This window comes from Paenibacillus sp. NAIST15-1 (genome assembly GCF_001894745.1).
Taxonomy (GTDB): Bacteria; Bacillota; Bacilli; order Paenibacillales; family Paenibacillaceae; genus Paenibacillus_B; species Paenibacillus_B suaedae.
The window spans coordinates 346030-403700 of the sequence record NZ_BBYF01000001.1; the positions used below are offsets into that span (position 1 = coordinate 346030).

The 57671-nt window shown below is 46.5% G+C and carries 45 protein-coding genes, 2 tRNA genes and 1 other annotated feature (2 of these 48 only partly in view); of the genes, 5 read left to right on the forward strand and 42 right to left on the reverse strand.

Annotation, left to right across the window (positions count from 1 at the left end; genetic code table 11):
* The 5 genes from mgtE to PBN151_RS01600 form a co-directional block, all read right to left on the reverse strand.
* Window positions 1-139: the start of a magnesium transporter gene (gene mgtE, locus PBN151_RS01580; RefSeq protein WP_227774287.1), read on the reverse strand. Its footprint begins 1295 nt before the window's first position; only the first 139 of its 1434 coding nucleotides appear in the window; the start codon lies at window positions 137-139; its stop codon lies beyond the left edge, outside the window.
* Window positions 140-421: 282 nt separating this feature from the next.
* Window positions 422-510, reverse strand: a tRNA-Ser gene (locus PBN151_RS01585).
* Between the two features lie 5 nt (window positions 511-515).
* Window positions 516-591 (reverse strand) — tRNA-Asn (locus tag PBN151_RS01590).
* 84 nt (window positions 592-675) lie between these two features.
* Complete coding sequence (locus PBN151_RS01595) at window positions 676-1491, reverse strand: uroporphyrinogen-III synthase (RefSeq protein WP_072727379.1); 816 nt, start codon at window positions 1489-1491, stop codon at window positions 676-678.
* A gap of 93 nt (window positions 1492-1584) precedes the next feature.
* Window positions 1585-2064: a SprT family protein gene (locus tag PBN151_RS01600; RefSeq protein ID WP_072727380.1), complete on the reverse strand. Its 480-nt coding sequence runs from the start codon at window positions 2062-2064 to the stop codon at window positions 1585-1587.
* Between the two features lie 278 nt (window positions 2065-2342).
* On the opposite strand from PBN151_RS01600, the gene cmpA reads away from it, so the two are divergent.
* Window positions 2343-2462 (forward strand): cortex morphogenetic protein CmpA, encoded by a 120-nt coding sequence (gene cmpA / locus PBN151_RS30565; protein ID WP_021254410.1) that lies wholly within the window; start codon window positions 2343-2345, stop codon window positions 2460-2462.
* A 240-nt stretch (window positions 2463-2702) separates the two neighbouring features.
* On the opposite strand, the gene PBN151_RS01605 is transcribed toward cmpA, so the two are convergent.
* From PBN151_RS01605 to PBN151_RS01625, 5 genes are all read right to left on the reverse strand, one after another.
* Window positions 2703-4901, reverse strand: a complete 2199-nt coding sequence (locus PBN151_RS01605) for a Tex family protein (protein WP_370510393.1) — start codon at window positions 4899-4901, stop codon at window positions 2703-2705.
* Window positions 4902-5195: 294 nt separating this feature from the next.
* Window positions 5196-5546, reverse strand: a complete 351-nt coding sequence (locus PBN151_RS01610) for a type II toxin-antitoxin system PemK/MazF family toxin (RefSeq protein WP_019422581.1) — start codon at window positions 5544-5546, stop codon at window positions 5196-5198.
* A 3-nt stretch (window positions 5547-5549) separates the two neighbouring features.
* A complete protein-coding gene (locus PBN151_RS01615; protein WP_019422582.1) occupies window positions 5550-5831 on the reverse strand; it encodes a CopG family ribbon-helix-helix protein in 282 nt (93 codons plus the stop codon).
* 262 nt (window positions 5832-6093) lie between these two features.
* On the reverse strand, window positions 6094-7332 hold the full coding sequence (gene alr, locus PBN151_RS01620; RefSeq protein ID WP_315742717.1) for an alanine racemase: 1239 nt from the start codon (window positions 7330-7332) through the stop codon (window positions 6094-6096).
* A gap of 188 nt (window positions 7333-7520) precedes the next feature.
* A complete protein-coding gene (locus tag PBN151_RS01625; RefSeq protein WP_072727382.1) occupies window positions 7521-8693 on the reverse strand; it encodes a LolA family protein in 1173 nt (390 codons plus the stop codon).
* A 203-nt stretch (window positions 8694-8896) separates the two neighbouring features.
* Here PBN151_RS01625 and PBN151_RS01630 point away from each other — a divergent pair, with 203 nt between their 5' ends.
* Entirely contained in the window at window positions 8897-9610 is a 714-nt protein-coding gene (locus tag PBN151_RS01630; protein WP_227774289.1) for a M50 family metallopeptidase, read from the forward strand.
* A gap of 65 nt (window positions 9611-9675) precedes the next feature.
* Here the strand turns inward: PBN151_RS01630 and PBN151_RS01635 are convergent, their stop codons facing one another.
* The 15 genes from PBN151_RS01635 to PBN151_RS01705 all read right to left on the reverse strand — a co-directional run bounded on the left by PBN151_RS01635 (window position 9676) and on the right by PBN151_RS01705 (window position 27821).
* Window positions 9676-11151: a serine hydrolase gene (locus PBN151_RS01635; protein WP_072727383.1), complete on the reverse strand. Its 1476-nt coding sequence runs from the start codon at window positions 11149-11151 to the stop codon at window positions 9676-9678.
* A 403-nt stretch (window positions 11152-11554) separates the two neighbouring features.
* Window positions 11555-12475 (reverse strand): N-acetylglucosamine kinase, encoded by a 921-nt coding sequence (locus tag PBN151_RS01640; protein WP_072727384.1) that lies wholly within the window; start codon window positions 12473-12475, stop codon window positions 11555-11557.
* A gap of 41 nt (window positions 12476-12516) precedes the next feature.
* A complete protein-coding gene (locus PBN151_RS01645) occupies window positions 12517-13659 on the reverse strand; it encodes an exo-beta-N-acetylmuramidase NamZ family protein (RefSeq protein ID WP_072727385.1) in 1143 nt (380 codons plus the stop codon).
* Between the two features lie 37 nt (window positions 13660-13696).
* Window positions 13697-14401, reverse strand: a complete 705-nt coding sequence (locus PBN151_RS01650) for a PIG-L deacetylase family protein (protein WP_072727386.1) — start codon at window positions 14399-14401, stop codon at window positions 13697-13699.
* A gap of 2 nt (window positions 14402-14403) precedes the next feature.
* Window positions 14404-15372 carry a GNAT family N-acetyltransferase gene (locus PBN151_RS01655; RefSeq protein ID WP_072727387.1) on the reverse strand — a complete coding sequence of 323 codons (969 nt, stop codon included), beginning with the start codon at window positions 15370-15372 and terminating at the stop codon, window positions 14404-14406.
* A gap of 70 nt (window positions 15373-15442) precedes the next feature.
* Window positions 15443-16303: a carbohydrate ABC transporter permease gene (locus PBN151_RS01660; RefSeq protein WP_021254303.1), complete on the reverse strand. Its 861-nt coding sequence runs from the start codon at window positions 16301-16303 to the stop codon at window positions 15443-15445.
* 20 nt (window positions 16304-16323) lie between these two features.
* On the reverse strand, window positions 16324-17226 hold the full coding sequence (locus PBN151_RS01665; protein WP_072727388.1) for a carbohydrate ABC transporter permease: 903 nt from the start codon (window positions 17224-17226) through the stop codon (window positions 16324-16326).
* An 89-nt stretch (window positions 17227-17315) separates the two neighbouring features.
* Complete coding sequence (locus PBN151_RS01670) at window positions 17316-18743, reverse strand: ABC transporter substrate-binding protein (RefSeq protein WP_021254305.1); 1428 nt, start codon at window positions 18741-18743, stop codon at window positions 17316-17318.
* Window positions 18744-18777: 34 nt separating this feature from the next.
* On the reverse strand, window positions 18778-19692 hold the full coding sequence (gene murQ, locus PBN151_RS01675) for an N-acetylmuramic acid 6-phosphate etherase (RefSeq protein WP_072727389.1): 915 nt from the start codon (window positions 19690-19692) through the stop codon (window positions 18778-18780).
* A 197-nt stretch (window positions 19693-19889) separates the two neighbouring features.
* Window positions 19890-20750 carry a MurR/RpiR family transcriptional regulator gene (locus tag PBN151_RS01680; RefSeq protein ID WP_021254307.1) on the reverse strand — a complete coding sequence of 287 codons (861 nt, stop codon included), beginning with the start codon at window positions 20748-20750 and terminating at the stop codon, window positions 19890-19892.
* 196 nt (window positions 20751-20946) lie between these two features.
* The gene (locus tag PBN151_RS01685) at window positions 20947-21975 is read right to left on the reverse strand and encodes an NAD(P)H-dependent amine dehydrogenase family protein (protein ID WP_072727390.1); all 1029 of its coding nucleotides are present in this window, start codon (window positions 21973-21975) and stop codon (window positions 20947-20949) included.
* A 96-nt stretch (window positions 21976-22071) separates the two neighbouring features.
* Window positions 22072-22914, reverse strand: coding sequence for a MerR family transcriptional regulator (locus tag PBN151_RS01690; protein ID WP_072727391.1), 843 nt, complete (start codon window positions 22912-22914; stop codon window positions 22072-22074).
* A 421-nt stretch (window positions 22915-23335) separates the two neighbouring features.
* Window positions 23336-25162 (reverse strand): adenine deaminase, encoded by a 1827-nt coding sequence (locus PBN151_RS01695; protein WP_072727392.1) that lies wholly within the window; start codon window positions 25160-25162, stop codon window positions 23336-23338.
* A gap of 175 nt (window positions 25163-25337) precedes the next feature.
* Window positions 25338-27134 (reverse strand): flavocytochrome c, encoded by a 1797-nt coding sequence (locus PBN151_RS01700; protein WP_021254311.1) that lies wholly within the window; start codon window positions 27132-27134, stop codon window positions 25338-25340.
* A gap of 156 nt (window positions 27135-27290) precedes the next feature.
* The gene (locus tag PBN151_RS01705) at window positions 27291-27821 is read right to left on the reverse strand and encodes a GNAT family N-acetyltransferase (protein ID WP_072727393.1); all 531 of its coding nucleotides are present in this window, start codon (window positions 27819-27821) and stop codon (window positions 27291-27293) included.
* A 124-nt stretch (window positions 27822-27945) separates the two neighbouring features.
* Here PBN151_RS01705 and PBN151_RS01710 point away from each other — a divergent pair, with 124 nt between their 5' ends.
* Window positions 27946-29694 (forward strand): ABC transporter substrate-binding protein, encoded by a 1749-nt coding sequence (locus PBN151_RS01710; protein ID WP_227774291.1) that lies wholly within the window; start codon window positions 27946-27948, stop codon window positions 29692-29694.
* Between the two features lie 61 nt (window positions 29695-29755).
* Here PBN151_RS01710 and PBN151_RS01715 read toward each other — a convergent pair whose 3' ends face one another.
* Both PBN151_RS01715 and PBN151_RS01720 read right to left on the reverse strand, forming a co-directional pair.
* Window positions 29756-30781: an alpha/beta hydrolase gene (locus PBN151_RS01715; protein WP_072727395.1), complete on the reverse strand. Its 1026-nt coding sequence runs from the start codon at window positions 30779-30781 to the stop codon at window positions 29756-29758.
* Window positions 30782-30930: 149 nt separating this feature from the next.
* Window positions 30931-32616, reverse strand: coding sequence for an alpha/beta hydrolase family protein (locus PBN151_RS01720; RefSeq protein ID WP_227774293.1), 1686 nt, complete (start codon window positions 32614-32616; stop codon window positions 30931-30933).
* Between the two features lie 275 nt (window positions 32617-32891).
* Between PBN151_RS01720 and PBN151_RS31690 the strand changes: the two genes are divergently transcribed.
* The gene (locus PBN151_RS31690; RefSeq protein WP_005543954.1) at window positions 32892-32996 is read left to right on the forward strand and encodes a DUF6254 family protein; all 105 of its coding nucleotides are present in this window, start codon (window positions 32892-32894) and stop codon (window positions 32994-32996) included.
* Window positions 32997-33219: 223 nt separating this feature from the next.
* Here the strand turns inward: PBN151_RS31690 and PBN151_RS01725 are convergent, their stop codons facing one another.
* The 15 genes from PBN151_RS01725 to PBN151_RS01795 form a co-directional block, all read right to left on the reverse strand.
* Complete coding sequence (locus PBN151_RS01725) at window positions 33220-33534, reverse strand: YerC/YecD family TrpR-related protein (RefSeq protein WP_065291372.1); 315 nt, start codon at window positions 33532-33534, stop codon at window positions 33220-33222.
* A 247-nt stretch (window positions 33535-33781) separates the two neighbouring features.
* Window positions 33782-35167 carry a Na+/H+ antiporter NhaC gene (gene nhaC / locus PBN151_RS01730; protein WP_072727396.1) on the reverse strand — a complete coding sequence of 462 codons (1386 nt, stop codon included), beginning with the start codon at window positions 35165-35167 and terminating at the stop codon, window positions 33782-33784.
* An 83-nt stretch (window positions 35168-35250) separates the two neighbouring features.
* Complete coding sequence (pdxK, locus tag PBN151_RS01735; RefSeq protein ID WP_072727397.1) at window positions 35251-36078, reverse strand: pyridoxine/pyridoxal/pyridoxamine kinase; 828 nt, start codon at window positions 36076-36078, stop codon at window positions 35251-35253.
* Between the two features lie 76 nt (window positions 36079-36154).
* Window positions 36155-38026, reverse strand: coding sequence for a tyrosine decarboxylase (tdc, locus tag PBN151_RS01740; protein ID WP_072727398.1), 1872 nt, complete (start codon window positions 38024-38026; stop codon window positions 36155-36157).
* A 74-nt stretch (window positions 38027-38100) separates the two neighbouring features.
* A complete protein-coding gene (tyrP, locus tag PBN151_RS01745) occupies window positions 38101-39510 on the reverse strand; it encodes a tyrosine-tyramine antiporter (protein ID WP_021254320.1) in 1410 nt (469 codons plus the stop codon).
* Between the two features lie 1071 nt (window positions 39511-40581).
* Window positions 40582-41262: a protein rep gene (locus tag PBN151_RS01750; protein WP_072727399.1), complete on the reverse strand. Its 681-nt coding sequence runs from the start codon at window positions 41260-41262 to the stop codon at window positions 40582-40584.
* Between the two features lie 80 nt (window positions 41263-41342).
* Window positions 41343-42605, reverse strand: a complete 1263-nt coding sequence (gene tyrS, locus PBN151_RS01755) for a tyrosine--tRNA ligase (RefSeq protein ID WP_065291396.1) — start codon at window positions 42603-42605, stop codon at window positions 41343-41345.
* A gap of 115 nt (window positions 42606-42720) precedes the next feature.
* Window positions 42721-42945: a binding site (T-box leader), on the reverse strand.
* Window positions 42946-43269: 324 nt separating this feature from the next.
* The gene (locus PBN151_RS01760) at window positions 43270-49302 is read right to left on the reverse strand and encodes an S-layer homology domain-containing protein (RefSeq protein ID WP_072727400.1); all 6033 of its coding nucleotides are present in this window, start codon (window positions 49300-49302) and stop codon (window positions 43270-43272) included.
* A gap of 533 nt (window positions 49303-49835) precedes the next feature.
* Window positions 49836-50618, reverse strand: coding sequence for a CPBP family intramembrane glutamic endopeptidase (locus PBN151_RS01765; RefSeq protein WP_051614011.1), 783 nt, complete (start codon window positions 50616-50618; stop codon window positions 49836-49838).
* Between the two features lie 694 nt (window positions 50619-51312).
* Window positions 51313-52950 carry a chaperonin GroEL gene (gene groL / locus PBN151_RS01770; protein WP_021254325.1) on the reverse strand — a complete coding sequence of 546 codons (1638 nt, stop codon included), beginning with the start codon at window positions 52948-52950 and terminating at the stop codon, window positions 51313-51315.
* 124 nt (window positions 52951-53074) lie between these two features.
* Window positions 53075-53359 (reverse strand): co-chaperone GroES, encoded by a 285-nt coding sequence (gene groES, locus PBN151_RS01775; RefSeq protein WP_021254326.1) that lies wholly within the window; start codon window positions 53357-53359, stop codon window positions 53075-53077.
* Window positions 53360-53658: 299 nt separating this feature from the next.
* Window positions 53659-54441 (reverse strand): twin-arginine translocase subunit TatC, encoded by a 783-nt coding sequence (tatC, locus tag PBN151_RS01780; protein ID WP_072727401.1) that lies wholly within the window; start codon window positions 54439-54441, stop codon window positions 53659-53661.
* A 77-nt stretch (window positions 54442-54518) separates the two neighbouring features.
* The gene (locus PBN151_RS01785) at window positions 54519-54788 is read right to left on the reverse strand and encodes a twin-arginine translocase TatA/TatE family subunit (RefSeq protein WP_021254328.1); all 270 of its coding nucleotides are present in this window, start codon (window positions 54786-54788) and stop codon (window positions 54519-54521) included.
* A 127-nt stretch (window positions 54789-54915) separates the two neighbouring features.
* The gene (locus PBN151_RS01790) at window positions 54916-55416 is read right to left on the reverse strand and encodes a MogA/MoaB family molybdenum cofactor biosynthesis protein (RefSeq protein WP_028531653.1); all 501 of its coding nucleotides are present in this window, start codon (window positions 55414-55416) and stop codon (window positions 54916-54918) included.
* Between the two features lie 135 nt (window positions 55417-55551).
* Entirely contained in the window at window positions 55552-56232 is a 681-nt protein-coding gene (locus tag PBN151_RS01795) for a 5-formyltetrahydrofolate cyclo-ligase (protein ID WP_072727402.1), read from the reverse strand.
* Window positions 56233-56555: 323 nt separating this feature from the next.
* On the opposite strand from PBN151_RS01795, the gene PBN151_RS01800 reads away from it, so the two are divergent.
* Window positions 56556-57671, forward strand: the 5' portion of a protein-coding gene (locus PBN151_RS01800) for an ABC-F family ATP-binding cassette domain-containing protein (protein ID WP_072727403.1). It continues 855 nt past the right edge of the window; 1116 of the gene's 1971 nt are visible here — the first part of the coding sequence; the start codon lies at window positions 56556-56558; its stop codon lies off the right edge, out of view.

The following is a 57671-nucleotide window of genomic DNA, read 5'->3' on the forward strand; positions in this document are numbered from 1 at the left end:
AACCCTGCAAAATGAGTTCTGCCTCATCTATGATCTCATCAGTATCGTACGGTACTGTATCCTTATCCTTGCTCGAATCTGCTTTGGTTATCTTTTTCTCGTTCCATGCTTGCTTCTGCTTATCACGTTTACTTCCCATTACCTCACCCCCCACGGATAACAATCCGTATATGGTGTACTCCGCTGCTACTTCAAGCCGGTATTTGAAACCCACCATTACACTCATTAAACGCACTGAACAATTGGCGAAACAGAATGACCATCATCTGTTCACACAGAATGCCTTCATAGTGTATGAAAAAAAGCAAGGAATAACCGCGATCTCTCACAGTTACCCTTGCTTTATCCATTTGGGCGATGATGCAATTTGCAATATGTATATAACAAAAAAATCCCTTGCGGGATCTTATCTGTACCATTGTGGCGGAGAGAGAGGGATTCGAACCCTCGCGGCTGTTACACCCTAACGCTTTAGCAAAGCGCCCCCTTCGGCCTCTTGGGTACCTCTCCATAAATGGCTCCCCGAACAGGACTCGAACCTGTGACAACTCGATTAACAGTCGAGTGCTCTACCAACTGAGCTATCAGGGAATGACAAGTACTAATTTATCATGAATCCGATAGAGTGTCAACACTTTTCAAAAAATAAATGTACAATAGCAGACAAGCAGTCAATCAGTTCGCTTCAAACCAGCGTGACAAGGCAACGATTAACGCCCCCATTCGCTCCTCATCTGGAACTAACATCCGCTCTATCCCTTCATCTATCGCCGCTGCAGCTGTAACTTTGCCCACCGCCGCAAGCAGTGTTCGCTCTTGGAAGATCTGGAGCAGCTTATCCGCCATCCCTCTTTCCTTCGCATAGGCAAATAGGAACCGAAGCTGTGGAGCAGCCGTTACGGCAACTGCATCTATCTGTCCCGACAACAGCTCTGAAGTGAACTGCTCCAGTACGGCTTCATCGGGCGGAGTATGCCGGTAAGGCATCAGCTCTATAGATTGCGCACCTGCATCAGCAAGAAATGCGTTCAGGGTTGGGGCTGGATCCCCATGCAATTGCAGCGCTACTAATGAGCCGCGCCATTGTTCAGCATCATAAGAAGCCATAGCCCTTATCAGACCAAGCGTTGAGCCGTCATCATCTCGAATATCCGGGACGATGCCAAGCCGCTTCAATGCATTAACGGTTTTGTAGCCTCGTGCTGCATGCCGTATCTGCTTCAGCTTCACGAGCAGTGCCTCTTCTCTCCCCGCTTCACGCGCCGCCTCCAGCAGCTTCTCAAGCCCGATTCCTGTCGTCCAGACAGCCCACTGCACAGGTTTATCTATTACCTTGTCCACTTCTGCAGCCAGATGGTCAAAATGCTCGAACATCGTCCCTTGAGTTGGCCTTACAAGCGGTATTCCTCCCTGCTTCGCAACAAGCAATGACATCTCCTCAGCTTTGCGTGGACCTGTAATTGCAATAACCTTTCCCTCACATTTCGGCATGACAAGACCTCCCTCAGCTATCGTTTAATTGGTTCACAACGAGTACGAGTAATGCTGTATGATGAACATTATTGCTGTACGTACGGCAGTTCATTAGTTCTCCACCTGCTCGGTCATTAGCAGCATCTTCAATTTTCCGTGACAACGACCACATACATACTTACGAACATCCACCTTGCGTTTGCGCATATATGCTTGTCCGCATTGTACACATACCAAGCGGTATCGATAAGGCATTTGACGGGTGCGGGCAGCATCCGGCAGCGATTTGCAATATCTAGCCCCTCCAACTGCTTGCAGCAGCTGTCTGAAGTCTGCATCCCGATGCTTGTACCCTTTCCCTTCCAAGTGCAGATGGTAATGACAGAGCTCATGCTTAATAATACGTTCGACTTCTTCCAGGCCATTCTGCTCCAGCTGCTTCGGATTGATTTCAATATCATGCGAGCGCAGCAAGTAGCGTCCTCCTGTTGACTTCAGCCGCGAATTATAACGTGCCTTATGCCGAAAAGACTTCCCGAAATCACGGAGCGAAACATGTTCGATCCATGCTTGCAGCTGTTCATCTGACATCTTCATCCCCCTTTTGCCTCATCGTCTCAGTCTGCTATTTCTAATCCTGTTCGAGATAAGTTGCTTTCAGGGTATGCCTACATTGTAGCGGGAAAGGTTGTTCCCTACAACAACAAGAATGAAGCATAAATTCCTTTGAGATACTTGCAGAGATACTTGCAGAAATGCTTGCAAAGATACCTGCAGAGACGATTGCGGACCTGCACCAAATGCGGCCAACGCCCATATGATAGCGTTACAACGACGATTCTCTCGTCCCCGCCGAAGGAGGGATACTCATGCCGCAATGGTTATGCAATCAGCTAATGCGCGCCTTCAATAAGAAGGATCGCCGTCAAATTAAGCTATTAAATGAGTGTTGGTTTTTTTACCGTTCGAAGCCGCGTGCGCATACGTAAATGGCTCCGTACGCTGCGCAACATGCACAAGCAGAAAGTCAGGCCGTAGATCATCATCGCATATAGGCAAAAACCCCCGATTGAACGAACGGCGTCTCCTAACAAGGTGTGAGACCGTCCGACTTCCTCATCGGGGGACTTTCGTCATGCTGCAATATGCTACCGTCATGTTTCATATTTTACGATTGCATGTATTACATATATGGTTTTAATGCTTTCGTTCTATCGCTTTATCCCTCTTTACTTCGGAGCCTTCATGGTAAGACCGACCCGGCCCTTCTTCATATCCACTTGCAGTACCCATACCGTTACATTATCACCAACAGAGACAACATCAAGCGGATGCTTCACAAAACGGTCGCTAAGCTGAGAAATATGCACGAGGCCGTCATTCTTAATGCCGATATCAACAAATGCACCGAAGTCAATTACGTTGCGAACCGTTCCCTTCAGCTCCATACCAGGTTTCAAGTCCTCGATTTGGAGGACATCTGTACGGAAAATAGGCGGCGCCAACTCCTCGCGCGGGTCGCGACCCGGACGCAGCAAGCTGTCGATAATATCCTTCAGTGTAGGTGTACCTACCTCTAACTTCTCAGCCAGCTCATTTATATTCGCCCCGCTAAGTGCCTGTGTTAACGCAGCTGTCCCAATATCCTCCGTACGAAGTCCCATGAGCGCGAACAGCCGATCAACAACTCCATACGACTCTGGGTGAATCGGCGTCTTATCAAGTGGAAGATCTCCATCTGGAATACGGAGAAATCCTACACATTGCTCAAATGCCTTCGGCCCCAGACGCGGCACCTTCTGCAGCTGTTTGCGAACCGTAAATTTCCCGTTCTCTTCCCTGTACTTCACGATGTTCTTAGCCAAGGTTGCATTGATGCCTGATACATAAGACAACAAGGACGGAGAAGCCGTGTTCAAATCTACACCAACATGGTTAACTGCCGATTCCACAACGGCGCCCAAGCTCTCCTCCAGCCGCTTAGGAGCCACATCATGCTGATACTGGCCAACTCCAATAGCCTTAGGTTCAATTTTAACCAACTCCGCTAATGGATCTTGCATCCGACGAGCAATCGATACTGCACTGCGCTCTGCAACATCCAGAGAAGGAAACTCCTCTTGGGCTAGCTTAGAAGCCGAATAGACACTAGCGCCAGCCTCATTGACGATTACATATTGGATGCCAGCTCCACCGCCTGGACGGGACTTCAACCAATCTGCAACAAATTGCTCGGTCTCGCGAGAAGCGGTTCCGTTGCCGATTACGACCAACTCAACCCCATACTTGTCTGCGAGTCTGCTGAACGTCTGCTCAGCCTCTGCCACCTTATGGTGAGGGGCTGTTGGATACGTTACTGCTACCTCCAGCAGCTTGCCTGTATCATCGACCACGCACAGCTTGCAGCCTGTCCGGAAAGCGGGGTCGACACCTAATACGGTCTTCCCCTTTACTGGCGGCTGTAATAGAAGACTTCGCAAGTTCTGTGCGAATACTTGGATTGCTTGCTCCTCAGCCTTGTCAGTTAGCTCATTGCGTACATCCCGCTCAATCGACGGTGCAATTAATCGCTTATATGCATCTTCAATCGTCGCCTTCAATAAGGAAGTGACGACAGAGTCGCGTTGGATCACTTTCCGCTCCATATAAGCATGTACCTGTTCTACAGGCACATCTAACGCAACTTTCAGAATGTCCTCACGCTCACCGCGGTTAATCGCCAATATCCGATGAGAAGGCAGCCTGCGAACCGGTTCCGTGTACGCATAGTACATCTCATATACCGATTCCTGCTCTTTATCCTTCGCTTCGGTACGAATTATGCCCTGATCAAATGTAAACTTACGAACCCAGGCACGTATAGCAGGCTCATCGCCCACCATCTCCGCTATAATATCAAGCGCACCCTGCACCGCATCCTCAGCGGTTGCAACGCCCACTTCTTCATTTACGTATGAAGCGGCTTCCGCTAACGCGCTGCCTTGCTTCGGGAACGTCAGGATCCAGTTCGCCAGCGGCTCAAGCCCCCGTTCCTTCGCCACGCTTGCCCGCGTCTTCCGCTTCTGGCGATAAGGACGGTACAAATCCTCTACCTCTTGCAGCTTCGAAGCTTCTACAACTGCTTGCTGCAGACCCGCTGTCAGCTTGCCCTGCTCTGCAATCAGACGAAGCACCTCACGCTTGCGATCCTCCAGCCCACGTACATAAGAGAGCCGCTCTTCGAGTGCGCGCAACTGGTTCTCATCCAGCTCTCCAGTCATTTCCTTACGATATCGCGCAATAAATGGAATCGTATTGCCCTCATCCAATAAGCTGATAGTTGCATCTACCTGCTTCGGATTCAGTGATAATTCGCTTATAAGCTGCTTGCGCAGTCGTTTTGGCTGTTCCGCAGCCATCTGTTCTAGCAAGGGTTCCAATGCTGTCATATCGATAACGGATTCTTGTCCTGCCATTCGTTACATCCTCTCTGCAACCCGAACCCTCATCGAAGAATTCGAGATATTAGGTATCGCCGGCACTTGTCCGACATTTACGGTTTCTTAGATTGATGCCTGATCATTATGCTCTCTCTATTTTCGCAAAATTGAGCCTTATTTTCCAGCGCAAAGGTCACAAATCGTTATGATCCGATTCACAGAGGGATATAGCTGTATCCCTATTTCTGCTCATAGCAAAAAAGAACGAGGCAATCCCCGTTCTTCTCATTCTCAATATCGTATCTAGAAGTCGATCAAGCCCACACTAATTTGCAAGCCTTCATCAACCTTGCGCATCGTTTCCTCATCCAAGTGCGTTATCTTATCCGTCAAACGCTGCTTATCGATCGTACGAATCTGTTCCAGCAATATGACCGAATCACGATCAAAGCCGTGGGTTTCCGCATCGATTTCGACATGGGTCGGCAATTTCGCCTTCTGGATCTGGGCTGTAATCGCCGCAACGATCACCGTTGGACTGAATCGGTTGCCAATATCGTTCTGTATGACGAGGACAGGTCGAACCCCTCCCTGTTCCGAACCAACGACGGGCGATAAATCCGCAAAAAATACGTCGCCGCGCTTCACAATCAATGTTTACACCCCGCTAACCAAACGGCCGAGAGTGCCATCCGCATCTTCTTCCGCATAAAAAGCCTCCGATGCCATTGTGAGATTGATTTTAGCCATTTCCATATAGCCACGCTGCATCGATTCACGAATGTGCCGTTTCTTGCGCTCGTTCAAATATAATTTCATCGCTTGTCGGATAAATTCACTCCGATTGGATTTCTCCATAGCGACGATGCCGTCCACTTCTTGTAATAATTGGTCGGGCAAGCTGATCATGATCCGTTTGGTGTTCTGAATATTTGCCACCTGTCCTCGCACCCCCAAAACCTTTCCTGCCTAGTTACCATTATGTCGATTCCGTAGAAAATTTATACAAAAGAATATATATGCCCAATGCAGACGAAGTATGTTGCATCACCAACAAGTTCGTCTCAACAACATCCCCACTGAGCCTCTCCATTTCATTCGCCCTTGGGACACCAAAATCCTTCAAGTTCCGCAAAAAGTTTCGCGGTAAATGGTTCCATATGCCGAATCATCAGATGCGCGGCACTGCAACCTGCAGTATTTATCCCAGAAGGAGCGGATTCGACACCTTCACGACTTGCCCGTTGTCGATATATACGCGCGGTACACGATTCGCGATCATGCATGTGACCTCATAATGTATCGTGCCTAACCATTCTGCTACCTCGGCTGCCGTTATGCATTCCTCGCCTTGACGGCCAATGAGCACAACTTCCTCACCTGGTCCAATAGTGCTGGCAGCCTCGCCTAATGGCAGCAAAGACAGCATGCACTGATCCATACAAATAGTCCCTACTACCGGTACACGTTGCCCTCGAATGAGCATCGAGGCTTTACGCTGCAGCAAGCGTGAATAGCCGTCTGCGTAGCCTACCGGCATCGTAGCTATCCATTCACCATCTCCTGTATGGTAATTGACCCCATAGCTAACGCCCTCATTTGCAGGAAGCGGCTTGCTGTGGCTAACCGCACTCTTTAAGCTAAGAACTGGCTCTAGTGCAATGCTCTGCTGATTGACTTCAGCGGATGGATACAGTCCATACAGACTGATACCAACACGCACCATTTGATCGCTCCAACTCGGCATGTCGATCGTGGCCGCACTGTTGCTGGTATGGACGATCGGGATCGTAATCCCGTGTTCCTTCAGGACATCAACAACCGTTAGGAAACGATCACGCTGCACTTGCGCATACGACTTATCCGCCTCATCAGCTGTCGCGAAGTGAGTGAACAGCCCCTCTACCTCGACTCCTTGAATCGATCTTAACCGGTTAATCGTACGCACCGCATCCTCTGGACTGCGAATCCCAAGGCGTCCCATACCCGAATCAATCTTGACATGAACCTTCAATATGCGACCGGCGTGATTGGCAGACCATTGAGAAGCCTGCTGCTCTAAGGCCTGCACACATTCTTCTGAAAATATATTCAATGTTATATCATATCGAAATGCCGCTTCTATTGCTTCTGGCGGCGTATATCCAAGTATCAATATTGGCGTATGGATGCCTGCCTTGCGAAGCTGGATCGCTTCCTCCAAGAACGCTACATTCAAATAATCAACACCAAATTGTTCTGCGGCGCGAGACACTTCTATCGCACCATGTCCATATGCATTCGCCTTTACACATACACTTAGCTTCGTCGAAGCTGACATTGAGCTGCGAAATGCTTGCAAGTTCCGGCGCAATGCATCTAAAGAAATCTCTGCGCGCGTCGGGCGAAAATACGTATCCAAGTCAACCACCTTCACCGTCTCCTCGTCTCTCCCGTTCAATCGTCAATATCCTATGTTACTTGCCGTCAGGAAGACTGTCAACCAACGGAGACCGTGTTTACCACCCTTTTCTAAGGAAATAACCACATAGCTAGTCAGAATCTCCCGTTTCCTCTCTTGAGATACGCATAAACGCGGCCCGAATTTCATGTACATGAATACGGACCGCGTAAGTTAGATACTCTATCTTATTTTCCTGGCTGGTCGACTAATGATTGTGCAATCTTCACCATCTCAGCGGTCGGGAGATCTGAGCTGACGATGCGATATTTGACACCATCATACATCCAGGTGAGCGCCTTTTGCTCCTCGCCCGACAACTGTCCGACCGTAAAGCCAAGATTCAAGCCTTCCCCAATCGGCAGCCCTGTCTCCATATCTTTCGGACGGGATTCCATAAGGGTGAAGTTATACGTTCCTGTATATCGAATCACTACAGCATGCTCCTTGCTGTCTGGAATTGCTGGCTCATCCTTCTTCGCTACCCCCTCTGGCAAGTAGGATGGCTCAATAATTCCAAATGGCCCAAGCTCAGCCTCATCATTGCTGCGATCATTTGCTCCAGCATCAGAGCCTGTTGTCTCCGAACCTGTTCCTTCTGTCGTACCCGATGATGGCTCGGTGCTGTCTGGATGCTCCGAATTGTCAACTTGAGCATTCGTTTCCTTCGTTTCGCCTGTTGGAAGCTTATTTACCTCGACAGTCGTGTTTGGAAGCGCGGCGTTCTTCATGCTCGTCATATTGCGCTGCATATCGAAGGAATCCTGCTCGAACTTCTTGCCGAAGTCGAATTGATTGAACTTCATTTCCACAATGACCTTGGAATCTGAATCACTCACTTGTACTTGCTTCGGTGCATAGCTATCCTTGTTCAACCATATTTTCTGACGAACCAAAGAGTCAGTCTGATAATTAGCCGCCACTTCAAATACATAGTCTTCACCATCTGCTGTGAACTGGCGAGCATTGTCAGACAGGATGCTGCGTACTAACGTTTGATACAAGTACACTTGGCCTTGGTTCTCTGGCCAATCACTCTGGAAGCGGAAGATTTTATTCAAGCTTGGTGTCAGGACGAAGACGCCTTCCTTGTTGCGAAGCACAATTTGCGTAATATCCTTCTTCTCATTCTTCAGCTCAATCCGGTAGTACGACGGGTTCTGATACCATACCTCAACCCGGTATTCAAGCGGCTGCTGACCCGAGTGCAGCGTCATCGTGCCGATGCCTGCGTAGCTTTCCAATTTACTCATTACCTTGTCCAGATCTTGAACCACCGCGGTCGCATCCTTTTTGCCGCATCCAGCTACTAGGATTGCTACGCTCATCACGATGGCCAACACCCATGTGATCCGACGCATGAGATCATCCCCTCTGACATCAATATTCTTCGATTCGGTGTACTCCTCATCACTGATAACATGTCTATGTAGGAACTTGGACGATTATGCAGACTAGCATGACAAGCGTGACAAGTTATCTTTGTGAAATTTACACCCTCCGGTTCAAGGAATACACAAATTAGCGTCGAATATCATGAGAGGGAATCAAGATAAGAATATCATTGGATCGATTGCAGATTCAGGGAGTAGTGATTGACATACGATCTTGGACAAAAGTTATCTTATTTATTGTAGCTACCGCTTGCTTGACGCGGTTCATCCCGTTCTCGAGCTTCTTCCGCAATGTGGACACGTTAATTCACGAGCTGTCTCATGCCCTTATGACCCTTGTACTCTCAGGCAAAGTGATGTACATTCATTTATTCAGTAATCAGAGCGGCGTTACTTATTCTGCCTATACGTCGACGTGGAAGGCCATTCCGATCTCTCTTGCTGGATACATCGGCGCTTCGTTATTTGCTGTATTGCTGTTCTATTTGCATGCTCGCAAGCAAGAAGCCGCTGGACTGATCGCTATCGCGTCCTTAGCGCTCATCAGCTTAATTCTATTTGTCCGCAATGGGTACGGCATGATGTGGTGTGCTGGCTTCGTCATACTGACATGCCTCATCTGGAAGTTCGCACCTCCGTGGCTTCGGAGCGGCTACTATTTACTAATTGCGTTCATTTGTCTCGTGGAATCGGTCATAAGTTCCGCATACCTTGTCTACTTGTCAATGAAAATGCCTAATGGAGCAGGAGATGCTGCCAATCTTAGTCATGTTACCTATATACCATCCATCGTGTGGGCGCTACTGTTTACCGCCGTGTCACTATGGTGTGCAAGAATATCAATGGGCATCTTATTCCATGGCACTCGTAGAGGGAATCGGTAAACTTCCCAATAAGAAAGGAGCTGTCCAGCATGATGGGTATCATCCATGTCGGACAGCTCCTTCGTTTATGTAACCGCTGAGTTTTTTGTTCGTCTGAATGTAATATCTTTTGCACCGGGTTCTGTATTGAGCGGAGCACTTAGCAGAATTATATTCCCTTCCTCGTCGGCAGCAAATTTTATATTCGCTGTTACCCCTAATATTTCTGAATGTATCGTGAATACATGCTTCCCAGTCTTACTCATTCGAAAACAACCGACATGAGAAACAGCCTGAAGTCCATTCTCAACGACTTGAACCTTTACGATTCCATATCCCGGATGCTCATAGTGTCCTTCATACCTCTGGAGTGTGGTTGAAGAAACCAACACGGCCTCTCCTCTTGATGCAGCGCTTTCGGCTGCCATTTGTTTTCGTTGTGCTTCCCATTTCTGAATATCCCCACGGAGTTGTTCGCACCATTCAATAGGATCAAGATTCAAAAGCCTATCATAGACAGTCAATGCTAAAGATGTAGGAAGCATGGTACCTTGTCTGTTCGTCAGCAGAACAATGCCGATCCTTTCATCGGGTAGGAAAGAGATGTGCGAAGTAAATCCGTCGATGCCACCCCCATGCTGAAGCATGCGGTATCCACGATATGATTCGAATCCCCAACCCAATCCATAACAGCTTAATGGAAACTCCTTCTTTCCGAGCAACATGGGTGGGCAAGACATTTGTGGAGAATGTAAGGTCACAAGATTCTTCTCTGAAATAATACGCTTCCCTTTGAAAGCTCCATTTTCAAGATTAGCAATCAACCAATTACTCATGTCCATGACTGTACTATTAATAGAACCAGCAGGTCCAATCGCATCGAAATTGCGATACTCAACTTCTCGAAGCTGCCCCTCCTGTTCGATGTAGGGAACTCCCGCATTATCATGCAACTTCAACTCATTCACGGAAAAGCCGCTCTCCTTCATTTCCAGCGGTTCGAATATTCGCTCTTGAACAAGCTGTTCCCAAGTACACTCCGCTACATGCCCTGCTATATATCCAGCAGCCGTATACATAATATTGTTATACTGCCAAGTTGACCTGAAATCGACATTAGGTTCGAGGTATTTGATTCGCTTGATTATCTCCTCGCGAGTCAAGAAAGAGCCGTACCACATATTATCATGCCGCGGCAAACCGGTACGATGACACAACATGTCTCGCATCGTAATTCGCTCCGATGCCATCGAATCGTACATATCAAAGTCAGGGAGATACGTGCGCACAGGTGTATCCCATTCAAGCTTCTCATCATCTACAAGCTGAGCGGCTACCATTGCAGTAAATGCTTTCGAACAAGAGCCAATGGCAAACATCGTATTTGGTGTAACAGGTAGCTTGCGTTCCACATCCCGATAACTGAATCCTTCCGCCAAGATTATCTCTCCGTCCTTCACAATGGCGAGCGATAGACCGGGTACTTTCCATATCTCCAATTGCTCTACAATTAGTGTATCTAAGCCTAACAAGAGCTCTGTTGCCTTCTTTGTGTGAACCATGGATGTACACTCCTCTTTAGCATCAATGCAGCCTTGTCCTACTTGCTGCCACTCATGATGTTGAACAGGCTTATCCTTATTACATATTGTACTGGGTTCCACCCATTGCCGCAGTTATTATATTCCAAACTCTCCGACGATCGCTTCCTAGTAATCAAGGCACCAATTCCGGAAATGACAGCGAGCACCCCTGTGAAGATACCCCAATTAGCACGCGTATCTCCCCTGTGTTCAACCAATCCATTCGTTATGATTGATACAACAGTTTCTTATTTCTTACGTAAACATTACTTTCTTGCCAAAATAAAAATCGCGGCCGACTCGTATCTGCTCTTCATAGAAGATACGATCCACCGCGATCTTGAAAATTGATTACATATGTTTTTCTAATAAGCTCACCCTCCTAGGAGCAGGCTGCAAGCTTAGCTAATGCCATGATGACTGCGCCATGCGCAGCATCTTTCTTCGGTGTAATGCAGTCCATATTGGGATAGTGTTCTTTGAGCATGGCTATGAAGGCATCCCGCACATTGCTGTTCTTCAGCAGCACGCTTCCTGCCATAGCAACCGTTCCTGACTGCAGAGACAGCTTCTCTACAACCGGGATAACAAGTTCACAGAGAGAACTTGCCGCCTTGTGAGCAATCTCCAGAGCCGCAGAATCGCCAAGCTCACATGCCCGCGATAATATCGGAGCAAGAGCTGCAATATCCTTCTTATTCGTCTGCTTGTCGTATACGAATCGAATCAATTGCTGCGTAGACTCAATCCCCAGCTGTTCCATAACCATATCTGTAATTGGCGTTGCCGGCATGCGTCCATCATGTGCCCGTACAACGATGGACAACAAGTCACGCCCAATGCTATAACCACTGCCCTCATCATCGATGAGATGGCCGTAGCCGCCTGCGCGATGGGACTGGCCTACTTCATTTCTCCCATAGCAAATGGATCCCGTACCTGCAATAAGAATAATGCCATATTCACGATCATGGGCGCCGTACAAGGCTGTCTCTTGATCACCGGTAATGATTAGCCCACCTTCATATCCGCAATCGCGAACAATGGCTTCCAGCCGTGTTACGACTGTCGGGTTGCTGACTCCGGCTGCACCAATGCACACCTGCGCACAGTTGCCCAGCCCGCCGCATACGCTGGCGATCGTCTCAACTATTTCTTGCAAGCTTGCGCGCACACTCGCTTCATCCTGACCATTGATATTAATGGCTCCAGATGTGAAGGTATGCACGGCTGCTCCATGTTCGTCCGCTATATTTACTGCCGTCTTCGTACCGCCGCCGTCTAAGCCCGCTACGTATGTCAACGTAAGCTCACATCCTTCATCTTCCTTGTAAAGGCAGTTCTCTATTTATACAAATGATACTGCTGCTTCATGGCACTGAATTCTCTGCTCTCTTCACGGAATTGCTCCAGCATCGCTTCTACATCAAGAGATTCCTCACGATACAACTTGTCTCCGCAGAGCAAATCGATGAACGGTCTGGAATTCTCCTTCACTGGCGGCAAGAAGGTGAACTGCTCATAATTGCGCTTAATAGTGAACATAAGCTTAACTCCCGCTTCAAACGGCTGCACCGCGCGATTGTCGAGCACATGGATCTGCACCCCGCCGCATTGCTCTCCTTCGAACTTCGAGAAGGATGGCTTGAAGTATACTGGACGGAATATAATGCCCGGCAGCTTCTGACGATTCATCTCGTCTGCCAGCTTCTCTGCCTCAATGAACGGTGCACCGATCATTTCGAATGGTGCTGTCGTTCCTCTGCCTTCTGATATATTCGTTCCCTCGAATACACAAGTCCCCGGGTACAACAGTGCTGAATCATAACGTGGTAATCCCAGAGACGGCATAACCCAAGGACGCCCCGTATCCGTGAACTGCATCGACCGCTCCCAACCGTCACAACGAACGACATGAAGCTTGCAGTTCCAACCCATTTGTTCGTTCGCCATAAGAGCGACCTCTCCTGCGGTCAAACCATACCGTACCGCTAATGGATAGTTGCCGACGAAGGATTGATAGCCTGGTTTTAAGATATTCCCTTCAACCGTCGTGCCATCAAGTGGATTAATCCGATCCAGAACAACGAATTCCTTGCCTGCCTTCGCGCAATCTTCCAGCGCGTACAGCATTGTATAAATAAACGTATAATAGCGTGCACCTACATCCTGGATGTCGTATACAACCATGTCCACTTCATCCAGCATTTCTTGACTGAGTCGCTTGGAATCCTTGCGATACAAGCTGTATACCGGAACGCCTGTAAATGGATCGGTGTAAGTCTCAACCTGTGCCCCTGCAGCTAAGTCGCCACGAACGCCATGCTCCGGCGAGAACATCGCTACAAGATTGAAGTTGTCATGCATAATTTGAATCGTCGATTCGAATTGATTGTTCAATCCAGTCGGCGATGTAATGAGACCAATTCGCTTGCCTTTGAATAGCTCTGTATATTCTCCAATACAATCAATACCGTTGCGGATCATAGGTGCCTCCCTCTAAGTGCACGTTCACTTGCCAATTTTACAATTCTGATTTTCGAACACACATCGTCTCTGCCGGAACCATGAATGTTTCCGCATATTGCTTCCGTGCCTCAATACCGCGGACCCGAGCCAGGTGCTTGTAGTATTCGAGATATGGGAATGACTTGCTGCCCGTTACGAACCAATGCAAGGACACTGCCTTCACCCACAGATCGTAAGCTTCTTGCGAGAAGTCCACGTACACGTAAGGCTTATAGTCGACTGCATCCTCCCAATTTTCCGCATAATAGAGAGTAGAAGCGAAGAATGCAGGGAGCTCCCGCTCGAACGATGCCAGCCCTGCGAAGAAGCGTGCATCATTGACAATGCGATGGGTCGTCATATGATCCTTGTGCATGCTGTTTTTGAAATGCGTAATAATGATGTTCGGACGCACCTGACGAATGACATCGCAAACTCTCAAGCGCATTTCTTCATTATCCTTCAGTTCACCGTCTGGAATTTCGAATACGATCGCTTCACCGTCGAGCATTTCCGCGAATGCCTTCGCTTCGTTCACCTTCTGCTCGCGATATTCCGCCATATCTTGTCCGGCTGGAACCCCACGTTCTCCTGCTGTCAAAGCCAAAGTGACAATACGGTCGCCCTTGAGTGCGTGGCTTGCCAATACACCGCCTGCCGTCAGCTCCATATCCCCCACATGTCCACCAATTGCTAGAATCGTTCGACGCTGCTCGCTCATACCTACAACTCCTTCCTCATGATTGAAAATGATTTGACTGTCTGGAAACCTGCCTTCTCGTAAATGCGAAGCGCAGGGTTGGTACTGCCTGTGAACAACGACATATATTCCGTTCCCATGCTGCGAAATGCTTCGCAAAGCTTGAAAAACAAAATGGTTCCAAGTCCATGTCCCTCATGTCGCGGGCTTACGCCAATGCCTGCAAAATATCCCCTACCACTCTGCTGGCGAATGACCGGCCCTGCGAAGCCAACTGCTTCTCCTTGATAGGCTGCAATCACTACGGGAACACCGTTAGCAGCTGCTTGCTTAATCTCCCTGGTCCAAAATGGGTTGTGTAGTTCCTCTAGCATCGACTCGATCCCACGATGACGATTAAGGTCGACCAATTCCACCGCGTAGCCATCTGCTGCCGCTGCTAATTCTTTGCTCGTGATCTGCTCCGGAACTTCGAAGCTAGCCAATGGCAGATACATCGCTTGTTGAACCGCCCGCTCGAGGTAGCCCTCCTGCAGCAGGTAATGATAGAGTTCACTTCCGACAGGCACTCCAGGCGCATTGTTATGCTCATGCTGCGGTGTATTCGGAATATACCAAGGGAGCATCATTGGATTGAAGAACAGGATATCTGCCTGCTTCTTCCCAAGCTCACGGAAACGCCCCTCAACTGCATCCAGCATTTGTGTATAGTACTCGTCTGTACGGTAATTCCGAGACAAGATAATGCACGTAATATAGCCAGCATCGTGACCTAGCGGCAGATCATTTCCTGTACAGCCGCAAGCGAAGCCCTGCACACCGCCTTCATCATCAAGTAGAACGAATGTGTTCTCCGAATCGAAGTATGGGTTAGATTGAAATATGTCATGGAAGCTCTCTACGGTAAGCTCTTTATATCCATCGCGAACTGCCTCTTCATTCCATAATGCGATAACGTCTTCTCGATATTTGTTGTCCCATGTGATAAGCATCGCAGGACCTCCAATTAAACATTAAACCTTCATCGCAGCGATGAAGGTTCAGGATTAGATTGCAGGACTATTAGCCTTTCACCGCACCTACAGTTACACCTTGCAAGAAGTACTTCTGCAAGCTGAAGAAGAGAATAAACATAGGCAACGCTGAGATTGTAGCCCCTGCCATCATCGGCGCAAAGTAAGTCGTGTTGGCAAATCTGAAGTTTTTGAGGCCTACCTGAATCGTCTGCATATCCATTGTATTGGTAACCAAGAATGGCCAGAAGAACGTATTCCAGCTATCCATAAACGTCAGGATCGCCATTACCGCGAGTACTGTTTTAGACAAAGGCAAAATGATCTTGAAATACACTTGGAACTGGTTGCAGCCTTCAATCTTTGCACATTCCAGTACCTCATTCGGAATACTGCTCATGAACTGCTTCGAAAGGAAGATATTATATACAGTAACGAGACCAGGTAAAATCAAAGCGCTGTACGTATTTTGAATTTGGAAAATGTTAACGATTAAGATGTACAACGGCACTTGTGTTACCTGATACGGAATCATCATCGCAACGAGAAGCAATGTAAACAATGCTGTTCTGCCTTTGAACTTAATTTTGGAGAAGGCATAGCCAGCCATACTTGCAAAGAACACGTTTGATACCGTAACAACAGCCGCCACAAATAATGAGTTCAATAACCAACGCAGTGAGTATTCACTGTAATCAAAGAAGAACTTATACGATTCAAAAGATATTTTGGATGGGAAGAGCGAATAGCTCATCGCCCCAGCTTCGACGGGATCCCCAAAGGAAGAAATAAGCATAAAATAAATAGGGAAGATCGTTGCCAAAGCAAATAGTAAAAGTATGAATATGATGGCAGCGTTTCTCGTATGTTTAGCCGCCGGATTTCCATTATGCGGATTGTAAAGTGACATCGTTGGCTTCTCCCCTTTCCTTAGTACTCCACGTCTTTACCCATAAATTTGAACTGAGCGAACGATATAATAGCGATAATTCCAGCCAACACGAGAGATTGCGCTGCAGCTTTACCGAATTCAAAGTATTTGAATGCGTTGTCAAAGATGAGCAATCCGACCATTGTTGTCGAGTTGTCTGGGCCGCCGCCTGTCATCAGATAAGCGTTCTGGAATACTTGGAAAGAGCCGATAACACCGGTTACCAACAAGAACAACGTTGTTGGCTTTAAGCAAGGAATGACAATGTACCACAGCTTCTTCAGGAAAGAAGCGCCATCCAATTCTGCTGCCTCATAATAACTATCATCAATACCGAGCAATGCTGCCAAATAAATAATGATGCTTGTACCATGGCTTGCCAGCCAGGACATCAGAACCAAGGAGAACATTGAAGTCGCGCTTGAGCCGAGCCAGTTCAGATTGCTGATGCCGAACAGGCCTAACAGCTGGTTCATAATCCCGGATTCCATTGGATCGAAGATCCACAGCCACACAACGGACATCGCAACACCTGATGCAACAGCTGGCAAATAGTATACGGCCTTGAACGTCGTCTGCAGCTTCTTGCTGAGCGGCAAGATGAGAATAGCAACCGCAAACGAGATCATCAATGCAACAGGAACCGTGAGTACCGTATACACAACCGTATTCTTAATTGACTTCCAAAAGAGCGGATCTTTAAAGGAAGAAATATAGTTATCGAATCCTACCCATGTAGATCCTAGCGGTTTATAATCCTGAAAACTGATTATAAAGGCACTTACGACCGGATATGCGGTAAAGATTGCAAATACCACTAATGCAACCGCGATAAACGCATATCCCCAACCAGAATCTCCTCTAATTTTCCGTTTCTTCAACGGCTTAGCTAATTGGGCCATAATGTGAAACCCCTTTCAATACGCAATGTCATAAACATTTCCGGATAGCCGTACGTCGAATCATACGGCTATCCGAAGCTGACTTCTTCTTAGTCCTTCACAATGCCGTCTTCACCGAATGTCGAGATCGCTGCCTCTTTCACAGCATCGAACATTTTCTCCGGCGTAATTTCATTGGCAATCAAAGCTTGAAGTTTAGGGACAATGACTTCTGTTTCCATTTTGATTGCTTTTGCACCCAGATCTGATGGGATGTCTGGACGTGCAGGCGCTGCATGGCTGAGCAATGTTTGTACAGCCTTTTCATTGAACTCGTCTCTTTGAATTGGCATTTTTTCAGCTTCTTTCTTAGCTGATGCCGTGATATGTGCTGCAAAGAGATCATTGTTCGTCGTTGCTGCAACTTTACCGCTTGCAAGGAAGTACGCAGCTTTTACTACGTTCGCTTTATGCTCAGGCGTTGGTTCATTTTTACCACGGAACGTTACATAACCATCTACTGCAACAGTAGATTTCTGTTCTTGCCCCAAGAAGGTTGGAACTGGAAGAACCGTATATTGAACCGGGATGCTGCCTTTCACTTCGCTGCCATCTTTTTTCGCGATTTTTTCGTTGTTTTCGTTCGCGTTATTTTCGAAAGTTGCAAGGCCTTTACCTGTAATCATCGTTTGCCCTGTCAAGAACATGTTCCAACGCTTACCAGCGTCAACAGAGCTGAGTTCTTTCGGCATGGAGCCATCATCAATAAGTGTGCGAATATCCTTCAGTACTTCCAAGAAGTTTTTGCTTGTGTACGCATATTTCAAATCCTTATCGAATGGATCAGGCATGCCAGCATTCTTAACCAGAATACCCAAGTAATCCTTGGAAGCTACACCTGCTGTTGCAAATACGAATCCATAACGGGAAGTTTTGTCGCCTTCCTTCACGACGCCCTTCTTCACAGCTTCGCGGAATTCGTCAAATGTCCAGCCTTCTTGCTGAACTTTCTTCCAGTCGATTCCTGCCTTCTCCAAGAACTCTCTGTTACCGCCCAACGCATGTACTTCCATGTATGCCGGGAAGCCGTAAAGTCCGTTGCCGTTCTTCATGTATTCAAGTGGAATTTTGTCATAGTCAGCAATCATCTCTGGTGTAGCTGTATCCGAGATATCCATCAACATACCTTGTTGAATGTATTTTGGAATACCTGTGGAACCGATGAATGCAATATCTGGCGGGCTGCCCGCGTTAACTTGTGTATCAAGCTTCTGCGTCACATCTTCCCAGCTTGCTGGCTCAATCTTCAGCGTCAGGTCAGGGTACAACTCGCTAAATTCCTTCTCCATTTGCTTGAAGTTATCTTGGAACTTACCGGATACTGGTGGCAACAAAGCTGTAATTGTATCTTTTCCACCTTTGCCTCCGTTCGCCTGTTCTCCGGATTTTGCATCATTGGAACTTCCGCAAGCCGACAGCAAGGAAATTGCCAAGGTAAAAGCACAGATGGACGCCAATACACGCATTTTTTTTCTCATTGATAAAGCCCCCCTCAAGGATATCGAATGATTTCTATACCGCTTTTGTAAACGTGCCAATTGCTTTTTTCAAACTACCTTCACTTTGCTCTAATGCCCGTTCCGCTTCAGCTGCGTCAAGTCCTGTCTTGATCATCATGATGGCTAGCTTGCAGTTCATGGAAGCGCTTTCTAAATAGCTAGTCGCAGTCTTCGCATCAACGCCTGTAACCGCCTGGATAATCCGAACTGAACGGTCGCGCAACTTGATATTACTCGCTTTCAAGTCAACCATCAAGTTATTATAGGTCTTCCCAAGTTTAACCATCGTGCAAGTTGTCAGCATATTCAGTACCAACTTCTGGGCTGTACCCGCTTTCAATCTTGTCGATCCCATAATGACTTCCGGTCCTACAACAGGTGAGATGCATACATCGCAGACGCTCTCTATTTTGGATTGCTTGTTATTCACTACGCCGATGGTTGCCGCTCCAATTTCCCGCGCCTTTCTCAAGGCACCGATTACGAATTGTGCGCTTCCGCTCGCTGTAATGCCAACAACCGCATCCTTGTCCGTCACGCCGCATCTCTCGATTAATGCCATCCCCTCCTCTGCATCATCCTCGCAGCCTTCAACGGCCCATCTCAGTGCAGTGTCTCCCCCAGCGATATGTCCTTGCACTAGCGAAGGGTCAGTTCCGAAAGTGGGTGGACATTCTGAAGCGTCGAGGACGCCGAGTCTGCCGGAAGATCCAGCCCCGACATAGAACATTCTACCGCCATTTTTGAGCGCATTGTGCAGGGTGTCGACCGCTTTTGCAATTTGCGGAATCTCTGCTGCAACCGCTTGCGGAACTTTCGAATCTTGCTCATTCATGAGGCGCAGCATCTGATCGGTTGTGCACTCGTCTATCACTAATGTCTCTGGATTGATTTCTTCTGTCGTTAGACCCGCCAGATACTCATCCATAGCCATCCTCCTATCCTGTTTTGTATAACTTGCTTATATATCCATCTTAGACCTAAATGTTATCATGGTCAACAGTTTTTGAAATAAAATTTTATTATAAAATAAATTATTGGTGTTTTATTTTTGTTTTTCAACAAAAAAAGACACCGGCGTTCACGTGCCCTGCCGATGTCTGCCATGTTGATCTGTCCTTCGTATCAACGATGCTTGCTGGCCAAAATATTATGTGTTTTCGTCAAATACTTCTTCACATTCTTATATTCCGCACTCGCGACACCTGCAAAAAGAATATCGATAACCGTTAGCATAGCGATACGAGAACCCATCGCACCGCTGCGAATCGTAACCTCAGGCGTGGATATGCTCAGCACGATATCGGCATTATCCGCCAGCTCGCTTTTTGTATACTTCGTTATCGCAATAATACAGGCGCCATTTTTCTTGGCGATTTCCAACGAATCCAGAATATCAATCGTGTCGCCTGAATTCGAGACAAAGATCGCCACATCGCCCTTATCGAGCAGTGTAGCCGCCGTTAACTGACTATGCCCGTCCGTATACGCATGGCACATTTTGTTGATGCGCGAGAACTTCTGCTCCCCATCAATCGCAACGAGCCCTGATGCGCCAATACCGAAGAACACAACCCGATTGCTCTCGCGCAGCACCTGCACGGCACGGCCGATTTCTTTCCGGTCAATGACACAGAGCGTATCCTCGATGGATTTACTATTGTTGCGCGAAATATTAGAGATGATCGTATCTAAATCATCCCCTGGTTGAATGTCTGTATACTGATCCTTCTGCTCGTCATCCATCGATCCGATTGATGCGGAGATGCTGACGATAAAGCTGCGGTAGCCTGAATAGCCCATCGTCTTGCAGAAGCGAAGCACGGATGCATCACTGGTTTTCGTCAGCTGCGCCAAGTTCTTGATCGACAAGTGCGGTATCTCCTCTAGGTTGGCAAGTACATACTCAGCAACGATGCGTTCTACTGGCGTGAGACTATCCTTCATATCACGGATTTTGATTAAAATATTATCATGTATCGACATATGTCTATCCCTACTCGCCAAGAAATTTTATTTCGAAATAAAACAATCATTTTGGTATTATATTTTATTCTAGCTTGCATCTTGTCGGAATGCAATGACTTTCATCGCACAATTGTAAAATTTCCAAAAATTATACAGGAAATAATTACAGAACAAGGCAACAGCTTTACAGCCATTGCCTTGTTCACGATCTATATTATTTCACGTAATAATGGAGCGGATAGGTGCGATATTGTGCCGGAGGCATTTTCTCGGTCGTGTAAAAGCCCGCTGGTGACTGCAGCAGATCCGGAATGCGATTGACCACCGTTGCACAGGTAAGCTCTACGGTAGCCGGGCACGCGATCTTAACCTCTGTCTTCGGTTCACCCTTGATGATCCAGTCATTATGATCCACTTCGTCCTCCGCATATACTTTGCCGATGCATTCTGTCACGATGACCGATCCTTGATGGGTTACCGTAGTGACAACCGCGGACATACCCGTCGCGTCGCCGGCCGGAATCGTTCTGCCGAGCGTCGTCGAGTACAGATCTTTGTCATGCGTCATCGGAATCAACTGCTGATCCATCGACTTGATCGTCCAGCCGAACTGCGAGCACAGCCACTCATTGGCATTGCGCATGAAGGAAGGCAAGTCATTGTTGCTTGCAATCTTCTCTTCAAATTCCGCAAGCGTAAATCCCGCACCATGAACCTCTGCCAGTGCAATGCCGTACTCTTCCACGTTGTAGCTGGACATGCCTTCGATTCTCGTAATCTGATGCGTTGCCCCTGCCAATGTCGTGATCAAGCTGCCCCAGAATACATCCTGATACCCGGATCCCGTCAACGTGCAGTTGTTGTCCTTCGCCAGCCGATCCAACCGGCTCGTCAGCGCCGGAGAAGTCGTCCATGGATAGAAGGCCTCTTCGCATGTACTGATGGCGTTCACCCCATAACGCGCAGCAAGTTCGAATGCAGCATACGTATCTCTTAGCAAGCTCGTCGTCGCAATAATGCACACCTGCGCGTCACACTCTTTGAAAACTTCCTCTGCATCCGAGCGAACCGGTACGTTCAGCTTCACGCCGAGTCCCGCTACTTCGCCAACGTCCTTGCCGACGACGTTCGGATTCAGATCGATTGCACCAACGATTTCAGCCCCTTTTTCATACAAATATCTCAAAAAGTAAATTCCCATTTTCCCGCAGCCATATTGAATCACTCTGATTTTTTCTCGCATGTGGACAGCCTCCTTAATGGATTGTTATTAATTTCACAATCTAATGTATCTGAAATACTTGGAGCTCCTATGTCCTCATCATAAACTCTATAGCAACTATAGAGTCAATCCCTTTTGTACGGGAATCTGCAATTTCATGAACATGTTGCGCTCCTCATGATGAAATACCGGCAGTTCAACTACGACTTCGCAAATGTAATCGCCTATGATGTCGTAATCAAGCTCGCGAACGTAGGCGAGCAGCTTATTAGCGCACTCCTGCTCATCGAAGAAACTGCTGCAATAGATGCACAAATAGTCGTGCTCGGGAATCCATTCAACCCCCTCTTGCATAGCAAAGTCATCATCGACAAATAGAAATATTTCCGTGGATACGAACTCACCTCGCTTCAACCTGTCCTTGCGTATCATTGAACCGACATTGCAGAAGTATGCCATCGGCAGGTGATTCACAATTGCCTGTGTTCGCAGCTCTCGCAATATATACTCATAGGATTCCAACGTGTTCTCATAGATATTGATGCCGCTGTCATAGCAAAAGATTTTGCGTGCAGGAATGTGCTCCAGCACAATATATCCGTCTTTTGGCGCTTGGATATACGTTTCATAATTGTTGATGCTTACGTTAACTGCTCTCCTCATCTGCTCCAGTTCATTCATTTTCTGCTCAATTAGCGCCACCTGCTTCCGCAGCATTGCAGGAATCGATTCGACCTCTTCATGATCGAGCCATGCCTTGATGCTGTCCAAGGACATTCCCAGATACTTCATATAGTTGATCATGTCCAATCTTGCGCACTGCTTGATTGCATAATACCGATAACCTGTGCTTTCTTCAATAAACTCAGGCTTCAAGAGACCGAGCTTGTCATAATACCGAAGTGTTTGTACAGAGGTATGATTCAGCTCGGCCATGCGGCCGATGGATAGTTTCGTCATGACGATGCACCTCAACTAGTAAGCTATTAAACGTATCTCTATCCTCTTCGCTTCATCATGTTGATTATCCTTCTACGATCCCCACCGTTACAGCATTGGTTGTTAGCGTAAGACATTCCGTTTCTTTATCCTCCTCATGCCCACGCCTTAATCAATTTGCCCGAACTTCCATGCCTTGTTTTTATCCAGTGTAAAATTTGCGGTGTAATTTTTTTGTAAATTCCGCTCTATCCTTATCAGCCCACGCCTGTAACTTATGCAAGAATAATTGGACGATAGTAGGAGCAGCTGCAAGTGCCTCTACATGCAGTTTCCACCTTTCTAATTCGCTAATTCATAAGAAAAGATTATATAAAAAAGGCGCTTTCCGCTTGGAAAGACGCCTGACTGAAATGACTGTATATAAAGATGAATGCTAATTTTATTGCTCCACGAACAATGGCACCTGAACAAAACCTTGTTCCGTCGTTTTGATGAGACCGATATCCGACAGACGGAGCTCGGGAACGACAACAAGCGCAAGCAGCGATAAGGTCATGAACGCATAGTTCATCGTGCAGCCTGCCTTGTTCAAGGCTTCGCTAACTGCCTTTGACTGTTCCGCCACTTGCTCGAACGGCGCATTCGACATAAGGCCAGCAACGGGCAACGGCAAAGTTACGATTTCCGTCTCGGTAACGAGCGCGATACCGCCCTGCATATCGGCAACGACATTCGCTGCTTTCGCCATAAGCTCGTCGGAGTTGCCGATGACCATGACGTTATGACAATCATGTGCCACCGTCGAAGCCAACGCAGCCGGTTCCTGGAACCCTACACCGGATACGAAGCCTACTGCCTGCTTGCCCGTACCACGGTGGCGCTCGATCACGGCTAATTTACATAAATCCGCTTGATCTCGTAATGATGCGATTCCGTCTTCAACCTGCACAGACACAAGCACTTCCTTCGTGTCCACATGATTCTCCCTCACTTGAATCGAACGAGCAGTTGCAACACCGCCCGTAATCGGCGCTTGAATCACGAAGTCTTCTGCCTTTACCGGACGAGCCAAGTGTACGGATCGAATCGCTGATTCGGGATAATGGAACTCTGGAAGTTCGACGACCATTTGACCATGCTCGGCGACTACTTGTCCGGCAGCAATCGTCATGATTACATTCACGTCGGAAATATGACCGTCCAGCATAATCATGTCCGCGAACGAACCCGGTGTAATCGAACCTACATCCCGCGCCACTCCAAATCGTTCTGCCGTATTAATGGTTGCCATCTGGAATGCCGTCACAGGACGCACTCCCTGCGCAATCGCATGGCGTACAACGAAATCCATATGTCCTTCATCTACTAGCGACTCTGGACTCCGATCGTCGGTGACGAGTATCATGCGGCGCGTGTCGATATTGTGCTCAGTATGGGCCTTGATTGATTCCGCAACGTCATGCCATGCGGAACCGCGTCTCATTTTCGCATACATGCCTAGCCGCACGCGTGCGATGACATCCTCCGCATTCACGCTTTCATGGCAACCGGTAATCCCGCTGGCGGCATATGCTGGCAATCGCCAGTCTTGAACAGGCCATGTATAGTGTCCATCAGCTACTCTGCCTGCGCGCAAGGCAGCTTGAATTTCCCCAATCATTTTGTCATCGCCGAATACGACGCCCGGGAAGTTCATGACTTCGCCAAGGGCAATCATGTCCGGGCCCCACGTAAAGGCTTCCGCTACCTCGGCCGGTCCAATCGAAGCGCCTGCCGTCTCCAGCTCTGGGCCGGTAGAAGGCACGCAGGAAGCGACCTGCATGTAAGCGGCGAGTGGAGTCGTTCTCGCTTCATCGAGCATAAGCTTCAATCCCGGAAGTCCAAGAACGTTCGTAATCTCATGCGCGTCGAAAAAGCCGCCTGTCGTCCCTTTGGGCAATACAGCTCTTGCAAATTGCGTTGGCGTAATCTGGCTGCTCTCAATATGGCAATGCCCGTCAAGCAGTCCGGGCGATACATAACGGCCCTGTGCATCAATAACTTTCGTCGTGTCTCCTATAAGATGACTTGCATCCTTGCCTACAAATGCAATCCTTGAACCTTGTACACCGATGGACATATCGTCCAATATTTCTCCAGAAGTCACATTGACCAGCTTGGCATGCTGAATGACAAGCGTCGCTTTCTTATCTCCTCTTGCCGTTGCTACGAGGTCAGGCACGCATTCTGCTAGATGCGGTCTTGCAAAGAGTGATGCAAATCCCATTATGTCGATGTCTCCTTTGTAAGAAAAATATGGTTATACATGATGCCATCCTCCCATTATAGGTGATTGGGAAAATATTCTCTACAAGAAAAGACCGCAGCTAAGCTGCGGTCTACTTCCATTTACTATGATTAGCTTGTTAATCAGGCTTCACTATAATCACATCTGCCTAACTTTACTTCACAGACTGTTGTCCTGCAATACGGCCGAATGTAATGGCGTCCGCAACCGCGTTGCCGCCGAGACGGTTCTTGCCGTGGATGACACCTGTTACTTCACCTGCTGCGAACAAGCCTGGGATCGGTTGTCCCTTCTCATTCAATACTTGAGTCGTCTTGTTGATCACCACGCCACCCATCGTATGGTGAACGGATGGAACTGCTTTTTCAATATAATAAGGGCCCTTGCTCATGTCCTTCAGGCCAGCACGATGATGGAAGTCCTTATCATCTCCTGCTTTTGCGAAGCCGTTGACCCGCTCAATTGTTGCCTTCAATGCAGCCGGATCGATGTTGAAGAACTTTGCAGCGTCTTCAAGCGTGTCCGCTTTATACAGCATGCCCTCTTTCACGAGTGCGTCGTATTCGTCCTTGTGCACCTCGTGCGTTTTGCTAATATTCGCAATATCTTCGTTCCACAGTTGGTAAGCGTATTTTCCCTCTTGTGCCAAAATTGCCTTTGAAATTACGTCGCGGCGTTCAAGCTCTTCAACAAACCGCTTACCGCTTTGGTTTACAAGGATTGCGCCATCGAAACGGCTGTCCGCTACGAGCGAAATAACACCTGTTACTGGATCGCAGACCGGATACGTTTGAATGCTCTCCATGTTCGTTAATGCTGCCCCTACATCCTGAGCCATCACGATACCGTCACCTGTAGAGCCAGGAGCATCTGTTGTCATGTATTTCTCGTCATACTCTGGATTATATTTCTTACGCATTTCTACATTGGAGCCAAAGCCGCCGGATGCAATGATAACGCCCTTATTCGCATGGAATGTCAGCTTGCTTCCTTTAGCGCCTGTTGCTTCTACGCCGATTACTTTGCCAGAGTTGTCTGTGAGCAGCTTTTCCACTTTCGTATCTGTCTTCAGCGGAATGCCAGCCCCATCCAAATGCTTCTTCAGCTTCGTAATCAGCTCTGCCCCTGTATGTCCCTGTGGAATAAGCGCGCGCTTCACGGAGTGTCCACCGAACTGGAAAAGATGATCCGGCAAAAATTCAACCTTGATCTCATCCTTCAGCCATTCTGCTGCTTGGGTCGCATTCTCAGCCATCGTGCGCACCATCTCTGGATCACCGACGTTGTCGCCGCCCTTCAGCGTATCCTTAATAAATAATTCGACATCATCTTTAATGCCAAGTTTCTGTTGAACCCATGTGTTCGCTGCGTTCATTTCCCCACCGGAAATCAATGTGTTACCGCCAACGGTTGGCATCTTCTCCAACAGAACGACAGTAGCCCCTGCCTTCTTCGCTTCAATTGCCGCACTGAATCCCGCTCCGCCTGCACCAACCACAACGATGTCATAGGTTTGTTCCGCAGGCTCCTCAGATTTATTGGAGGAATCGGCCTTCTTCGCGATGAGCGTAATTCCTGCTTTAGATACAGCATCTTGGACTGCATCAATGAAGCCATGGCTCGTCATGCTGGAGCCGCTGATTGCATCTACTTCAGCCGTATTGGTGCTGATCATATTTTCTTTCAGCTGTTTATATACAGGCTCGGCCAGAACTTCGTTCTCCTTCTGTTCGAGTACCTTAATATCCGTAATTTCATTATTGTCGAATGTAACCTCTACCTTGATCGCACCGTGCTTGCCATCACCTTCCCCGACAGATGTAATGGTCTTGCCTTGTTCCTGCTGTGCGGCTCCTTGCGATTCCTTGCCACTTCCATTGCCACAAGCTGCTACCATTACAATAAGACATAAAATGAGCAGCCAAGTTCCAGCCTTACGAATGCTCTTCATGTTGTTATACCCCTCGTCTGTATATACTGGTTGTCCGCTGCGCATGCGGAAGATGTACCGTACATAGATAAGAGTAGCATATATTTGTAATGTTAAAAGTGAAAGTTATCACTTTCACCTAGTATATCTTTTATTTTCATATTTTCGCTATAGACTTTACTTCATGTACTCGGATTGCAGCAGTCCCATCTGGATAATATCGTGCCAAGCTCCATTGCGGAATAAGGCCTCTTTTATAACCCCCTCTTGCTTGAAGCCTATTTTCGAGTACAGCCTAATCGCTCTCTCGTTAAAATCGAACACCCGTAAGGACAATCGATGCAAATTCAACTCATTGAAGGCATAGTGCAGCAAAATCTGCAATGCTTCCTGACCGTACCCTTTCCCCCAATAATCCGGTTCGCCGATATCTATAATCAGCTCCGCATTGCGATTTTTGTAATCGATTGAAATGAGCGACATGATTCCGATGGGCGTATCCGTGTCTGCGTCACCAATGATATACGATTTCGAACTCGAAGATCCAAGTATAACAGTGCGAACAAAAGCATCAGTATCCTCAGGAGCATATACATCCATATGCGGATTCGTTGTCTCCATCACCCTTGCATCGTTTCTCCAGCTATGATACACCTGTGCATCCTTCTCCGTCATTTTGCGCAATCGGATTCTTTGTGTTGTGAACATAGGAATACCTCCCTGCTTCTCTCTTGTTTAGAAAACTAATAATAATTGCTTTATCCCTATTATCAGCCTTGCAAAAAGAGGAAAAAAGGGTATAATCCTTGCTTACATGTCCCCTTTTAGTGAGGTGAGTCAATTGCTTCAACTGGATTATTTATCATTGCGCGCCTATCTATACGAGCGTGAACATGAGCATACCGCAATGCTGCGGCTGCAAGAACTGGAGAATGTATGGCATTGCAGCCGGAAAAATGCTAGACGAAAGCTACTTAAGCTGGTATCTGAGTATGATTGTACTTACATTCCCGGACGCGGCAGAGGAAATCAATCCGAGATTTGCTTCGTTACGGATTTTTATGAGGATCTGCTTGATTTCATTCAGCTCTGTCTTCAGCAGCAGGACATGGAGCAGCTGCTTCAAGTGCTTCAGCTTCCTTTTCCAAGGCAGTGGATCGGTGATTTGCAAAAGCCTATTCAAGAGCAGTTTGGGCTGCAGTCTACAACAGTAGGTAAGGATGTGTTACATGCCATTACGACCTATCCGGTAACGAATCTTGATCCTGCGTTCGTATCGATCACCTATGATTCAATGCTTGCCTCGTTGATCGGGGATACACTGCTCCGTTATGATGCCGATCAGAATGAGCTTGTGCCTCATTTAGCTATTGGGTGGGAGGTCGATGAACAGGGGCTAACATGGACGATATATTTGCGCAAGCAGGTATGGTTCCATCACCATCGCGCTTTGACAAGTCGGGACGTCAAGTTCAGCATGGAGAGGCTCATGCATTCAGCCTGTCCCAATCGCTGGCTAGCCCGAGATATCGCATCTATAGATTGTCCTTCGCCACTCGTGGCTCGGATTATACTACATCGCTCGAATCCTTTGTTTGGGCGCTATCTAGCATCAACACCGATGATCATCCTCCCCGAAGATGGTGAGAATACGGACAGCTTCTTTATCGGCACAGGGCCATATCGGATTGTATCCTGCCAGCAGAATCGAGTTGTACTGCATGCATTTGATTCGTATTTTCGCGAGCGCGCTTATATGGATGAAATTCATTGTTGGCAAATGCCCCCGGAACGGGCACATCTTATCCAATATGACATTCCTAGCACTGGAACAGTTCCTTTCAATGCGGCATATGATCGTCCCACGGAACTTGGATATCGGTTTGCTATGTATAATACAAAGCACTCTTCTACCATGCAGAATCGCATGCTGCGGAAAGCGTTGAACGAATTGCTGGACATGGAAACCATGTGGAAGGAGTTAGGCAGAATTGGGCTTATCCCAGCCTCTCATTTTTTCCCATGGAGAAGCACTCTGATCAGGAAAAGTCTAACTGAGGCAAAAAGATGGCTAGCCGCCAGCTCCTATAGCGGCGAAAAGCTGCGGCTATATATGCTGGATATCCCAGAGGCATGGGAGGAAGCAGAATGGATTCAACAAAGGGCGCTCAGTATCGGGATCCATATCGAACTTCATCCCTACTCCTTTAACGATGTCCATGATTCGACGAACGATCCGCACATGGATATCATCCTGTCCGGTGAGGTATCATCACTGGATCCGCATCTGTCAGTGCTTGCTGCTTTCCGTAGCGATGCATTGGCTTTCCGTCGTTATTTGAGCGATGAACAGCTCGAATGGATTGATTCCCAATTCGTTTTGTTCCAGCATGAAAATGCGGAGGAGAGAGAAAGTCGAATTGATCGCATCGTCCAATACGTAGTTGATGAAGCCTGCATTGGTTTCATGCATCATCCGCAGCACGTGCGCCCCATTCATCCGATGCTGCAGCATGTTCAATATGATTCATTTGGATTTGCTGACCTGTATAAATTATGGACTCCACTGTTGAAAAATTAATATATAACCAACAGGAGCGCAGTATGCTTTGTCTTATTTTGTGCATATTGGCTCCTGTTTTTTATTTGCTTGCGTACTGCCTCAAAAATGACAAAGATTGCTCCAATGCCTTCATTCCAGACTCGGTATCTAACTTAAATTGAAACTCATGCTCGGTAATCGCCTCATTCTGCTCGAAAAAGAGCGAATGAACCGGGACATTCACTGCCTCCAGCCTTGCAGCCAGCTCTCTTCCGTGCTCCTCAAATGAATTTTTGTTGCCATCGGTAATAAAGGTTGGTGGATAATCCTTCGTCACAAAGTTCACAACCGAAGCTAACTTCACCTTCTCCACTTCATGCCAATTCTTCTCTCCGATGTAGCTCCAAGCTACTTGATTCAAGAAAAATTGCACAGGCAGTGAATACTTCGTACTGTGGAACAGTTGAAGATCGAATGGGCCGCAATACAGCAGCATTCCCTTTATCGTGTCTCGTGGCACTGCTTGCTCCATACCCATTTGACGTGCCAAATCTGAGTTCGTCTGAATAGCTGTATAGTTGCTGGCAATCTGTGCTCCTGCTGAATCTCCAGCAAAGAATAGCCGATTTGTATCAATCGGGAAGCGATCTGGATTTGCCTTCACATATTGATAACATTCATCCAGTTGCAAAAGAGGCGTAGGATATTTGGCTTCTGGTGCGCGCTCATAATTCATCGCCAATACCACATAACCTTGACTTGCTAACATGGTGGAAAAAATCGCAAGATCCTTCTTATCCCCTCCAACATACGCGCCTCCATGCACCCAGATAATAGTCGGGTATGATTTCGCTCCTTCGGCGCTTGATGATTGTGGCAAGTATATATCGAATCGGTTGTCCTTATACCTTGATGGATAGGTCAAATCATGCTGAACCTGCACTTGGCTGCTATACGAAGCATACCCTGCTGGCTGGGTCGCGATTGGAGTCTCAAATAGTTTTCTTACAAACAGCGCCGTTAATGCAGGTGTGCTGTTCACCAATATGTAGGGAACCAAAATAATGAGAACAAGGAAGATCAGAAGCCCGATTCTGCGTTTTCGCGGTTTTTTCGTACGTCGCATGACCAGCCCCCCTTTGACTATTTATCCATTATAACGCATAAATCATTCCACTCAAAAATCACAAAGAGCGCATAGCCTAGCTATCTAGACTATCACGCTCTTGGTTATAAGCTAATGCTATATTGACGTGTATAACGGCAACGATATCATTAGGATTGAGTTTTTATCCATTTCGCCATGTCAGTAATAACATCAAGCGGTACGTTGCCCGGCAGCATATATTCTTCTCCGGTCGATGGTTTATCATACGGTACAAAAACATGGTTCAGCTTCGGATACAGCTTGTATGCGACATTGGTACGAGCCGACAGCGCCTTCTTCCAGCCGTCTAAATGCTCCTTGCCCACTTGGACATCATTGTCCCCTTGGATGAGGAACATCGGAACTTGCTGAGTCTTCGCAATGTCTCCGCCATAATAATCGCGGAAATCAAACCACCAAGAAGGTGTGCCGATTGGCAAATTTGCCGGGTAGTTGTCGACTGTATATTCTTTATTTTTTATGATTTGAAGGGACTGCTTCCATGCTGCTACTTGTGCTTCCAATTGAGCAATTGCCTGCTCTGGAAGCTTCGACTCCTTTGCACGAGCCAATTGGCCTTCGAATTGCGTCAGCATGAGATCCTCAAGCGGGCCAGATGGCCCTGCTGCAACTACAGCTCCCCGAATTGCCTTAGCAGTATCCTGAGCAAGAATTCTAGGCACGAGCATTCCGCCTTGACTGTGGCCAAGCACAAAGATCTGCTGCTTGTTCAGCCGCTTGTCTTGGGCCGCCCAAGCAACCGCATGAAGGGCATCATCTATCGTCTCTTCCTTCACCGTAAAGCGTGGAACTGCGGTGGACTGATACGAATATTCACGCGTCCGCTTCTCATAACGAATCGTTGCAATCCCTTGCTTGGCAAGGCCGACGGACAGGTCACGGAACATCTTGCTGCTGCCGATCGATTCATCTCGATCATTCGCACCCGATCCATGTACAAGCACCAGAACCGGATAATTCCCGTCTCCTGACGCTGGCACTGTCAGTGTGCCCGGCAGCTTGAATTCCCCTTCTCCGATTACGATCGACTCTTCTCTATAAGCATCCTTATCATCATAGGATGGGGCTTGATATTGACCTTGGGGTACGAAATTGAAATACATATCATCCACCAAGCCGTCCTTAGCATAACGGAGTACCACGGATAATACCGAGCCTTTATCAGTCTTAAATGAGACGGCAGCATTACGATGCACATCATTTTCAGTTTGCGTGACTTGGATCAATTGGGTTGGATGTCCGAACATCGTCGTAATTTGCTTGGCAAACATGCCGATCGGGTACACGTGACCCGCTTTCTTGAGTGCCGGAGTCAGAGAAGATTGGATCTGCTCCACCGCTTCCGGACGGTCAGCGGCTGCTGCGAATTGCATGACAAATTGAGACGCACGCGTCTTCCAGTCCGACGTCTCTGCTTCCACTTTCCCATTTACCCACTTCGCTTGAATGTGCAGGGCTTCACACAGATCGTTCCAAGGTACAACCAGAATTCCTTGCTCCACTCTAGGTGCCGCAGTCAGCTTCAACGGTTGGCCGCTAATCGTCGATTCAACAGACCCGCTGCGTACGATCCATACACGATCCCCATAAGTAACCGTTGCTTCTTTCGTACTCTGATCCCACTTTACATAAGCTCCAATTGCGTTCGCCGCTTGCCGCAGTTGCACCATGCTAGCAGTTTCCTTCTTTTCTGATGCCGCTTCCTGCTTCGTCTCCTCCGCAAATGCAGTTGGGACTGCGCTCCCGAGCAGCAAACATGCTGCCATCATCCATTTCCAAGCTGATTTATTCAATTGGAATCCCCCCGGCCACAGAATTAGAACCCATTAGACATTTAGATAAATGTCTAAATAAAAGATATCACAACACCCAATTCCATGTCAAAAGAATCCATAACCCCTCTCCCCCTAACATTGGCGGGGATAGTCGCTATGAATCCAGCTCATATTAACAACACATTCGGTTCACAATTGAACCGAGTGCAGCACGGCTAGACAGATGCTTGCATCTATCCAGCCGCAAACTTACTATGCCTTATTGGGCTCATTTCAAGAGGAGGCTATCATCCATGTCCATTCCAAAACATCGCCGGGAAAACGCCGATAAAATCCGCAAGCAAACACCGCATGCGCATGGCAAGGTGAAATCATTCAAGGAGCTTGTTGAGGAGTAACATGCATGATAAGGGGCGACTTGAGCATTTCGCTTATCTTGTAATGATGCAGCGAAGCTTAGTCCCCCTCCTTCTCCCTAATGGTATGAAAATTGTATCGTATCACAAAGAATGAATTGATTTGAAGGCTGATTTTCCTTCTAGGTGCATAAGCTTGCATGGAGAGGTATTCATTGTACGCAGATCGCAGATACATCGTACGCAAAGTCTGAAGATTGGAAACTTACTTCTCTGGATTGTTCTCTGATTGTTCTTTCATACGTGCGAATACGAATTCATAGCTGTGGTTGCCATGATTCAAGGATCGCTTAACGCGGGAAATGGTAGCCGTGCTTGCATTCGCCTCAGCTTCAATCTCACTGTATGTGTTATGGTTGTGCAGCATCTTCGCAACCTGAAAACGCTGAACCATCGTCTTAATTTCATTTACTGTGCACAAATCATCAAAGAAAGCATAGCACTCTTCAATCGTCTCCAAAGATAAAATCCCTTGGAAAAATTCATCTAACGCTTTCCCCTGCAGCTCTTCTATTAACATATGTTTACCTCCTTGAGTACTGACTGGCTGATTTCCAATCTCATCATGTTGAAGGTGGGATTAGAAGGTCATTCATATGACATATCCAGTTATGTGATTTTTTTCTCCAAGTATCTGAAATAGGTATAACATATTATAGCATTATTTTTCATTAGTAATTAATACCACATATTTCATAAGAAGAGCAGCACCTTCCATAGAAAAAAAGCTGGCTCTATGCACCAACTTTTCTTCTTATCGTTTGCGATTATGCTGCTTTGGAAGCTTTGGAAGCTTTCGTAGATTTTCCCAAGAAACCGTACAAAATGTTGAGAAGCGGTGCAACAATACAGAAAATCGCGAACGGCAAATATTCAAGTGTCGATACGCCGAGTGTCCCTGTAATAAATACCCCACTGACGCCCCAAGGAATGAGCGCATTAAAAGCTGCTCCGCCATTGGCGAGTATTCTCGTCATTTCCTTGCGTCCCACATCAATCGCATCATACTGAGACTTGAACGCTTCTCCCGGTAAAATAATGGACAAGTACTGCTCTCCAAGGAGAAGGTTAATCCCCATCGAGCTAAGCGCCGTCATCAGAATCAGCTTTCCTTTTGTGCTAACAAATGAAGAGATGCGAGAAATAATCGTTTTGATGATGTTCAATTCTACCAACAGCCCGCCTAATGATAATGCAAGCAAAATAAGGGAAACAGACCACATCATGCTCTGGATACCGCCGCGAGACAACAGCTTGTCCACGCTCTCAACGCCTGTGTGCGCAACATAACCATCCTGCATCAGCTTAGATAGGCTTGCCAAGCTTGTTTCTGGGTGATAAATAAACAGAACTCCGATGGTAAAGACAATGCTTAGCAGCAAAGTCGGGATGGCCGGAATCTTGCGCCATGCACATAAGAAGAGTACCAATACCGGAATCAAGGTCCATGCAGATACGGTAAATGACGAATTCAAAGTCTGAACAAGTTCATTGATTTGTTCGCCTGTCGTCAGCACCTTCGCGTGACCTACAATTCCAAAGAACAAAAGCGAAATCAGGAAGGCGGGAATAACAACTCGCAGCATATAACGGATATGTTCGAACAAGTCAACCTCACCAATGGCTGAGGACAGGTTCGTTGTATCCGATAAAGGCGAGACGTTGTTTCCTAAGAATGCACCTGAAATGATTGCCCCGGTCGTAATGGCGGGATGGTATCCCATAATCTGTCCCATTCCGAAGAAGGCAATACCTACAGTTGAGATCGTAGTGAATGAGCTCCCTACTGTAATACCAACGACTGCACAAATGATAAAAACAGAAGGCAAAAAATATTTAGCGGACAAGATGCCAAAGCCATAAACCATAATCGTCGGAATTGTTCCTGCTGCAATCCACACGCTGATTAAGGCTCCAATTAGCATAAAGATGAGAATAGGGATTAATCCGGGTGTAATGCCGTTCGATATTCCTTTGTGAACGCGATCCCAAGATATGCCCTTTATTTTAGCGAAGACGATAATAATCCCCAAGGAGAATAGTATCGGAATTTGTGGATCCATGCTTAAGCCGATAATACAAGCTCCTATAATGGCTAATAAAACAACTAAAAGAAATAGGCTTTCTTTCAGTGTAACCTCTTCTTTCTTCATATAAGCCGAACTCCTTCATGACCAACTATTGCAATGCTGCGCTCGCAAATGGGGTCTATAGATTGGACATATACCTGCTGTGTTTAGCCATTCATGCGTTGTTCAGCCTTATTGTACGCACCATGCCATACAGGTCCTACAAATTGATTAAGCGCGAATCCGCCTCCAATGCCTGCTGTAACGAATTGCTTCGCTGTAGCTACTGCATCCCTGACCGACATCCCCTTCGCAAGACCAGCAGCGATAGCCGCCGCAAATGTACACCCTGCACCATGATTATGGTTCGTATCCAGCTTCTCTGCTTCGAACAATGTGAATGATTGACCATCGAACAGCAGATCAATAGCCTTCTGATCTTCCAATGTCTTGCCACCCTTAATGACTACGTGCTGTGCTCCAAGCTCATGAATCTTGGTTGCAGCTTCCTTCATATCCTCTAGCGTGCTAACTTTGCGAATTCCCGCAAGCTGTCCCGCTTCGAATAAATTGGGCGTCACAACCGTTGCTCTAGGAAGCAGAAGCTCTCGAATGGCTTCACCGTTTTCCGGTTGAACAACTTCATCCTCGCCTTTGCACACCATAACAGGGTCGATGACGACATTCGTGATGTCGTGCTGGTCAATAACCTCTCTAAGCAGTTCGATCACAGGAATGGAACCGAGCATGCCTGTCTTCATCGCATCTAGTTTGCCCCCAGATAATACGGTTTTAATCTGATTGCGAACAAGTTCAGGATCAATCGGATATACGGCATGATGCCAGTTGTTATCCGGATCCATCGTAACGATGGAAGTTATGGAAGAGAAGCCAAATGTTCCGTATTCTTCAAACGTTTTCAGATCCGCTTGTAGTCCAGCGCCGCCGCTAGAGTCCGAACCTGCAACCGTTAATACCTTTTTGATGTTTGTCATATCCAGCACTCCTTGGATAAAGAGGAATGCGCAACAACCGAAGATTGTTACGCATTCCATTTTATTAATTTGAAACTTACATTTCGTACAAGTAGATTTTTTCCAGCTTGTCTTGAATAGCTTTCTCAATCTTAAGCGCATATTCTTCGAATACGTCTTTGTCATGAGCATATGGAGACAAGGCACAAGCACGAAGGATTGTAACTTTTTCAACACGATCCCATTCTGGTCTGCTGAATCCAAGGCTGTTGACGAATTCCAATGGGCTGTTGCCATAGTCAGGAATTGCAAAGTCTGTATGAGAAGTGATGAATTCGTTGTTATACAATCCGCCCTTCACATAGGAAGCGTAATTGAAGAATTCATGGTTCAATTTGTTCATTTTTTCCAAGTCTGTGTTGCCTTCTTCGTTAAATACATAGTCAACCATGTTGAAGTCTGGTTTAGTCAATGGATGAAGTTTAATCACTTTGCCATTAACGTTGAATGTTCTTTCCTTCAAGAAGTTGTAGAAGCGATAAGCACCTTCGATGCTTGCGCCCATCAATTTACCAAAGCCTGTAACGTTAAGCGGCAATACTTTGTGTGCTGTCCATACAGCTGCTGCTGTTGCACCTGCTTTGGAACCTTCGAGAATGTACGCGCCGAGCAATGCTGGGATATCTGCACCCTTCTCGAATACGTATGTTGCGAAATAAGAGATCGCGTCGCGCATTCTGATATCTTGAATAACGATTGCACCTGCAGAGTAAGGGATATAGCCCATTTTGTGCGGGTCAATTGTAATGGATTCAACTTGGCTCATTGCTTTGAAGGCTTCATAAACATCTTCAGTAAGCCATTCGTCCTTCAAGCTCATATCTGTGAAGACATTGTGTTTCTTGAATACTTCATTGATTTTGTTATATTCGATGAATTGATCGTTTTCATCCAAGAAGATGGAACGTGCATATCCGCCGTAAGCTGCATCGACATGGATATAGAAGTAAATGCCTTCCTTCGCCAATTTTTCACGAAGAGCAACCATTTTATGAATATGGTCGATTTGACCTTCTTCTGTACTGCCGACTACGCCAACAACCCCAAGGACTGGCGTATTTTCTGCTGCCAGTTCACGAATGCGTGTTTCCAGCTTCTCAATATCCATGTGATAGCTGCTGTCTACATCGATTGCTTCAACAGCATCCAAGCCGATACCGATAATGTCGGCTGCTTTCAACCAGGAATAGTGTTTTGTTTGTGGAATCAACCATTTACCAAGCTTGTCTAAATAACGGCCGCTGCGTGCGGATTTTGCTTTAATATCATCCAATTTGTCTTGAACTTTGTCCAAAATGTCCATAATTTCATTCGTAGGCATGTTGAGCAATTCCCATTCGGATTTGCCTTCTACATGCTCAGGTGCAACTTCTTTAATCGCAAGCGGCAAGGATTTGATGTTACGTGCATACCAGAGACCTTCCAAGTTCGCGATGGAACCATCGGCACAGATGTGACCCCAGCTATGTCCTTCGCGATAGCTCATCATTTTGCACAATTCATGTCCAACTTCTTCTTCCATTTGGGATGTACCCGGAGAAGATTCATAAGCTACGTTGTTACCGTTCCATAGCATTGCTGCTGTATAAGCGATAATCGCAGGCATCAATGTTTCAGAGTTCATATGACCCCAGAAGCGTCCTGCTGTATGCCAAGGCAAGGATTCGGAACGAAGCTTGGAAGACAATTGATCGAATACGCTGCGCATATGGTCTGCAGTATTTTGGAAGCTCTCAGAGCTCTTATCGAAAGGAGAGATGACTGGCAAATCTTGCGGTTGATAGTTTTGTCTCCAGCCAACATGCTCGTCCACAATTTTATTCAATACTTCTTTGAAGAGATTAACGTTTTCGCCTTTAGAACCAAGGAATAATGCTTTCAGGTTAATTTCCGGAATTTGATAGTTCATGTTCTATTCCTCCCGTGATGTATAAATGAATTGAATGTGATGAAACGAATTGATGAAGCACTTAATTTGTGAAACTATTCACTCTTTTTCCAGCTTGGCTTCTTGAATTTATATATGATAAGGGCGATGCCCACCATAACAATTGTTGCGCCTACTTGATAAATGATATAACCCGTTGTTTGGCTTGGTTCGAGAATAGATGGTGGAATCAAGCTAACAACCAATGTAATGCCTACGCTCAACAAGGCCAGCAAAGCTACGAACCACATCAAGCCATTGCCTTTGCTGCCAAGTCGGAATGGTCTCTCGACTTCAGGCATTTTGTAACGAAGACGAATTGCTGAAATTGCGATAAAAGCATATACGAGACAATAGAGAATTGTCGTTGTAATTGTGATAATCAAGAACGCACTGTTTACGTCAGGTACTACGATATAAAGAACGGAAACTAACGAGATAACAATCGCTTGGATCAATACGAACGAAATTGGAATACCTTTTCCATTTCTCTTTTGGAAGAATGGCGGCAAGTTACCATCTTCTGCGACCTTGATCATCGATTTACTTGGTCCAAGTACCCATGCACTAAGCTGAACAAGTACACCGATCAAAATCATTGCCGATATAATATTAACGAAAATTGATGGAATGCCTAAGTCTTCACAGAAGATCAGGTAAGGCTGCGTAATGTTCGCAAGTTCCATTTTCCCCATTGGAACACCGTTTGCTACAGTAAGACCTGCAATCAGGTTGAAAATAACCAGCAGGATAACGGAAGCGATAACTGCAATCGGATAGTTGCGTTTCGGATTTTCGATGTTATTCGCATGTACAGAGGAGATCTCTACACCAGCGAAGATAAAGATGATACCGGACAAGAATGCCAAGCTTCCCAAATCGCTTAGATTCGGCAGCAAGTTGCTTGCTTTGAAGTCAGCCAAGTAACCTTGTGGGTTAATGCCATTTTTGAACATATACATAAGACCCAGGATTACGAGAATAACGAATGGGATATATACCCCGATAATTGCGCCCCAGTTACCTGCAATTTTGACCATATCGAACTTCAAGTTCAATAATGTAACGCCCCAATATGAAATCAGGATAACTGCGAATATGAAGTAATTGTTTGATGATAAATCGGGAACATTAATGACGTATCCGAATAGAACCCCTACTGTGGATGCGACCATTACCATCCCGAAGAACATTTGTACCCATAAGAGCCATGAGGTAACGAAGCCCCATTTCTCGCCTAAAGCGTTTTTAACCCATACTTGCGGTCCGCCCTCTTCAGGGAACCCTGTTGACAGCTCGGCTGACATCAACGCGATTGGCAAGGCGAACAATACGGCTGCAACCAACATATAAAAGATTTGAGTCCAGCCGGTGGCGGCAAGTGTCGGCACACTACGAACAGTACCGAAGAACGCCATCGTAATCCCAATTAACCCGAATAGCGTCAACTTTTTTGAATTGGCCATTGATCTATCCTTCTTTCTCTCAGTTGTCTAACCTTTTCAATCTTCCTAAATTATTCAAATCAATGAATAAGGTATGAATTGAAACTATAGGAATGCAATTGAAACGCTTCGAGCTCACCCCTTGATCATATGAAATTATTTATATAGTTTTGTTAATCGATTAACTTGCACCGTCAGTATACGCCTCATTTTTTTGTTCTGTCAATTCGATTCAACACCTTGTCACATAAGGTTTTTTCGTCATTTTCCAGAATCTTGTTAGCAAATACTTTAAAGCTTTTTCCAACAATTCGATGAAGGCTTTAAAGGTTTTTCGCTTCTATAGGTAAAAGCATTTCCAGGGTGAAATAGTGAATATAAATGCGGTAAATAGTATTTTTATATATACATCAATTCATCTTCTCTATCATTTATTTATTGATATTGAACACACATCCTTTCAATCATGAAATAAAAGCACACATGGGGATTGGTTGCCTACTAGACGATATCACTATCATGCGTTGGGGAAGTTGTTCTTATTCCCTAAGGTTGAACGTAATTGAGGGCAAAACTGGATTGGGGAACAAAGAGTGAAGAAAATACAAAAGGGAATACTTATACATGCTGGGGAATATGTTTACCGGCTTGCTGGAGTAAGGGAAACCTCTCAGAAATAGATAATACCCTCTCTATTTCTATTTTTTATCAAATTCCACTCAAATGCTTGAAGTACGCAGACACAAATGCAGAGGATTAATTTGGTAAGTAATTATGTTGAAATCGGCTATTTCTTATATCAAAACATGTACCCTTTCTTATTTTCCTATGATAATCCTCATATTTTAGTTGTGAAATATATCATAGCCAAACATTTCAATTTTTGATCTTTTAATTGCCTTTATAGATTAATGCGCTCAATCTGCATCAGATAGTGTATAATTTCTCTTCAACTCCCACTTTTTTGAACCAAGCAGTATTCATTGGTGACGTTCCGTACAAAGAAAGGACTGGATTTTGTCTCAATCCAGTCCTTCAAACTTCTATCATCTATATAAATTAAATGATGACTCTATTTCTTAGGATGATGATCTATTTGAGCCGTATCCCAGGATACCAATCGAGCATGATTTCGAATGCAGCGTTCGCTACGACATCTTCTGTTCGGTACTCGCTCAAATCATATACAGGAGCAGGCTTCAACTTCTCCATATATTCCTTCATCACTCTGCTGTATCCGATTAATCTGCGAGAAGGGAGTAGGGTACTTGGCTCACTACTCTCCAACCTTCGTTGTCCCCTATTCACTACAAGCTTGTCTAAGCCTTCGTCCATCTTTTGAACAGTCGCCTGCTGATCGCCCTTTGGGTTCACAACCTTCACGTTCACGGTCACATGGTCTACAGATTCTTTATCCAAAGCTCTGCACCATAGAGACAACCACGACTCTGCCTTAATATAATACCTGCCTTGAAAATAACTCTTAATTGTTGGAAGCAGAATATGTAGCTTAGGCTGGCAACTCTCTTCATTTCGTATAATATCCAACATTCGAAAGCAGCCTAGCGATATCTGCTTTACCTGTTTATACTTGCATAATCGATTGAACGCAATCAGCATACGGTCAAGTTCTTCATTCAGTTGATCGAGAGCCACTTCGGCAATCCCGAGATCGAGCATAAGCCAATTGACTTGCATGTCCTGATTGATAGCCGATATAATGCGATGATTCAGTAGAGCACTTTGCAGCGATTTTTTCCACGATTCTGGCATTTGGTTATCCTGCCCCCTAACTAAAGGAGATAAAGGAAAGAGAATAGCTGTAGCAGCTATTCTCCAAATTTCATGAGCAGCTATTCTCCCAATTTCACGAGGCTGTAGCTCTTTTTCCCTTTACGGATAATAATGAAGCGGCCATCGAAGGAATTGTCCACAGTAACTGTCATTTCCAGATCCGTTACTTTTTCTCCATTCATCGAAATTGCACCGTTCGCAATATCTTCACGCGCTTGACGCTTGGATGGTTCGATACCAAGATCAACGAGCCAGTCTACAATGTTTTTCTCTTCCTTAGAAGCATGGAATGTAGGCATATCTTTGAAGCCTTGCTCGATTTCATCTGCAGTCAGCGCTTTGATGTCTCCGCTGAACAAGGCAGCTGTAATTTTCTGAGCTTGTACCAATGCTTCTTCGCTATGAACGAATTTGGTCATTTCTTCAGCAAGTACACGTTGAGCTTCACGTTTATGCGGCTCAGTTTGTACTTTCTCTTCCAACGTCTTGATTTGCTCTTGCGTTAAGAATGTGAAGAATTTCAGGTATCTAATTACGTCACGATCATCTGTGTTTGCCCAGAACTGGTAGAACTCGAATGGAGTCGTTTTGTTCGGATCGAGCCAGATTGCACCGCCAGCAGTTTTACCGAATTTCGTTCCATCTGCTTTGAGCATCAATGGAATTGTCAAACCAAATGCTTTAGCTTCTGATCCTTCTTTTTTGCGAATCAAGTCAAGGCCGCTTGTAATGTTACCCCATTGATCCGCGCCGCCGATTTGCAGTTGTACGTCTTCATTAACGAACAAGTGATGGAAGTCCATCGACTGAAGAATCTGGTACGAGAACTCAGTGAAGGAGATCCCCGTATCGAGACGGCTTGCTACGATATCTTTCGCCAGCATCGTGTTGACGCTGAAGTTCTTCCCGTAGTCGCGAAGGAAATCAAGAATGGTTACGTTATGAGTCCAATCGTAGTTGTTCACCATGCGCAGGCCAGTGTCGCCTTCGTTCAAGAACAGCTTCTTCATTTGCGCAGTCAATGCATCTACGTTATTTTGGACTTGATCCATCGTTTGCAGCGTACGCTCTGTTGTACGGCCACTTGGATCGCCGATTGTCCCTGTTGCTCCACCAATCAGGATCACCGGACGGTGTCCTGCAAGCTGGAATCTCTTCAGCATCATGAATGGAATCAAGTGTCCGATATGCATGCTGTCCCCAGTAGGGTCAACACCACAGTATAATGATATCGATTTCTCGCTTGTTAATTTACGCAAACCTTCAGCATCTGTCTGTTGATTAATGGCACCGCGCCATTCCAATTCATCGATAATGTTCATCATTGTGATTCAGCTCCTTGGTGTGATTTTATATTTGATAATTGAGAATGTAAGTTCAAAACGCTACCTTATAGGTTTAGAAAAACAAAAAAATCGTCTCCTTGTCTATTGTAGACATAGGGACGATTAATTAACCGTGTTACCACCCAGCTTGCATGAACAGTGCTGCAGCCACTATTCATACCACTCTCGGCAATGATATCGATTGCCAATCCGCTTAGCGTTACCTAAGAACCTCCAGAGTGTAATTCGCAATTCATTGTGTGTACCAGGTCGCATCAACCCCTGGCTTTCTGAGAACAGTGACAACATTGCTACTTCGCTCTTTCATCGGGTTATTCAATATTAGATTACTGACAATCTTAGAACTTATTAAACCGTCTGTCAACACCATTTTTTTGAAATTTTAAAAATTGAAGAAGTTCAGAATCAGGGATCTTTTACGCCTCTGCTACTGTCCAGTCCCGATTAGTATGACTTAAACCGTATGTTCTATACAGCTGGATCAACGTTCAAATCTTCCATTAAGCCCACAACAAGGTCTTGATCCAGCGTCCATCTTGAAGCTGATACTTCAGCCTCGTATGCTTGCATTTGAACTTCCAGCTCATGAAAAGACCGTCAGGATGATCCCTGACGGTCTTTTGGGTTCTGCGCGTATTCGTTACTTATTCAACATTATATACAGCATCTTCGAGATTTCCGCTCTCGTTACTGAGCCGCGCGGATCGAAACGGTTGTTGTCTTTGCCGTTAATGATACCCGCTGCTTGCAGCTTCGTCACCGCATCCTTCGCCCAGCCGGCAATGCTGCCCAAGTCAGCAAATGCTGGCACGGAGGACGATCCCGAAATTGGCTTCTTCATGTATTCTGCCATTTTGTTCAGAATCACCGCCGCTTCTTGGCGCGTAATCGGCTCCGTCGGACGGAATTTGCCGTTGCTGCCCTGTACTAATCCCAGTTCAGCCGCTTTGCTCACATAGCCTGCATAGTAACGGTCTGCCGCTACATCCGCGAATGGCGTCTGTCCTTCTGCTGCTTGGATACCCAGAGCACGGATGACGAGCGTCGCGAAATCCGCTCTCGATACATGCAAGTTCGGGCGAAATTGGTTATTCTCCATCCCACTAATGATATTCTTCGCAGCCAGCTTGAGGATGTACTCATCAGCCCAACCGCCGATTAAGTCAGCGAACTGCTTGTGAACCTCGAGCACTGCGAATTGCCCCAATTGATCAGTCGTGAAGCTAATTGTGCTGCCATCGAACGTACCATCTATCAGCTCTGCTTTGCCGCCCACCAGACGATACATATTCGCGTATTCTTTTTGCAGCTGCTTCTGTTGCTCTGCCGTTAGCGTACGCTTCACGGTAATCGAACCGCTGAATTGCTGAACCGCCGTCTCTGTCTTTCCTTTGAACGTAACGAGCTTAATCGTAAAGACTACGCCTGTCGACTTCAGTTCACCGTTCGAGCTGATTGCCTCGTTGATTGCCGTCTGGATTGAGGAATTCATCGTCGGATCAATATGAAGTACGATGCGATCCGCATCTGCAATGCCATTCGGCAAGGAAGCTGCCGGAATCGTCACGGTAAATCCAGATCCCACAATTTCAATACTCAATTTGCGCTCTTTCGCTTTCTGCACACCAGCCGCATCCAATACGAGCTGAGCCGCTTGTTCCGAAGACGCTGCCTCGAGCTTAATCGCCACTTTACCGTGCTCTGCTTGATTGACTGCTTTTTCAAGCGCAGCGCGATCTACCGCATAAGCGCCATCCGCGCCCGGTTTAATGCTCATAACCCCTTTGTCCGAAGAAGTCTCCGGCTTATGCTGAGGTTTTGGATCAGACTTTTGTTCTGGCTTTGGATCTGGTTTCGTAGTACCAGGGCCTGGATCAGGATTACTCACCTTACCTGTATAGAAGCCCCAAATATCCGATAACACTTGACCGCTGTTGCCGTCTTCTGCCTTCGTATACCATTGATAGTAGCTATCGCCTTGGAGACCGTTCCAAGTAAAAGCTGCCTGCTGGCCGCTCTTCACGTTATTCACTTTGCCGATCGGTAATTCACTATAGACCTTCACGCCAATGTAGTCGGTTGCGACGCGTTTGATCTTCGGCTGTAAATCCAAATCCAGCGAGAACTCGTCTTTGCCAGGATAGAATTCAGGATCATAATAGTTATAATCGTCCAAATATGGCGAATACGTCTTGATGTGAAACTTGTTGTTCTTCATGTCGAACTGCATCAGACGGATATAGCCGAGACCGCCTTCCGGCGCGCCTTGATAGTCCGCGAGCATCTGATAGACTTTGCGCTTCTCGCCGTTGTCGTCCTCCAGCTCATCGATCTTCAGCTGCGCATCGTGATAGTGTCCGGACAATGCCGCGATGACGTTCTTGTTCGGCTTAATGACCTTCTCGAAAATCTTATCGGCAATCGGGGCACGGTTATTGGATACGAGCATGTATTCATGCAAGCACAAGATTGCCTTACGCTCTGGATATTTCGCCACGACCTCATTCATCCAGTCGATTTCCTTGTCACCCAGGCCCCAGCCCATATAGACGATGATAAAATCATTGCCTCCGGCCGAAACGAGATCGTAGTGTCCGCGATTGTTCTGATAGGACTCGCCGTACGTTGGCATATCCTTGAATCTCTGTTCTCCGAAATACTGCCAGTACTTCGTATAGTCGTTGTCTTGGTGACCAACATCATGGTTACCAGCAAGCACGCCGTAAGGAATGTTGGCATCTTCCAACACCTTCATATCCTCGTCCGCTTCCTGCCATTGATACTCTTGATAGGATTTATCGACGATGTCTCCCGTATGGATGACATATTTAATATTGTTGCTCTCTTTGTTATCCTTCACCCAATTCACGATTTTCTTGTAAATCTGAGGATAACTCTGCGAGTAGTACTGCGTATCCGACATCCATACGAAGGAGAAATCATACGTATCTTGGGCCGTATCAGACTTGAGTTCCTTCATCTCCGCGATCTCATCTTGCACGATGATCTGGATTGTCTGTCCCATTGCATAGTCTTCAACTTTAACCGTGGACTTCAATTCGAAATCCTCTGTGCCTGCAATGCGGGTAACGAGCTGCACCCATTTCTTCGCGCTCTCGTTCCAAGCATACAAGCTGACTTTACGTCCTTCGATCGATTTGCCCTTCCAGACGATATCGACGCGGTCTGTCTTCTGAACCGCTGGGTCAAGCTTAATCTGATAACGTTGGTATGGGAATTGCTCCACTGCGTCATTGACTAAGTAATCGCCGTCTTCTGCGCTGATCTTACGGTAATCCTCCGCCGTTAATGTCTGCTCTCCTTCCGGAATCATGACTTTCGGCGGTTCGGTATCGGATGCGTTCATGAAGCCTGTGAATCCTTCTGCAGTGCGGTTGCCATCATATTGGAAGCCTCTGTAGAACGTGACGTTCATCGGATCATTCGTCGGATCCTGCACTTTCACCTTCAGACCCACGCTGCCGCCCAATTCGGATTGACCTTGCGTTGGCGCGATCAATTCCGGCTTCAGCGGATTTTCCTCCGGCGTCGTGAATGTGACCGTACGCTCCGCTTGATTGCCCACCTTATCGGATGCCGTAATCGTCAGCGTGTGCTTGCCCGCCTTCATGCTGCCGGAAGATAAAACATAGGGAAGCTTAATATCTTGGTTATCCAGCTTCACGATCACTTGGTCTACGCCGGCAATCTGGTCTTTTATCTCCGCATCCAGATTGAAGCTGCCGCGGTACTGCTTGCCTTCTTCAACATTCGGCTTGATCGAAGGCGGCGTATTGTCTACCGTGACATTCGCTGTCACGTCAACGTTGTTGCTATCGGTCACTTTCACCTGATGCGCACCGTCCGCCACTTTGGTCGTATCCCAAGCATAGGCGCGCGACTGGAAGTACTTCGCATCCAGATTGAAGTTGAAACCGATTCCTTCCATTTTTCCCGGGCTGTCGCCGATCTTGATTTCTTTACCCTTCACGTAGAGTGGATCCCAAATCTCGGTACCATCCGCTAGCATTAAGCGTACGTTTCGTACTTCGAAATCGTCTTTATTCTCTTCCTTGCGGTCATCGAATGGACTTGTCTTCGAACCTGCACGAATATAGATCACGTTATCCGCACCAATATGGAAGCGGCTCGCATCGATTTTAAAAGTCAATGTCGTATACGTCGGAATCGGATCCATGAATGTATAGAGGATCGTCTTATCCTTCTCGCTCTCCGGCCCCATCGTGACGGCATTCTTGAAATAATAGTCCACGTTCTTCGCTTCGAAGACGAAGTATGCATCATGCTCTAATGCATCGAACGAACCTTGTGTAATCGCTTGGCCGTCTACGCTTAACTTCAACGTATTCGCAGGCGTTGTCTCCGACGTCCCTTTCAACGTCTTCGTGCCGTTCACGATATCCCCGTTCTTCACGTTGAGACGGAGCGGATCATGACCCGGCTTGCCGGTGATGTCCACCTTGGCCTTTACCGTCTCCACCTCATTTGTACCGTCAGATACCATGAAATAATATTCAATATACTTGCTGCCGATCAGCGTAGCTGCAGGCACGAGATAATGATACAACGAATCAGTGAAATTCTGCGTCAGTGCATAACCGGTATAATCCGCTTCTTTGTCCGTGCGGATATAGACTTTTACTGTCGCCACTTGCCTCTCATCATCCGCAAAAGCTTTCAGATCAAGGTTCTGCGATTGCTCTACCGACGTTATGCCAGAGCGGTCTTCTGCCTTTGGCGGCGTCGTGTCTTGCTCGACATGTACAGGCACAGCCGGAACGAGCGCCGGATCGATCACGCCAGGAGTAGGCGCCGCGAGCCCGGAACTTGTCTTGATCATCGTGATGCTGCCGTCCATTGGATATTTGAATAGAATCGCTTTGTCTTCCTTGGTCTCGTCACTCACGCCGCCTTCATATACGGTCGTTGCGTCATAATTGGCATAAGAAATTTCTTTGCCCGTGTTCGTCTTAATGACGATACCACGGCGACCCGAATTCGCCATGCCGTCACTCATGATTACGAACAGGTTCGCATCCTCAACCAAGTTTGTCTTGTGGAAGTTGTTGAAATCCGCAGCCGTATAGCTATTGTTCGCGCCGTTCTTAATCCAGAACACGACCGACTGCTGGGACGGAATCATGAAGTCCTCTTTGGTCGTAGGCCATTTCAAATCAGCTTCCGGCCCATCATCAGGATATCGATAGTTGACCTTATAGTTCTTAAAATCGATCGGTGCATCGGTATTGTTGTACACTTCAATCATTTCGAATGCGTCCGAAGACGTGTTCGGTACGTTCGTCGTGTTCGGGACGATCTTCGTCACGAGCAATGACGGCACCTTCGCCGCGTTAAATGGCGGAATATTGACATCCACGGTGTAGCTCTTCTCGACGTCTTTCACACGAATGGTGTAATCGAGCGTGGATTCGACGAACGCCTTCGCCGGAATGGTGACGCTATAATCATTGCCATCAGGTTGCAGCTGCTTCATTGTCAGCAGGGTGTACTTCGCCTGCGATGGCGACTTGTACAGCAGCTCTACTTTGTCAATTTTGACTTTATCCGGATTGTTCAGCTTCGCAGTAATGAGCAGATCCTTCGCATCGACTTGTTTCGCTGAAGTATGCTCGATTTGAAGCTTGTCCCCTTGTACCGGCGGCAAAGATTCGACCTCGACCGCATATGTACCCGTACGCTCCGGCTGCAGATTGCCGTCCGCCGCTTCAATATAGTATTGAAGCAAATTGCCATCATTGACCGCTTGGCCCGGAATCGTAGCCGTATGCTTCACGCCGTCTGCCGACGCCATCACTAGCGGCGTATAAGCCGTCTGAACGTCTGTCTTATAGTATACGGAAGCGGTAACTGAAGTCAGGTTGCCTGTGATGGACGCATCGATCGGCACATCTTGATTCACGAGCGTCTTGCTTGCCGGCACGTGATCGAAATTCAGAGTCGTAGCAGCAGGCGGTTCCCCGATATCCGAAGGGAATGCCGGCACTTGAATCGCCTCAACGGTTCCCGGGGAAGCCGGTTGCGATTCCGCTGCGCCTACCATCGCCATATTCTTACTTGCATCTATTGGATAATTATAGTGAATGCCGTAATTTTCTTTGGACTTGGTTACCGAATAAGCCGCTTTGGCAATCTCGACACCGCCTAGCGTATGAATTGCTACGCTGCGGTCTCCCGTATTCGCCATGCCTCCGCCGGCATCAATCCGGAACAGATTCGTGTTTTCAATCAAATTGGACGTATATCCGTTAATTGTATAATTGGTATTAAATGCATCAGCCGTCTCGTTCGAATTACTACCGTTCATGATCCAGAGCACGATCGTCTGATGCGGCTTGATGATCACGGGAACTTTCTTATCCGTAAGCGGCCAGTCATTGTTGCTGCCGTTGTTATACACGATTTTGTAATCTCTGAAGTTGATGTCTCGGTTCGTATTATTGTAAATCTCAATGCTCTCATAACCGTCAGCCGAATTCACATTCTTCGTATCCGGCACCAGCTCTGTAATTAATAGCTTCGGTACCTTGGTATAATCGAATCCAGGTGAAGCTTGCGCCAATGCGGGCTGCAGCACGCCAAGCAGCATGCTCCCCAGCAATGCCAGAGACAACCATTTTCTGCGTATTCGCATGTGATCTTTTCTCTCTCCTTTGTTATCTGTTACAGAATGGTAGATGTATTGCTACTGAATTCTACCCCCAAATTGTAATATCCAGGTCATCCCCATATGGAGTGTCTGTAAAAGAAAGTGAAAGCAAAAAAAAGGAATCACGCGATCTAGCCAGGGGGATGCACCATTTATTTAGAACAGAGTATTATAATAAATATAGTACCTTGACTGTCAGTGTAATATATTTTATTATGCAGTTGTGGAGGTGATTGTATGAGCGAGAACAAGATCACATCCGACCTACTGCGCGGACATACGGATACGATGATGCTTATATGTTTGCAATAAGGGTGTATAAAAAGAGGGTATAAAAAGAGGGTATAAAAATTTTAACCGCCGAATGCTCGACACAGGCATCTCCCTAAACAAGGCGGTAGAGTAGAAACTGATTCAGAAGGAAAGTATTGAACAAAGAAAGATGATCGTATACAAAGCTGTAGAACAAAATGAGTGCCCCAGCAAATAGAGCTGAGGCACTCATCTTATAGAGTCGCTCATTGCGACATTTGAGGTTGTTGATCAGTAGAATTAGTGATGCTACTCTCTTGCGCAATATGCTTCTTCCAAAGATAGATCGCATAAAACAATAAAAGTGCTACCTGCACGGGTAGTATAATAATTCCAGTTTCGATACTGCCTTCTGTCAGAAGTGAGATAAAGTCATGTGCGGCATGCCATACAATTACGAACCACAAGCTCTTCGTAATCGATACAATCTCCGCGAATACAATACCAACCAGAAAAGCATAAACAACCTGCAGTAAGCTGTAGCCAATATTTTGGCCACCAAATGCATTCGCCATATGTAATACCCCAAATATTACCGACGACCATATGATCGCCGCTTTAATTCCTTTTTCCCCTATGTACCTTAGAGCCAACCCCCTAAAATAGATTTCCTCATTGAAACCAATCGAAATCGTAAATAACAGGGTAAACACATATTGTACCGGACGTATTTCACCACTGAAGCCATACGCTACAATAGAAAGCACTTCAATTACGAGCAGCGGAATGTAAAACATAACCTTACTACTGCTCTTAGCCTCGCTATAACGGAATCCGTAATCATATAACGAAAACCGTGACTTCTTCATAATCATAAACCCAATAATGGCTGATACAGCGAGAAAAGCTGCCAATACTAACAAGCTATGATCATCGTCTAACCCGATAGCCTTCGTTACAGCGAAGCCGGTTGCTGTCATCAAAGTGCAAAGCAATCCTACAAGTATTGCCGCCCAGTATGGGTGTCTTATCGAAAATTCTGTCTTCATCAATACTCCTCATTTCGCTCATTAGTATTGTTAAGGAAATAACGCATACCTACCTTGGTATGAATGATGCAGCATTTCTCTGCTCTCCGCGGCGTGTCTCTGTAAGTTGATCCGGGATGGAGCTTCGGATTCGATTGAGCACTTGCTCGTATAGTGGTTTGCTTAAATCCAACGTGATTCACATTCCGCAACAATCATGTCATTCAATGAGCTCCTTCCTTTGGTGTATCATTTGTATGTAGTGTATTATATCACTTGATACACTACATACAATAGGTAAATGAAAAAAATGTTAAAAATAATTCCTCAAACTGGATATATCAAGATAACTTCAGCTCCGTGTACAGGAATTCGATCACTGAGTTCAACAAAAAGAACAGCTATCCAGCGCTTGTGCGCGAATAGCTGCTTTGTCGATAACGGATAGGTTCACTTATTAACTGATTAAAACTGATCGCCTTGTCCACGAAGACGGGCCATTTGCTGCCAGACTGTACCAACAGCCTCTTCATCAGAACGGATGCGCTCAATCGCCATCTAGAATATGGCTGAGGAACATCTATATGCAGTAAAAGAAACCAATAAAAAAAGAAGCCACTCAAACGTTCAGAGAACGAATGAGAAGCTTCTCATAATCAATGTAGATAATTTAGGCGCGGTCGACCATCTTCGAATTGCTTCGAAAATGATTCTATTACATCATGCCGCCCATTCCGCCCATGCCACCCATGCCGCCCATATCAGGCATGCCGGCTTTTTCTTTCTCTGGCTTGTCAGCGATAACCGCTTCAGTTGTCAAGAACATAGCTGCAACGGAAGCTGCGTTTTGCAACGCGGAGCGTGTTACTTTTGCAGGGTCAACGATACCTTGAACGATCATGTCAACCCACTCGCCAGTAGCAGCGTTGTAGCCTACGCCAACTTTTTCATTTTTCAAGCGCTCAACGATAACGGAGCCTTCTTGACCAGCGTTGTCAGCGATTGTACGAACCGGGGACTCAAGAGCTTTCAGGACGATGTTCACGCCTGTTTGCTCATCGTCGGATGCAGTAACAGCTGCAACTGCATTATATACGTTCAGAAGCGCAGTACCGCCACCTGCAACGATACCTTCTTCAACTGCTGCACGAGTCGCGTTCAAAGCATCCTCAATGCGCAATTTGCGCTCTTTCAATTCTGTTTCAGTAGCCGCACCAACTTTGATAACTGCTACGCCGCCTGCCAATTTAGCAAGACGCTCTTGCAGCTTCTCTTTGTCGAATTCGGAAGTTGTTTCTTCCAATTGCGTACGGATTTGGTTCACACGCGCATCGATGTCCGCTTTGTTGCCAGCGCCATCTACAACGATTGTGTTTTCTTTTGTTACGCGAACTTGGCGAGCAGTACCCAATTGATCGATCGTAGTCGATTTCAATTCGAGACCGAGCTCTTCTGTGATGACTTGGCCGCCAGTCAATGCGCCGATATCTTGCAGCATTGCTTTACGACGGTCGCCGAAGCCTGGTGCTTTAACAGCTACGCAAGTGAATGTACCGCGCAATTTGTTCAGAACCAATGTAGGAAGTGCTTCGCCGTCTACATCTTCAGCGATGATAACGAGCTGCTTGCCTTGTTGAACGACTTTCTCCAATACTGGCAAGATTTCTTGGATTGTCGAGATCTTCTTATCTGTGATCAAGATGTACGGATTGTCCAGAACAGCTTCCATCTTGTCTGTGTCTGTAATCATGTATGGAGAGATGTATCCACGGTCGAATTGCATACCTTCAACCACTTCAAGTTCTGTGTTGAACCCTTTGGATTCTTCGACTGTGATTACGCCATCTTTGCCAACCTTCTCCATCGCTTCAGCGATCAACGTACCTACTTCATCGTCAGCTGCAGAGATCGCTGCAACTTGAGCAATGTTTTGCTTGCCTTCGATCGGCTTCGCAATGTTGTGCAATTCTTCAACTGCTGCACGAACAGCCTTCTCGATACCTTTGCGAACTACCATTGGGTTCGCGCCAGCTGTAACGTTCTTCAAGCCTTCGCGAATCATCGCTTGAGCCAGAACCGTAGCTGTAGTTGTACCGTCACCAGCAACGTCGTTTGTTTTCGTAGCTACTTCTTTAACGAGTTGTGCACCCATGTTTTCGAATGCATCTTCCAACTCGATTTCTTTCGCGATTGTTACACCGTCATTCGTAATAAGCGGAGAACCGAATTTCTTCTCCAATACAACGTTGCGACCTTTTGGTCCAAGTGTCACTTTAACCGCATTTGCCAAAGCATCTACACCACGAAGCATCGCACGACGTGCTTCTTCAGAGAACAAAATATCCTTAGCCATTAGTGAAACCCTCCTCAATTCGTATCAATATGTTCATTCATTCATCTTCATGTATGTGATTCAGCGGTTCCCTCTCTGGAACGTGATCATGTGATTGCAAAATGAGCGCATACGCTCTCCGGCTCTATTCGCCGATTACTGCGTGGATGTCGCTTTCTTTCATAATCAAGTATTCTTTGCCTTCGAATTTAATTTCAGTTCCAGCGTATTTGGAGAACAGCACGCGGTCGCCTTCTTTTACTTCCAAAGCCACACGTTGGCCGTCTTTCCACACTCCGTTACCTACTGCCACAACTTTACCTTCTTGCGGCTTTTCTTTGGCAGTGTCCGGCAATACGATTCCGAAAGCTGTAGTTTCCTCCTTCGCAATTGCCTCGATCAATACGCGTTCACCTAAAGGTCTGATCATGAAAAATAGCCTCCTTTTAAACAAGAGTTATAAAGTGAAGAATCCGCTGCCCGACAGTACGGACAAAGGCTCCACAACAAAATTAGTAATGTGTTAGCACTCGATAGTGGTTAGTGCTAATAACAATTCTTATGATACTGATTTTAAGATTCGATTGCAAGGGGGTATTCGCTTAAAAATTTTTAACTTTTTATAACCCTTATGTCTCCAAAGCTTATAAAGACGGGCTGATTTAAACAAAAAATGCAGGTAAGGAAAAGTGCAAATCGAATCACACTCTCTCTACCTGCATTTATAACTTAAGCGATTGTCGCATCTGCTGATTCATCGAACTCTTTCTCCCAAGCAAGCTGTTCTGCTATCTGTTTGCGATAAACAATTGAAGACAAGAACACACTTAACTCATAAAGGATGAGCAGCGGAATCGACACCAAGATGTCTGAAATGACATCCGGCGGCGACAGCATCGTACCTAACACAATTAAGATAAAATACGCTAAACGGCGCATTTTGCGCAGCCGAAGCGGATTTAACAACCGTATTCGTGTCAGGAACATGATCACAACTGGCAGCTCAAACAGCAGCGATATCGGGAGCAATATATTGAACATGAACGAGAAATATTGCGTAATCCCATACGTTGCTTGCAGATCCATATGCTTATTAATACTAGAAGTGAACTCGAAAGCCATCGGAAAGACAACAAAATACGCAAATGACAGCCCTAACAAAAATAATACGAACACAAAGGGCACATAACGAAGAGCCGCTCGCCGTTCTATCACTCTCAAGCCCGGACTAACGAAAGCCCACAGTTGATACAGCGTAATCGGCAGCGTAATCGCCAAGGCAAAAATAAAGGCGAACTTCATATAAATATTGATGCCATCCCAGAGCGAAAATCCATGTAGGGGGATATTTTTGGCCGGCTCGACACTGCGCAAATAGGTATAGATCGGATCAGCTATAATAAGTCCGCCTACAAGCCCAATAACAAGCGCCACCAGAATGAGAACAATCCGTTTGCGCAGTTCGACAATGTGCTCGACCATTGTCATTTGGTCTTCCTTTTCTATCGACATTGCTACACCAGCCTGTTCATCACATTGTTGCAATCTTCGCTAGGTCACAGCCAGTAGGTTGTGACACCAATGAAGCATTATTCCGGCAAACGCCGCTGTGATTCGGAATGAGTCGCCGAAGCCGTAGGAGAAGGCTGTTCAGACTTCTCTACATCTACATGCTGCACTTCCTTGCGAACAGGCTTAGATTCTTCGTCATCGCCCATAATATCGCGAGCACCTGCTTTGAACTCCCGTAAAGTGCGGCCAAATGCGCGGCCAAGCTCAGGAAGTTTATTCGGTCCGAACAATAACAAGGCAATAATCAACAGCAACAGAACACCAGAAACCCCGATTCCGTTAAACACCTTGTAATTCCACCTTTCATTGCCTCTATAAAATGAAATGCTATGATATACATCATAACATACTAGATATGTAGAAAATACCAATGAACTGTAACAAATTTATGAAAATCATTCCAAATTCGGCACACTACTCGAATTCGTCCGCACTGCTCAAATTCCCGCTAACCGCGTACAAAGCATGCGGCAACTGGTCGATAATCGCCAGCAAATGATCGTGTACACCCTTTGGACTTGCAGGCAAGTTGATAATGAGTGATTTGCCTCTTATTCCACAGACTGCACGAGACAGCATTGCCTTTCGGGTTCGCTGCATAGCTGCGTACCGCATTGCTTCTGCCAATCCAGGAACTTCCTTATCAATCACCTTCATCGTCGCTTCAGGCGTCACATCACGCGGAGCTAATCCATTTCCTCCGGTGGTAATAATTAAGTCCGCTTGGAAGTAGTCAGCCATCTCAATTAATGATGCTGAAATATCATTGACCTCATCCGGCACAATCCGGTATTCTACAACCTCACCATGCAATTCTTCCTCGACTAGCTCACGGATAACCTGTGCGCTCGTATCCTCCCGTTCGCCACGTGAACCTTTATCACTTGCTGTTAATATCGCCACTTTCCAAAGCATGTCCATTCCTCCTTCCGCCATTCGCCAATTCATCATAATAATCTCTTGTTCCATGCTAAGCTCGTTTATATTTTCTCAGTTGTGTCTGTCTAGTCCAATATAAAAAGTGGCAGTCTAATCAGTACCATGAGTCTGCTACTGCAATCCAAGTTCGAGCTCTTCCTGCGAAATCCTTCCTTGCTCGCAAAAAATTATGCCTTCTTCGGAAATAAGCAGATCCACCCCAATGTCATGGGGCTCCATTGGAACATCATCAGTAATCTGCCAAGAATAGACACAGCTTATCCGCACGACCGAGAGATCCCCTTCGATATCTTGATTGTTCGTGAAGCTCTCCATATAAGACTGCCAGAAGCGATCATAATATCCAGCCCCTAATCCGAGTCTGCCGCCTTCGGTATCAAACGCAATACCAGGTACAATAATCACGTCTAAACTTGTCCATTCTTCGCTCGGCAGCAAGTCCGTATGTGCTTCAGGTTCACGGAGTCCGAAGCAGCCATCCGTAAACGTCGTCTGGTCATCCCATCGATGCAGTGTCATTGTTCGTGTAGCAGGGATCGTTCGCGGCAAGTAAATCTGATCTCCAACTGCTAAACATGCAGCAAGCAAGGGTTTGATGTCCAATTCTCTTCCAAATGGCCAATAGCCAAATATCCGAAGAGGGCGTTTCAAATGTTCCCGCAGCTGCGCGAAATAGGCAGAAGCATGATTGCATACTTCTGCACTGGATACAGTGTACTCCTTCTCCATTACCGCCTTTCGGCGCTGTTTGAATCGTTCTCGTAGTGTGCCTTTATCTGCCGCTTGCTCCAACTGTACCCCTCCTCGGCTGCGTTACATTCTTCCATTCGGCTTAAATCTCTTATGTATGTTCATTTGCTCTTATTTTCACTCATTTTCACCATTTTCAACCTTAGTTTACCATCCTTACTTCATTTCCGCTAGCTATGCGCAAGCATTCTCCATTTTCGATACCGACTGCTTTCAATATTATCATCTCATACATGGAAAGACTTCGCACTTTTCCGCATTTTCATGTAAACTTAAGGGGACATGTTCAATTCTGATTGCTCTTGTAGCACGGATTGGACAACCTCTTAAGACATGGTAGTTTGCCCAAAACGGAGGAGATACCGATGCTGCTTCAAGCGAACGGCATATGCAAAAGTTACGGGATTACCCCCGTGTTATCCAACATTACTTTTCAAATTTTAGAACGTGAGCGGATTGGCTTAGTTGGGGTCAACGGCGCCGGCAAGTCTACGCTCCTGCAAATGATTGCCGGAGAGCTCACACCTGATGATGGCATCATATACAAGTCGAAGGAAACTCGAATCGGCTATCTTGCCCAACATACCGGCCTTCATTCGGAACGGACGATTTGGGAAGAGATGATGTCCGTATTCTCTCACCTCATTGAGGCTGAGCAGGAGCTTCGAGAATTAGAGCGTCTTATTGCTGACCCTGCAACTGCGGAGAATGAATCTCGATATGAAGAGATCTTGCGTCGATATGCGGAGCAACAAGATTGGTTCCGCCAGCATGGCGGCTATGAGATGGAGACGCGTGTGCGCAGCATCTTGCACGGCATGGGGTTCGGCCAGATGGATCCGAACACGATTCATATTCACACGCTGAGCGGTGGACAGAAGACGAGATTGGCACTTGCCCGAATTTTGCTGCAACAGCCTGATTTGCTCCTGCTTGACGAACCTACGAACCATCTAGACATCCATACCCTTACATGGCTCGAAGGTTACTTACGCTCCTACCCTGGCGCTGTCCTTGTTGTATCGCATGACCGGTACTTCCTAGATGCGATGGTGACGACGATAATCGAGATCGAACGCCATCAGGCCAAGCGGTATACAGGCAATTATTCGAAATATATCGAGTTGAAGGCAGCCGAATATGAGCAGCAAATGAAACTCTATGAGAAGCAGCAGGTTGAAATCTCAAAGCTTGAAGATTTTGTACAGCGCAATATCGTACGCGCCTCAACAACCAAGCGTGCACAAAGCCGTCGTAAAGCACTCGAAAAAATGGAACGAATCGATAAGCCATTAGGGGATCTGAAGCGTGCAAGCTTCAGCTTCGAGATTACACGTCAAAGCGGGAAAGATGTGCTTAAAGTAGAAGAAGCATCTGCATCCTATGACCATAAGCCTCCATTATTCCGCCATGTAAGCTTCGAATTGAAGCGTGGAGAAATGGTCGCTCTCATTGGCCCGAATGGTATCGGCAAGTCCACC

Excerpts from the sequence above, each read along its gene's own strand:
- PBN151_RS01595 (WP_072727379.1), bottom strand. The coding sequence starts at position 1,491 with ATGCCGAAATGTGAGGGAAAGGTTATTGCAATTACAGGTCCACGCAAA.
- PBN151_RS01600 (WP_072727380.1), bottom strand. The coding sequence starts at position 2,064 with ATGTCAGATGAACAGCTGCAAGCATGGATCGAACATGTTTCGCTCCGT.
- cmpA (WP_021254410.1), top strand. The coding sequence starts at position 2,343 with ATGCCGCAATGGTTATGCAATCAGCTAATGCGCGCCTTCAATAAGAAG.
- PBN151_RS01605 (WP_370510393.1), bottom strand. The coding sequence starts at position 4,901 with ATGACAGCATTGGAACCCTTGCTAGAACAGATGGCTGCGGAACAGCCA.
- PBN151_RS01625 (WP_072727382.1), bottom strand. The coding sequence starts at position 8,693 with ATGCGTCGGATCACATGGGTGTTGGCCATCGTGATGAGCGTAGCAATC.
- PBN151_RS01635 (WP_072727383.1), bottom strand. The coding sequence starts at position 11,151 with ATGGTTCACACAAAGAAGGCAACAGAGCTCTTGTTAGGCTTAGATACA.
- PBN151_RS01645 (WP_072727385.1), bottom strand. The coding sequence starts at position 13,659 with ATGATCCGCAACGGTATTGATTGTATTGGAGAATATACAGAGCTATTC.
- PBN151_RS01650 (WP_072727386.1), bottom strand. The coding sequence starts at position 14,401 with ATGAGCGAGCAGCGTCGAACGATTCTAGCAATTGGTGGACATGTGGGG.
- PBN151_RS01655 (WP_072727387.1), bottom strand. The coding sequence starts at position 15,372 with ATGCTTATCACATGGGACAACAAATATCGAGAAGACGTTATCGCATTA.
- PBN151_RS01660 (WP_021254303.1), bottom strand. The coding sequence starts at position 16,303 with ATGTCACTTTACAATCCGCATAATGGAAATCCGGCGGCTAAACATACG.
- PBN151_RS01665 (WP_072727388.1), bottom strand. The coding sequence starts at position 17,226 with ATGGCCCAATTAGCTAAGCCGTTGAAGAAACGGAAAATTAGAGGAGAT.
- PBN151_RS01670 (WP_021254305.1), bottom strand. The coding sequence starts at position 18,743 with ATGAGAAAAAAAATGCGTGTATTGGCGTCCATCTGTGCTTTTACCTTG.
- murQ (WP_072727389.1), bottom strand. The coding sequence starts at position 19,692 with ATGGATGAGTATCTGGCGGGTCTAACGACAGAAGAAATCAATCCAGAG.
- PBN151_RS01680 (WP_021254307.1), bottom strand. The coding sequence starts at position 20,750 with ATGTCGATACATGATAATATTTTAATCAAAATCCGTGATATGAAGGAT.
- PBN151_RS01685 (WP_072727390.1), bottom strand. The coding sequence starts at position 21,975 with ATGCGAGAAAAAATCAGAGTGATTCAATATGGCTGCGGGAAAATGGGA.
- PBN151_RS01690 (WP_072727391.1), bottom strand. The coding sequence starts at position 22,914 with ATGACGAAACTATCCATCGGCCGCATGGCCGAGCTGAATCATACCTCT.
- PBN151_RS01695 (WP_072727392.1), bottom strand. The coding sequence starts at position 25,162 with ATGGGATTTGCATCACTCTTTGCAAGACCGCATCTAGCAGAATGCGTG.
- PBN151_RS01700 (WP_021254311.1), bottom strand. The coding sequence starts at position 27,134 with ATGAAGAGCATTCGTAAGGCTGGAACTTGGCTGCTCATTTTATGTCTT.
- PBN151_RS01705 (WP_072727393.1), bottom strand. The coding sequence starts at position 27,821 with ATGTTCACAACACAAAGAATCCGATTGCGCAAAATGACGGAGAAGGAT.
- PBN151_RS01715 (WP_072727395.1), bottom strand. The coding sequence starts at position 30,781 with ATGCGACGTACGAAAAAACCGCGAAAACGCAGAATCGGGCTTCTGATC.
- PBN151_RS31690 (WP_005543954.1), top strand. The coding sequence starts at position 32,892 with ATGTCCATTCCAAAACATCGCCGGGAAAACGCCGATAAAATCCGCAAG.
- PBN151_RS01725 (WP_065291372.1), bottom strand. The coding sequence starts at position 33,534 with ATGTTAATAGAAGAGCTGCAGGGGAAAGCGTTAGATGAATTTTTCCAA.
- nhaC (WP_072727396.1), bottom strand. The coding sequence starts at position 35,167 with ATGAAGAAAGAAGAGGTTACACTGAAAGAAAGCCTATTTCTTTTAGTT.
- pdxK (WP_072727397.1), bottom strand. The coding sequence starts at position 36,078 with ATGACAAACATCAAAAAGGTATTAACGGTTGCAGGTTCGGACTCTAGC.
- tdc (WP_072727398.1), bottom strand. The coding sequence starts at position 38,026 with ATGAACTATCAAATTCCGGAAATTAACCTGAAAGCATTATTCCTTGGT.
- tyrP (WP_021254320.1), bottom strand. The coding sequence starts at position 39,510 with ATGGCCAATTCAAAAAAGTTGACGCTATTCGGGTTAATTGGGATTACG.
- PBN151_RS01750 (WP_072727399.1), bottom strand. The coding sequence starts at position 41,262 with ATGCCAGAATCGTGGAAAAAATCGCTGCAAAGTGCTCTACTGAATCAT.
- tyrS (WP_065291396.1), bottom strand. The coding sequence starts at position 42,605 with ATGAACATTATCGATGAATTGGAATGGCGCGGTGCCATTAATCAACAG.
- PBN151_RS01760 (WP_072727400.1), bottom strand. The coding sequence starts at position 49,302 with ATGCGAATACGCAGAAAATGGTTGTCTCTGGCATTGCTGGGGAGCATG.
- PBN151_RS01765 (WP_051614011.1), bottom strand. The coding sequence starts at position 50,618 with ATGAAGACAGAATTTTCGATAAGACACCCATACTGGGCGGCAATACTT.
- groL (WP_021254325.1), bottom strand. The coding sequence starts at position 52,950 with ATGGCTAAGGATATTTTGTTCTCTGAAGAAGCACGTCGTGCGATGCTT.
- groES (WP_021254326.1), bottom strand. The coding sequence starts at position 53,359 with ATGATCAGACCTTTAGGTGAACGCGTATTGATCGAGGCAATTGCGAAG.
- tatC (WP_072727401.1), bottom strand. The coding sequence starts at position 54,441 with ATGTCGATAGAAAAGGAAGACCAAATGACAATGGTCGAGCACATTGTC.
- PBN151_RS01790 (WP_028531653.1), bottom strand. The coding sequence starts at position 55,416 with ATGCTTTGGAAAGTGGCGATATTAACAGCAAGTGATAAAGGTTCACGT.